Genomic DNA, 57,671 nt, shown 5'->3' with positions numbered 1-57,671 from the left:
TTACCAGAGATAAGTTATGTAATTAATACTAATAAAACGCTAGTAGAACGACATAAACAAATTATTGAGAATATTAATACTATAAAAGAGTATTGGCGTAAAGCTGTATATGATATAAAAAGTGTCATGAAAGATTCTAGTGTAGATAATTATAGTGATAGTAATTTATTTTTATCAAAATGGTTCACCATAATTAGTAACTGGGCTACAACTGATACACGTGATTATCAATTACCTAACAATATTAGACGTTTTGGGAAAAAATTATTATTAGAAAAAACAAAAAAAGACAATCTTCCATACTATAAGTTATTTATTGCGATTGAAGCCTTACTAGATAAATCATCATTATCTTTGCATGATTTATTTTTTTCTCGAGCGTTAATTGAAGTAAGAAGAAATATAGAGTTAGATAAAAAACAGCATATGCAATTAGGTTTTAATGACTTAATTACTTCTTTATATAATGCTTTACATAAGTCTAGTGGAGATATATTAAGTAAAGCCATCCTTCAGCGATATCATGTGGCTATGATAGATGAATTTCAAGATACTGATCTACAGCAATATAGTATTTTTAAAAAAGTTTATGGTAAACAATCAAAATACCCTTTATTTCTTATCGGAGATCCTAAACAATCTATTTATTCCTTTCGTGGAGCTGATATTTTTACTTATATACATGCACGTAGGGAAATTAAAGATCACTATACGTTGTGTACTAATTGGCGTTCATCATCGGGTATGGTGTCGGCGGTAAATCATCTTTTTTCTATAACTAAATACCCTTTTATTTTTCTTGATATACCATTTTCGCCAGTTGGTTGTGCCAAAGAAAATAGTGCTCTTTATTTTGAAATTGAAGGACATAAGCAACCAGCAATGCATATATGGTTGCAACCAGGAGAAGGTTGCAGTATTGCTGAATATCAAAAATCTTTAGCAAATAAATGTGCAAATCAAATTAGAGATTGGTTATATGCTGGCCAGCAAAGAAAAGCATTACTTTATACAAAAAAGAAAGACTTACAGGGTAATGCAATAGCTAAGTTTGTTCATCCATCTGATATTACTATTCTTGTTCGTAATAATGATGAAGCAATATTAATTCGTAATGCATTAAGTGCATTATTCATTCCGTCGGTTTATCTTTCTAATCGTAATAACATCTTTAAAACTCAAGAAGCCAAAGATATAATGTTATTATTACAGGCAGTGCTTACTCCAGAGAAAAAGCATCTTTTGCGTAGTGCATTAGCTACTAATTTAATGGGATTGAATGCGCAACAGATAGATGATATTAATAAGAACGAAAATCAGTGGGATGCTTTAATTGATGAGTTTGAGATTTATCGTGATAAGTGGCAAAAACAAGGTGTATTTTCGATGTTACGCAGTATTATGATAAAAAGAAATATCGCAGAAGATCTCTTAGTTAGCCCAAAAGGAGAGCGTAGCTTAACAGACTTACTACATATTTGTGAGTTGCTACAGGAGGCATCAAGCACTCTTTATAATCCACCATTATTGTTGCGTTGGTTGGCTAATCAAATAGATAAATCTAATATTCAATTGGATAATCAGCAAATACGTTTAGAAAATTATAGCGATATGGTGCAAATCATGACTATTCATAAGTCAAAAGGATTAGAATTTCCTATCGTTTGGTTACCTTTTATTAGTAGTTTTCGTATTCAAAAAAAAGCGTTATATCATGATCGAGAATATTTCAATACAATATTAGACTTAAATAATAATAAAAAATCAGTAAAGTTAGCTGAAGAAGAGAGACTTGCTGAAGATCTGCGTCTTCTATATGTAGCGCTTACGCGCTCAATTTATCACTGTAGTATTGGTATTGCACCTCTTTTTTTAGGAAGGCGTAAAAAACAAGGCGAAACAGATATACATAAGAGTGCTATTGGCTATCTTATACAAAATGGAAAATCTGGTAATTCAGGTATGCTGTTAAAATCTCTTCAATGCTTACACAATAGTAATATTGTGTTTTCAAAGATTAAAAAGCAGGATAATTATCCTTTAGCTCCTATAATTCAAGAGCAACAAAAGCTACAAGTAAAAATATTTACTCGCAATATGCGAGATCATTGGAATATAACGAGTTATTCCAGTCTAAAACAGCATGGTATTAACCAATCTTTTCATGTAATACCTAAAATAGATTCTAGTGTTGCAATAAGATTAGCAGAAGAACAAATAACTAGATATACAATACATGACTTCCCTAAAGGAGCTCATTCAGGAATTTTTTTACATTACTTATTAGAACGATTAAATTTTAACCAACCTATTGATATTATATGGCTGACAGAGCGTGTTAATAAACACGGATTAAGCATAGAGTGGGTTCCAGTATTACAAAATTGGCTAAATTTAATTCTTTATTCGCCTTTAGCAGAAGGAATGCCTTGTTTAGCTCAAATACCTTTAAAACAAATGCAGTCTGAATTAAAGTTTTGTTTATCGGTTAATAACCTTATAAGTAGTAATGAATTAGATTACTTAATAAAATGTTATGATCCACTTTCAAATCAGTGTCCAATATTAGATTTTCAATATTTGCACGGCATATTACAAGGATGTATCGATTTAATCTTTTGTTGGCAAGAACGATATTATATATTAGATTATAAATCTAATTGGTTAGGAAAAACATATAATGCTTATACACAAAAAAGTATACTAGCAGCTATGGTAGAGCGTCGTTATGATTTTCAGTATCAACTTTATTCATTAGCATTACATCGATATTTGCGTCAACGCTTGTCTAATTATCAGTATGAGCATCATTTTGGTGGAGTTTTTTATTGTTTTCTGCGCGGTATGACTCCAAAATATCCTCAACAGGGTATTTTTTATTGCTGTCCTAACATTACTCTTATAAAAGGTATAGACAAATTATTTAGTAATATTAATGGTATTCAATAAAATGATCTTTAATTTACTTCTACGTATGCAAGAGCGTAATCATTTTTGTTCCCTTGATATACATTTTGCTAGATTAATAGCTTCTGCTGAACAGCCTCATTTAGCTTTAGCTGCTGCTTTAGTTAGTCAAGCAGTAGTTTCTGGCCATGTTTGTTTACCTTTAAGAGATCTTATTATAGATGCATTAATTGTACAATTTCCAGATTTTTCTGATGAATTAAAGAACTTTTTTAATCTTAGAGTTATACAACAATGGCAAGAGTTGTTACTTGCAGATCCTAAGGTGAGTGATGGTAGTTATCCGGCTCCTCTTATTTTACAAAATAATCTTCTATATTTACAGCGTTTATGGCTGGATGAAGTTTTCATAGCACAATTTTTAGCAGACTCATATACACCATTATATAATAATTCTTCAGTTCTATCAGATATTTTGTCTAATCTTTTTCCGTCAATAAACTTAGTAAATGAAATTAATTGGCAAAAAGTTGCTGTTGGTGTAGCTACTACCTGTAAAGTATCAGTCATTTCAGGAGGTCCAGGTACAGGAAAAACGACAACAGTAGCTAAATTACTTGCCGCGCTAATTCTCTTATATCCAAAACAGAGATTGCGTATCAAATTAGCTGCTCCTACTGGCAAGGCAGCTGCAAGGTTAATAGGAGTATTAAGAACAGCTCTTATAGGGCTTCACTTAAACAATAAAGAAATTGATTTTATTCCTCTAGAGGCCTATACACTACATCGTCTTCTTGGTGCCACGAACAATAGTAAGCGCTTACGTTTTTATCGTGAAAATATTTTACATGTAGATGTTTTAGTGGTAGATGAAGCATCATTGATAAGTTTATCAATGATGTCTAATATTATTTCAGCACTACCAAAATATGCACGCTTAATTTTGTTAGGTGACCGAGACCAATTAGATTCAGTTGAGGCGGGATCAGTATTTAGGGATATATGTTACTTCTCTACATTCGGTTTTCGTCCTACTCGCGCTCAAGAACTTTCTACACTATGTCGTAATACTATTACTGCAGGTGTAAAAAACCCAAATATAGCAATACGTGATAGTATTTGTTTGTTAAAAAAAAATTATCGTTTTGCATCTGATTCTGGTATAAGTCAACTAGCTGCGGCTGTAAAAACTGGTAATATCACTTTAGTTAGGAGTTATCTTGATGGGAGATTTAATGATATTACCTGGATACCTATGACTTGTGAGGCACATTATAATATGCTTATTAAATTATGTGTAGAGGGATATAGTTCGATGTTAGATTTAGTACATAAACAAATAGATGTGACTGATATTTTAGAGCATTTTTCTCATTTTCGTTTACTATGTGCATTACGTGAAGGACCTTTTGGTCAATCTGGACTTAATAAACTAATAGAGATTGCTCTAGCAAAATTTAAATTAATTAATAAATTTACAAAAGAATATAAACATTGGTACAATGGAAGACCAGTTATGATTACAAGTAATGATAGTTCATTGGGATTGTTTAATGGTGATATTGGTATTGCAATCTCATATGCAATAAGAAAAATACGTGTTTATTTCAAATTATCTGATAGTTCAATTAAATGTGTTCATCCAGGAAGATTACCACAAGTAGAAACAGCTTACGCTATGACAGTACATAAATCTCAGGGTTCAGAATTTAAACATATAATACTAGTATTACCTACTGACTATTCACCAATAGTAACTCGTGAGTTATTTTATACAGCAATAACTCGAGCTAAAAAAAAACTAACAATATTTAGTAAGGAAAAAATTATTATGACCGCAGTTCGCACTACTACATCGCGCAAAAGTGGCTTAATAGAACGCATTTTGAATACTTATTAAGTAAGACTAAGAATATAGACTTAATAAATATTTATATAGATTAAATTAATTAAAGGTATTAAAACTTAATTAAGTTATTGAATATAATATTCAGTAATGTAATTTATTTAAATTAAATACAGTTGGGTTTAAAAATCTATTTTTTAGTTATATAGGTAACGTTAATAACATAAATGAAAATACTATAAAATAAAATATTTATATTATATCTAAGATGTGCACTAAAATTATAGATTTATCTTATAAAATTTAATTGGCATCTTGCGTTTTCTAGAAATAAAATATTTATATTGCAATTAATATAAATATTGTTTTATATTAAAATGTGTTATATTATACTTTTAATAAAATAATAGTGCCAATAAACATCAAAATGTATTGTAAATATTTGCTTAGTATATCCTAATTATTGTTATTGAAGAGTTTTTAAAAAAACTTTATAAATAAAGTATTTATATATTTATATTTAAAATTATTGAATTATTAGTATAATATCAATGTTCATTAGTATTATAAATATGAATACATAAAGGTTTTATTTTAAATAATATCAGTAAATCAGTAATAAATTATACTAATAAATATATATTTTTAATATTAAAAATAAAATCGTAATTGTATTACTGATAGCTTAGTATTTTATTTTTATATATTAATTAAGTTAAAAGTACATAGTAGTATTGCATATGAGTTATTTATAATAAAATATTGTAATATATATTCATATATAATAGTGTATATAAAATTAATTACCTATCTTTTAATATTTTATATAATTTTAAAAAATAAATTAGTCTGAATTTTAATCATTTTCTTGATTTATATAAGAGATATATGCTAAAAATATTTTTTGTAGTTAGAGTATTATTATGTATAGTAAATAAGTATTTACTAGTATTATAGAATATAACACTTCTGATGATATATATAATATATAAAATAAATGTATTAGGTATTTTATTACTAGATCATTACTCTTTTTTAGTAAAAATCAACTCTTAATACAAGTATTATATCAATTCCAACTTATGTTAAATTAATAATAGTTTTTAATAAAATGTATAAAAATAACAGCAGGTCTCAACACGACGCTCTTTTCTCATCTTCTATAGCTAAATTAAAAGATTAGACTTTTGATGAATCTATAAGTCAAAGTTTTTACCGATATACTAGTGCGTTCTGCTCCAGGCTATTTAAATATTATTTTTTAATAATTGGAGTATTAGCAGCACAGGTTGTTAAATTAAATACTAAAAAATATAATTTAAGTTGTTCTTTAGGTGTTGCAGCGCTATCTATATGTCGTAAAATATGTACTAAAGGATGTCAAATTATTAACATAGTTATATAATTCTTTTAAGAATTAATATATCAGTAGAAGTTATTCAAGATTATATTCAAAATATTTATATTAAAAACTCATCTATGTTAGTATTAAATTTTACTTTGTAATTTTTACTTCTAGTTAAACAATAGTATTTGTTAAATAAAATTTACCCAGGTTTATTACCTAGTTGAATTTTGGTTTTATCCGAAAGTTTAATTTTAAATATAAAACTGTAGAAGATTTAATGTATAAGGTACATTATGATTTTAAACATGCTAATGGTTACAGTGATCTTGAGATCAATCAGAAACGCAGTATATTAAAGAAAATAATACTGACTTACTTAATTAAAACGCACAAAATTCTCCTTAATCAGGTTGGTTTTAACCATACATAAATTTAGTTTTAATGTTTTAATTGTTGTTCTTTACTATCTATAAAATAATACTTAAATTAGATAATAAATTTTTATAAATATATTGTATTTAGTACACTAAATAATTAGTTTAAAAGCTTTTTTAGAACAATTAATGATTTGGTAATATTTTCTACATATGGCAAAGTTAAAGACTGGTTTTATACTGTAGATTATCTTCTAAAAATAACACCATACCACATAACTTTGTTGAATAGTGTTAGTTTTAAGTTAGAAATAGAACTATGTATTAATTAAAAAAGATCATAAGAAAATTCTTTGTACCTTAATGCCGTGCGCGTAAGGGATCATTCTATAACTATAGTATTTAATATTAATAATAAATGACGTTCTGATTGGAAATATGAATGTGCGGTGGGTTACCTCATACCCCCACATACAAGCGGGGTACTATTCTTGACGTTTGGATGCGGCAATGGATATTATTTGTGACATATGATGGTTTTGGTGTACATCTAGTTATTGGTATCTATCCAATGCCTATATTTTTCTGCTAGTTTGAAGTATTGCCTAAACCTCTTAATTGTATAATCAAATATGGTCATTTGTTATACAATTAGGTATTATTAAAAGTAACTACCAGGATCTTGCTTGCCGCATTTAAGACTATGTTTTTAATAGGAGTATTGTATCATCGTCGGTATCCAAAAATCATATACAATAACTAAAAAATCAATTAGTACAAAAGGGCGAACTAGTATTAGAAATACTTAAGTTATTAAGAGTGATAATAATCCAGGTATTTATTCCTGATAGATATTATGTAAATATGCGTAACTTATATTTTATCCCATCTACTAAATCACTGATAATATGGCTTCAAAAATGCGGTTTTATAGATATGCATATTGTCATATTGTTAATTTGCTGTGTTATTACATTAGATAAGCCATAACATTTCAATTAGATGACTAAGTAAGTAGTTAATTTATTTTCTTGATTTTAATCATTATCACAAAACAGTGGAAGGTTACCGAAATATTATTATTTATATAAATAAAATTAAAAGATATAATAGATATATTCAACTTTAATGATCTTAAATAAATCTTATATCTTGATTTGTATTATAACATTTAAAATAAATAGTTTATAATTATTTAAATGTATATTAAAATCTTACAGTTTATGCATTTGTATAGTGGTATATATAACTAAAGTAGATAGCATTACTTATTATAAGTAGTACCAGTATATTATATAATTTATTATTAAAAGTAGTTTACTAGTAGGTAATAAGTGAAGAATAGTCAAAATATATTAAGCAAGTATCTTTCTGTTATTTCTGTTAATATTAAAAAATTATAGTAAATTATTATGAGATACTTCAAATAAAATATGCTGACCTTAATAACCTAAGTACTACAATTGTAGTAATTTTAGGTATTATAAAATACATATTATTTAGTATATTTTACTAAAATATATAAGATTACAAAAAAATAAGATATAATGATTTACTATTTTAAATAACACTAACTATAGTATAATTTAGTTTACATTAAATCCATATACTGCGTTTATTAATTAATAAAATTAAATAATTATTGTAATCTTAAAATATAAAGCTATTTTCTAGACTACTATATAAATAAACTTGTATATAAGAAATTACATATATCCTAATATAATTTGTAAGAATTAAAAGAAAATAGCTCATTCAAGAAAGATTATACTTATTAATATTATCTCTTTACTCTGGGAATAATTCAATATCATCAATAGTACAGTAACCTAATCGATCTTAAAATATACAGTAGGTATATGGATAGTTATATAATAAATATAAAAACGCAGCCATAGTAATATTTGGCACACTGCATGTCAATAGAAAAGGCTATAATTGCCAAGGAGCGTCTTGCATGTCAATCACCGCTCGTAGATTGTACCGTGATACCTTTAATTTTTTTTTCAATCAGTTAAATACTATATGCTTCTTAGGAATTTTAACTGCTTTTATCTCAATGATATTGAACCAAATATTTACTTTAGGTGGATACGACATTGGTAATTTTTTTAATACTAATAATACGTTAATTTCAGGTATTAATTTTCAAGAGTTAATTAAACAAATGACTCCTGAACAACAGATAGTTTTATTAAAAGTCTCTGCTGCTGCTAGTTTATCAGCTTTAATCGGTAATATTGTCCTTTTAGGAAGTATGTTAGTGTTAATACCTTCAGTTTCTGAAGGGAAGTATATTAGTGCACCACAAGCCATATATGACTCTATACCAATGTTACCACGCTTACTGTTATTGATGTTCTTATGTACTCTTATAGTGCAATTAGGCATTACTGTATTTATAGTACCTGGTATTATGCTAGCAGTTGGTTTTTCTTTGTCTCCAATAATTCTCTCAAAAGAGAAAACTAGTGTATTTAGATCCATTCAAAGTAGTTTCCGTATATCTTTTATTAATGTGCGGTTTATTAGTCCAGTTATGATAATCTGGTTAGCAGTAAAATTAACTCTTCTTCTATTAGCTAGAATAATAATCTCTACCCTACATCCTAATATTAGTACGATTATAATAAGTTCTTTAAGTCATTTCGCTTCTGCATTTCTTATTATTTATCTTTCACGTCTTTATATGTTGATCAAGTAACTAGTAAAAATATTTTTATTTTTATATACTCTAAATATTGTTAAATATCTTAGTAAGAATAATAGTAATTTTTGTATTATACGGCACATTTATTTAAAATACATATAATTATTTTAGATTTTTTATGAAAATTCATTCTATTTAATCTTTAATTATTTTTATATCTAAAGCATCAAGGTTTTAAACTAAAAATAATTTTTTTAATTTTAAGAAATAAAATAATCACTTACCAATACAGAAATTTGAAAAAATACGTCCTAATAGATCATCAGATGTAACTTTGCCAGTAATTTCATTCAGCGCTTGCTGAGCTTCACGTAACTCTTCAGCTAGTAATTCATATGCATAAGGGGGTTGTAATAGATAATATTTACCTTTTTGAAGATGTTTATAGGCTATGTCTAATGCCTGTAAGTAACGACGACGAGCTAAAAATTTACCTTCTATATTATTGGAGCATCCTATAATATTATATTTGATATAATCGCGTAGTACATCAATGCCTGCACCTGTGCGAGAAGATAATCTAACGATTGGATAATTATTTGTAGTATTTAGTCCTATTTTTTCTTTAGTAATATCAATTTTATTGCGTACAATAGTAATTGGTAAATTATTTGGTAATTGGGATATAAAATCTGGCAAAACACTTGTAGGTTCAATGGCATCAGTGGTGGTTGCATCAATTACAAATAAAATATGATCGGCTTGTTTTATTGCTCGCCAGGCACATTGCATACCTATCAGTTCTAATTTATTGTTACTTTTTTGACATAATCCAGCGGTATCAACAATATGTAGTGGCACGCATTCAATATGTATATATTCAGTTAATACATCTCGGGTAGTACCTGCTATTTCAGTTACGATCGCTACATCTCGTCCAGATAATGCGTTTAAAAGGCTTGATTTTCCTGCGTTAGGGCGTCCGGTAATAACTATTTTCATACCCTCACGTAATAAACTTCCTTGTTGTGCTTCATTACTCACCAATTGCAACCTATCTATTATATCATTAAGTTGTATTAAAAGTTTTTCTTGACAAAAATAATCAGTAGTTTCATCGGGGAAATCAATAGATGCTTCAAGCAGGGTACGCATACTGGTTAAGGCTTTAACCAGTTGATTGATACTTTTAGAAAAAACACCTTGTAGCACATTTACTGCTGAGCGAGCTGCTTGTATTGAACTGGCATTGATCATATCTGAAATAGCTTCAGCTTGTGTTAAATCTAATTTACCATTAAGAAATGCACGTTGTGAGAATTCACCGGGATGGGCAATACGTACATCAGGTATTTTTAGACTATGTTTTAATAGCAGGTCTAGAATTACTTGTCCTCCATGTCCATGTAATTCTAGTACATCCTCTCCGGTAAAAGAATTAGGTGCGGGGAAGTATAGAGCAATCCCCTTATCTAATAAGTTTTCGTCTGCATCTTTAAAAGGTAGGTAAGTGGCGTAGCGCGGTTTGGGTATTACCCCTAGTAATGCTATGGCTATTTTTTTAGCATTAAGTCCTGATGCTCGTAAAATTCCTATACCACCCCGCCCTGGGGGGGTGGCCTGAGCAATTATGGTATCGTATTCAATCAATACTTGCATCCTTATAGTAAAAATATTAAATTTATATTAAATATACATCAATAGATCATTTATTTTCACCACAATAATTTTTGTTTATTAATTTTCTTTAATTATCGTGTAATCCCTGTTTTTTAAGCCAACGATATATTATTTGTTGTTGTAATATCGTTACTAAATTACTTATTATATAGTACAGTACCAAACCTGATGGAAACCATAAGAAAAATACTGTAAATATAACAGGTATAAACAATATAACCTTTTGTTGTATAGGATCAGTTACTGTAGTTGGAGACATTCTTTGGATAAAAAACATCGTTATTCCCATTAATATGGGTAAGATATAATAAGGATCTTGTGTAGATAAATCATATACCCATAATGCGAATGGCGCCTGACGTAATTCTACTGAATTCATTAGCATATAATATAATGCTAAAAATATTGGCATTTGAATGATTAATGGTAAACATCCACCAAGTGGATTAACTTTCTCTGCTTTGTATAATGACATCATTTCTTGACTCAAACGTTGCCTATCGTTACCAATACGTTCACGCATTAATGTTATCTTAGGTTGTAACATACGCATTTTAGCCATAGAAGTATATTGTGCTTTAGTCAGTGGATACATGATACCACGAACAATAAAGGTAATAAGAATAATAGAAAATCCCCAGTTACCGATAAATTTATGAATTAATTGTAGCAACTTAAATAGTGGTTGAGATATAAACCACAACCAGCCGTAATCTACAGTTAGATCTAGATTGGGTGCCACAGTAGACATACTACTCTGTATTTTAGGACCAATCCAGAGAGTTGCTTGCAGTTTTTTCTCCATTCCTGGAGGAATAATAATAGGTTCAGTATTAAAACCAATTATTGATAGTTTATCATCTATCTTTTTAGTATAAAAATCATTTATTAAATTATTATGTGGAATCCATGCGGTAGTAAAATATTGTTGTAGCATAGCTATCCATCCATCTTTAGTAGTAATATGCAAAGGGGCTTCATCAAATGCATATTTATTATATTTATGATTACTTGAAGAGTATGCAGCACCACGAAAAGTATGTAGTGCAAAATTATTACTGTTTTTATTATATTGTTTTCTTAAATTTATAGATTGTTTTAATTGACCAAAAAGGGTTACATATAATAACTTTGTACTGTTGTTCCTAACTTTATAGTTTACATCTATTGCATAGTTACCACGTTTAATAATGAAGTTTTTTTGATATACTACACCTTCTTGTGTCCTGTATATTAAAGGTATAGTGAGTAGATCTTGATCATCTGTTAATTCAAAGTTATTTTTCTCAACGGTATATAGAGGTTGGTTGTATTTTATTGAATTATTCGGACTATTGATATTATTTAAACCACTATAAGCTTGATAGATAAAATCTGGAGTAGTTTCTAAAATTTTAAATGGTTTGTTAGAGTCTAAATTATCTGGGTATGCTAATAGATTTGCTTGTTCTATAATACCACCACGAGTATTAATTGTAAAAGACAGAACATCAGTTTTTACTGTAATCAGTTTACCTAGATTATTTTTATTTTCTTGCACATACTGATTTTGTATATCTACTAACTCTGTATGAGCGTTCTTACCTATAGGATACTGACTATTATTATCTTTTTGCCATGATTGCCAAATCATGAAAGATACTAACAGTATCGCTAGTAGGAGTAGATTGCGTTGCGAATCCATCTTTAAAGTTCTCTATTGTCATCAGGTTTTGTCGGTACGGGATCATAACCACCTATATGTAGGGGGTGGCATTTTAATATGCGCTTTAGGGTCAACCAACTACCTTTTATTATGCCAAACCAACTTAATGCCTCAATACTATATTGTGAGCAAGTTGGTTTAAAACGACAATTATTACCTAGCAGTGGACTAATAAAAATCTGATACCCGCGTATCAGATTTATTAAAATACACAAACCTGCCGACAATAATAACGCCATAATTTTTTTAGAATTTTCATTAGTGTCTGATTATCAAGCTCCTGCCCTCCTTTTTTAACAATAACTACAAAATCCATGGCAGGTAGCAAATGTTGATTTAAACGGAAATATTCTCGTGTTAAACGTTTAATTCGATTGCGCGCATGTGCATGTTTAATATATTTTTTAGAAACTGCTAGACCAATTCGTGGATGATCCAGTGTATTTATACGACCTAGTATTGTAATATGAAAAGTACTAGCTCGTTGTGGGTGATGAAATACGAAATTGAATTGATCAGGAGTTAGTAAACGTAACTTCCTAGGAAATACTAATTTCATCACAAAACATTAGCTATATTTTTTAGAAACAGTTAGACGTATACGACCTTTTGCACGACGTCTAGCTAGAATCTGGCGACCATTTTTAGTTGCCATACGAGCAAGAAAACCGTGTAAACGATTACGCTTTAATACTGATGGCTGAAAAGTACGTTTCATAAGTAATTCACCTAAACGAAAAAAAATGAATGATTAGTAGAATTTTCTGGTTATGATAATTAAAGACACCTTTATCAAATATATTATAAAAGAAATATTATTGTAATAATTAAGTATTATTTAGTCAATTCTCATTGTAAGATAGCACAAAGAATTTTATTATTAATCCTAATATATTGTTATATTATCTATTATACAAAAGATAGATAAGGTATAAATTTTATAAAAATGATTTAAATACTGCTCTATATCTTTTTAAAAGACGGTTTATGTCTATAGAATAAAATAAAAAATATTTATTTAATATATTTCAAATCTTAACATAACGTAAATACGTTAATTTATACTATTAGATATTAAGGTAATTTAATACAAAAATATTATATTATCCTGAATAATATATCCTATTAATATATTATATTTTAACAATTATTAAAAACACTAAAATATATATTTATGCTAAATATTTTTAAGTACTATTGATTTGGTAATTAATAATTTAATTTTATTAAAGATAATTGTAGTTATTTATTAGTTTTTACTATTTATATAACTTTATACTTAAGTATAAAAGAAAAGTAGTAATACGTAATAATAAAAAATTAAAAAGAAATATTATATTTATTGAATTTTTTATATATAGTAATTTTTAAATTATATAATTATTAAGAATTATATAACAATATATAGTAGTAAAATACTCATAGTTAATAGTTTAATATGAACTATCAGGTATAATAAATATATTATACATGTTAATATGAAGAAAAATTTAAATACTTTGTATTAGAAGTCATATTAAAAGTATAAATAGACTAAAATAATAGAGATATATAAAACATTAATAATTTTTCTATTTTAGAATTTATTTTTTTACTTAATCTAATTTTTAAGAGATAATATCAACTTATTATTTACTTTATCAAGTAAAGCGTTAAAAATATTAGTATTGATAAAATATATATTAGTATTAATAGGTTTTTAATTAAAAGTTTTTATAATAACCTGTTTGTCTATTTAGACAATAATCTTGAGTTAAATAATCAATATAATTAAGATAATAAAGCTTAAATATTATTATATTTCATAATAATTACTTATATAATAAATAATAATAGTAATTATATTGTAATATTTAGGATAAATTTTATCAAAAATATAATTTAAAAAAAAGCTTTTAATTATGATAGAGGATTAAAAAAAATAACTAAAGTATTTATGTAAAAACGAAATAAAATTATAGTAAGTTTAATTTAAATAAAAAATAAAAATAAAAATCAAAACATTATACACTAAAATTCTATTAACTATAATTTGGTAAGTTTAATTGAAATAAACGAATAAAATTATCTGTAGTTTGTTGCGCAATATAGTCTAGTGTCATACCTTTTAAAGCAGCTAGATATATAGCGATCTCTAATATATAAGATGGTTGATTCTCTTTACCACGGTGTGGTACAGGAGCTAAATAAGGGGAATCAGTTTCGATTAATATACGGTCCATAGGTACATAGCGTACTACTTTACGTAGTTCTTCTGCATTACGAAATGTAATAATACCAGAGAATGAGATGTAGCAACCAATATCTAGAAGTTTACGAGCAGTATCTTTATCTTCAGTAAAGCAATGTAATACCACACCACACTTATTTGCCTGCTCTTCTATTAAAATATTTAACGTATCTTGATTAGCATTACGACTATGTACAATTATAGGTTTATGCAGTTTACGACCTATGCGTATATGCTGACGAAAAGATTCTTTTTGTAAAGAAATATTTTGTTTTTGATAAAAATAATCTAGACCAGTTTCACCTATTGCAACTACTTCTGGAGCTTTTGCAAATTGTATTAACTCGTCATAGTAATACTTATTTTTTAAATATAGAGGGTGAACACCACAAGAAAATGCTACATTATGACGTATACCGATCTTCTGATGCATATCAAGATATCCTGGAAGTGTAGTAGCTACTGTTAGCAAAAAACCCACTTGATTATTTATTGCATTTTCTAAAACACTATCTATACTTTTATGTAGATTTTTATAATCTAATTCATTTAAATGACAATGGGAATCTACTAAATACATATTTATAACCTAATAAAATGAGCTAATGCGTAGTTTTGAATTAAAATTAATTAGAATACTGATTCCATAAACACAGATTACGTGTAAGTATTATTTCACGGTTAAGACCTGTTATAGTTAGAAGCTGGTGACGACAAAAAATCCAATTTTCTAACTGTTTTTGTAATATTGTATTTGTTTGTGTAGATGCTAGCTGAGATATAATATGTTGTTGATCTAAATTAGTAAATGTATTCTTTACACCATGTTGTAATTTAATCGCATCCAGTAGTATCATACATAACCATGTTAGATATTGATTAACGTTATCATTATTAAGAAGTGGTAATAAATTTATCCATTGGTAATGAAGTATTGCTTGCTGTAATCCATGTAAAAATTTAATACGATATCCCCATATATCAGGTGCAAGTAATTTTAATGCAGCAATCGGTGCTCCATTAGTTATACGTAATGCTGTTCGCATACTTATAAGGTCGTATGATAAATGTTTTTGAGTATACATCCAATTTATACTTTTATCTTCATTAGGCACTTGTAGATATACATAAAAACAGCGACTACGTAAAGTTGCTAATAAATTTGCTGGATTACGCGTGCCTAGAAAGAAATAAGTGTTTTCCGGGGGTTCTTCAAGAGTTTTTAATAACGCATTAGCAGCTGATTCTGTAAGTGCTTCTGCTAATGGTAAGTAAATAATCTTAGCTTCTCCGTTCTGAGTATAAGTATAAATTTGTTCAATAATTTGGCGCACTGGTTCAATACCCAAACTAGATTTTCCTGATTCTGGATGTAAATTATATAAGTCAGGGTGGTTACCCGCTATTATTAAACAGCAATTACGACATTTACCACAGCTTTTTTCTTTTTTTATATTTTGACATAATAGCCAACGAATTAACGCGTATATTAATGAATCATCTCCGCATCCCTCTAGGGCATGAATTAGTAAAGCATGATGACCTCTACCATCCCGATATTGTTTAACTAACTTGTGATAAGATATATTCAGCCATGGGTACCAATACATTTATTCTCCCCTATCTGATTTAACCAAGATTTAAGTATAAACTTTATTTGAGTGTTTACTTTGGTTATATTTTGTGATGCGTCAATAGTAATAATACTATCGTCTTGTGCAGCTAATGTTAGATAACGTTCACGTGCACGCTCAAAAAAATCTAAAGATTCTTGTTCAATTCGATCTAAAGAATTACGGTTGTATGCACGTTTTAAACCAATAGCTGGAGGTAAATCTAGATATAGTGTTATTCCAGGCTTAAGATCGTCTACTATAGTATTTCTTAAGCATCGTAATAAACTAGCATCAATACATCTACCACCTCCTTGATATGCCTGTGAAGAGAGATCATGACGATCTCCTATTACCCACGCACCACGTGCTAATGCTGGTTTAATTACATGGGTCACTAATTGAATGCGCGCGGCATAAATCATAAGTAATTCTGCTTTATTGGTAATTTCTTCATTTTCAACGCTATTTTTTATTAGTTCACGTAGTTTTTCAGCTAATGGTGTTCCACCTGGTTCACGAGTAAAAACTATATCTTCAATACCCTGGTAGTTTAGTACATCAACTATAGTATTACACGCAGTAGTTTTTCCTACCCCCTCAAGACCTTCAATGACGATAAACTTACTTTTCATTATTTCCCTTCAGTACTTTTCGGTAATTTTATAGTTTTTTTATTATTATTATTTAGCGATAAATGTACATGTAATAAAAATTATTAAAAATTAATTATCAGATAAACTGTCTTATAGTCCTTGTTTTTTACAGACAATTTATAAGGAGAGTGGGATTTTAATAGATTGTTATAAATTTGATATATATTACATTAATATAATTTTATTTATACAATAGACCATTGTTATATTATTTATAATATTTTACTAAAATATAAATTAAATAAATATATATTACTGCAAGTATTCTTAAATTTTAGCTTATTTATTAAATAATTATATCTATAATTACTCATCTAATATTAAATATAATGATATAGCTTATATACTTAATTTATTATTAGATATTAAGTATTTTAATTTTATACTAATTATAGTTATGCTTAATAAGCATATAATTAATTATTAAATATTTCAGCTATCTAATAATCCGTATCAGAATAGATTAAATGTTTATAAAAATATTTTTGATCTCTGTATATCACTTCAATAATATATTATTATTAATTACTTAATGATTGTGCTAAAAACACTTTTAGTTATTTAAAACATAAAAAACTAGGATTTATTTTAGCACATATTCTCAGGAATGTTACATTCATAATATGATTGTGTTTTTATTATTTAGTTATTCAATTATTTAGTATAAAATGTAGTTATAGTTGTTAAAATATAAATAAATACTTATTTGCAATATTTTGGATATATCTGTACTTTAATACAAAGTAATACAAAATAAATAACATTAATATTCAGATTACTAAATTATATAATTTATTAATAATACTACAACAATAATATTAATATTTTATTTTGGTATTTAAATTTCTCCTACTCTAATTATTTTTTAGATATACACAGATAACTATATACTTTAATTAAAGTACAAAATCAAAGAAAATGTGGTATTCTAGTTTTAAATACAATTACAGATTATTATAAAATATTAGCTATAATTTAAACTATAAATATTTTATATAACATATTCAAATATAGTATTATTAGTACTTTTTTTAATAATTGTTATTTTTTATTTAATAACAAAACATTGCGTTTTTTTACTATAGTTTTCTGATATTATTATATAATTTGAGTTTATCTCAGAAATATATTTAATTTAATAAGTGTTTATATATATTTGATATATCATATATTATAATATGTATAATTAATTATATCTTAGTATAGGAGATTTTTATAAATCTCTCTGTTAGTAAAATAATGTTAGTTTATATCGGTATTTATCTTTATCTATAAAAATATTTTTATTATTAGAAGTACTCTCCTGCATTCTTACAAGAAGAGATCTTTAATAAAGAAAATAAGTCATGAACCTAATTATTACTGTGTAATTCTATATTTATCTTTTATATTTTCTCTAATTTATAAATTAAAAAATATCAAGTATATAGCTATTTTCAATAGATTAAAAAATAATAATTATTTTATAATATATTAAATATAAGTAATCATAGATTAATAGTTTTCTTTCTTATTAGTGTTATATTGTATAGTTATACTAGTATAAAAGAGCTAAGTATGTAGGATTTTATAATGTATTCTAAGTTTATATATATTATTTCTAATTTGTACTCAGTTGCTATATTTTTTTGATATTTAACTAAGTTTTTTTATAAAAAATTTATTTGAGTAATTTAATTTTTGTATTATACGAAGAGTAATATTTTTATTTTAGCATTAATTACTAAATAAAATTATTTAATAAGTATAATAAATATTTAATAAATTATCTTGTTTTATTATAAAAATTTAAAATTACCCTCTATAATTAAATAATTATCTAAACATGCAAATCAATATAAATATAAAGTATTTATTTTAAATAAACTTTATGTATATTTTATTTCATATAAAGACATAATAAAATATTATTAGATATACTTTATATTCTACTAAAAATTTTAAAAGAATCTTAAATTTTAGTTATTATAAATTATATTTAGAATTAAATGTACTTGTGGGAGAATATAAATGTTATCACTAAGTAAAGAAGCCACTCAAGTTCATGAAAAGTTAGAAGCATATGGCTTGGAGAACCCACTTAATTACAAAAGCAAAATATTAGATCTTGAAATTCGTAAGCAGCTTATAGAAGATCATATGATAAAAATTATGCAGTTACTTAATCTGGATTTATCTAATGATAGTTTAATAAAAACTCCGAATCGTTTTGCTAAAATGTATATTAATGAAATTTTCTCTGGATTAGATTATTTAAATTTTTCTAAGATTACAATGATAAAAAATAAAATTAAAGTAGATGAAATGATAACAGTGCGAGATATAAGTTTTACTAGTACCTGTGAACATCATTTTGTGATTATTGATGGTAAAGCTCACGTAGCATATATTCCTAATAACTGTATTATAGGACTTTCTAAAATTAATCGTATAGTGCAATTTTTCTCTCAGAGACCACAATTACAAGAGCGTTTAACAAAACAAATTTTAGTAGCTCTACAAACTTTACTTGGAATAAAAAATGTAGCAGTATCTATTGATGCTAGGCATTTTTGTGTTAAAGCCCGTGGAGTTAAGGATATAACGAGTGTTACCACCACAACTTCGTTAGGTGGATTATTTAAATCTAGTCAAAATACACGTCAAGAATTTTTAAGTGTAATAAGGTATGAAAGATAAAATTAATTGTATTATGATTAATTTCGAGTAAAAATATAATTAGTATGATATGAAAAATAAAATGATTACTAAAATTAGTGATATAGATATCTATCTATATAAAATAAATAATAGTAACATATTTATATAGTTACTTACTTCAAAATAAAATAAATCAAAATATTTATTTCTGTATTTTCTCCTAAGTAAGGAATAAAATAGTTACCATATGTTTTATATAAATTATTTTAATAATAAGAAATTTTTCAAATAAATCAACGTATATTAAATAATAAGTTTACAATATTTAAGGTTGTTTTTATTATTTTATATTTGATATTTATTCAAAATATATTTTGATTTTATTAGGTTATTTCAAAGTATTTTAGGATATGTTATGGATAAGTTATAAGTAACAGTTTACTAAACTATCTTTGTAGATGTAATAAGAGTTTTGTTTTAGAAAATGTTCATCATAATTATATTATGAGTGATACTCAATATAATTATATATCTGTATATATAAAATAAAATTTAAACCGTCTATAAATTACACGTAGTTTACTATAATATTTTAGGTTATATTCTGCCATATAATATCTTAATAAAAATAAATATATTAAATATAGTATCTATATGTATAGATTGTATTATTTAATAATATTACTTATTTTAGGGATGTATAATAGCATTATTAGTAGTAAGCTCCTTAAAAATATTTGATATTTTTTTAATTAATATAAGCTTGTTGTATCACATTAATTAAGTATATTATTAAGATAATATAAACTCTAATACTAGTTGTTCTATTTTATTTATTGTAGGAATAATATTATTTATATTAAACTTTACAACTATGCCTAAATGGCAATTTTTATTGCATAATTAAAATTATTGTATTATTATCTACTTAAAACTATTTTATAGCGGTAATATGATCAATATCTTTTATGATTTTTATATGAAATATAAATACCATAATATATAATATAAATTATATTTAGTATAAATAATTTAAATTTTATAATTATTTAGCATTTAGTATGATTTTAGTGTTTAGTTAATCTTGTGCAATCAGAAGTTAAAGTTTTACTATAAAGTAATCAAAGAAGATAAAAAAATAATTTGCATAGTTTGTATTATTCTATCATGGATAAATATCCCATATAATAATTTCATATTAAGAAATACCTTATTAGTAATCTGATTTTATATATTATTTTTAAGTAATTTTATTCTAAAATAATTCTACTTAATATGTTTATTACTTTGTAATTAGAAGTCAAATATAATATATATATTTATATTTTTATATAAAAAATTTCAATTATATTATAATTGAAATAAAAAAAATTAAGAATAAAATTCTATATTTAAGTATTTTATACTATAGTTAATTAACGTAATATATTAAGGGATAGCTAATTTATTTAGTTTTATTATATAAAAACCAAATGTAGTTAAACTTTTTATTTTAAATATTAATACTAATAACAAGGATCGCAATTGTAATTAAAATATTAGCTAATAGTAATATATACTTTTAGTTATTTTTTAACTAAAAGTTATTGTGTTCTTATACAAATATTTTTATTTTATATATGGTATTATTAAAGAAATTCAGTAAGTTACTTATATAAGTAAAAAACCTTTTGTATCTGTAACACTATATCTTTATGAAGATAAAAATAATATAAGTAAAAAGAATGAAGTATAAAATGATAAATATTTTACTAAAGTTATAGTGTAATGAGTTTTTTTAAAAAGTTTATTAGTTTTAAAATTAGATAATACTCCTGTAATATAAATTAGATAAATATAATACAAAATAGTATTTAAGCAGTATTGAAGTTAAATAAATACTTTATTTTAAAATTTAAAATTCTATAAAACCTCCTCTCGCATAGATGCGAGTTTTTTTATAACTAAATTTGATAAAATAATACCAATTAATAAGTGGGTATAACGATGAAATCTGAAAAACCGGTTTTAACCCTATTAACTACACAAACAATTTATCGCAATGACCCCGCAAAACTTTTTCACCATTTATGCGGAAATCGTGCAGCAACATTATTACTAGAGTCAGCTGAAATAGATAAAAAACAAGATTTAAAAAGCTTGTTAGTGATAGATAGTGCGTTACGTATTACTGCGCTGGGACGTAATGTAACTATCCAAGCTCTGACTAAAAATGGTAGTACTCTCTTACCTCTATTGGACGCAGCTATTCCATCAGATATTAAAAATAATGTTCAACCTAACGGGCGAGTGCTAAATTTTCCTGTTATTGAACAGTATCAAGATGAAGATACACGTTTAAAATCAAGATCGGTATTCGATGCACTACGTATTTTACTTAAATTAGTAGTTACTCCAATACAGGAACGCGAAGCAATATTTATTGGAGGTTTATTTTCTTATGACCTAGTAGCAGGATTTGAAAATATTGCTATATTAAATAATAATAATAGATCTATAGACTTTTGTTTCTATATGGCAGAAACACTTTTAGTATTAGATCACCAACATCATAGTGCTCGTTTACAGGCATCTGTTTTTACTAGTAACTTAGAAGAAACTATTCGCTTACAGGCACGTTTAGAACAATTAACCAAAGAAATGACACATGAATCTCAGACCATTAAATATCAACATATTGAACATATGCAACTAACCTGTAATCTTAGTGATGTAGCTTTTAGTAAACTAGTAAGACATATGCAAGAAGCAATTCAAATAGGTGATATATTTCAGGTAGTTCCCTCTCGTCGATTTTATCTCCCCTGTCCTTCACCTCTTGCAGCCTATCACGCTTTAAAGCAAAGCAATCCAAGCCCTTATATGTTTTTTATGCAAGATAAAAATTTTTTTCTGTTTGGTGCATCTCCTGAGAGTGCATTGAAATATGACGCTACTAACCGACATATTGAAATATGTCCTATTGCTGGTACTCGCGCAAGAGCACGTCGTTTTGATGGAGCAATAGATCTTGATTTAGATAGTCGTATCGAATTAGAAATGCGTACTGACCATAAAGAATTAGCAGAACATCTTATGTTAGTTGATTTAGCACGAAACGACTTAGCACGTATCTGCGAACCAGGTTCACGCTATGTAGCAGATCTTACTAAAGTAGATCGTTATTCCTTTGTTATGCATTTAGTTTCTCGTGTAGTCGGGGTATTACGTCATGACTTAGATGTATTACATGCGTATCAGGCATGCATGAATATGGGCACGCTAAGTGGAGCTCCAAAAGTGCGTGCCATGCAGCTCATATATCAAACAGAAAAAACCCGTCGGGGCAGTTATGGTGGTGCTGTAGGTTATTTCACTGCTCATGGTGATCTAGATACTTGTATTGTTATTAGGTCTGCTTATGTGGAAAACGGTATTGCTACAGTTCAGGCTGGAGCAGGTATAGTTCTCGACTCCTTGCCACAGGTCGAGGCTGATGAAACTCGTAATAAAGCTCGTGCAGTAATACAAGCTATTGCTACTGCTCATAATATTAAGGATATATTTTAATGGCTGATATTCTTCTACTAGATAATATTGATTCTTTTACCTATAACTTAGTAGACCAATTACGCTCTAATGGTCACAGTTTAGTTATATATCGCAACCAAGTTCCTGCTGCAGTAATTATCAGTAAATTAGTTAAGATGAAAAATCCAATACTAGTGTTATCACCTGGTCCAGGGAATCCTTCTAAAGCAGGTTGTATGCCTGAATTATTATGCAAAATACGTGGTAAATTACCAATTATCGGCATTTGCTTGGGTCATCAGGCTATTATAGAAAATTATGGAGGACATGTAGGGCAAGCAAGTGAAATTATACATGGCAAAGCCTCTCTTATAGAGCATGATGGTATAGCTATGTTTAGTTGTTTACCCTCCCCTTTATCTGTTGCACGTTATCATTCTTTGGTGGGTAGTAATATCCCTGCTAAATTAATAGTAAGTGCCTCTTTAAATAATATGGTTATGGCAGTTCGTCATGATCAAGATCGTGTATGTGGTTTTCAGTTTCATCCGGAATCTATTCTTACTATTCATGGTGCGATCTTACTTCAACAGACGATCGAGTGGGCTTTATTATAAATAAACAATATTCATAGCATTAAAAAAATAAATAAATTATTTTTAAAATATTATTTTATATAAAAACAATTTCTTGTAAATTTTCTTAGAAATTTTATTAGAAGTATAATTAATTATCTATATTGTATTTATTTTTATAAACTAGCGTTATAGCCATATACTTTTCTCATTCTTAAAACATGTATTATATGAAGTAAAGTAAATTAATTGAGTACAGTAGTATATGATAGCTTGAGTTTTTACTTTTAATAAGTAGGATGTATATGGTTAAATTAATGCAATGTAGATAAAATTATAAAATCAGTTAGTAAATAAAAAGATTATTTTAATGATATTTAACAATACATTTCAGTAGAGAAAATTTATATTTATTAGTATCCAATGCTATGTAAATTTTATAGTCTTCATGTGATATTGTATTTTCTTACTATTAGTACAGTATTTATTATTATATCTAATGATAACTATATTTATGACATTAAATATATTATATACTAAATAAGTAAATATTTTTATGACTTACCCTATTTAATAGAAGTTATTATTAATATAATTTAATAAATAAAAGTTTTCTTAATATATATAGAATTGATTTTATCATCCTTATACTTAATATAAAGTATGGTTTTAGTACAGTACTATAGCCTGTATGATAATTTATGTATATAAGATATTGATCTATATAGATCAATTAATTAATAAATAAGAGAAAAAATTTTTTATTTTAACTAAAATAATAATTAAGAGATTAGTTTATATGTTAAAAGTTAGATTAACTTAAACATTATTTACTTTTATTGTTTTAATTTATTAAAATAATATACCTATCTAAGATTATAATACTAATTATCAGACATTAAATAGCTATATAAATACACCTAATAAGAATTATATAATATAAAATTAATATTTACATTAGTAGTATTATTAAAAACAATATAAATAAGATTATTAATATTTATTTATTAATATACTAATTGAGTATATATCGATAACTATCGTGCTTAAAATTATTTTCTATATAATATAAAATGATATAGAAAATAACAGATTCGCTATAAATATAACTTTAAATAAAAAATAAAATTAATATTTTATTATTATTTATTTTAATATTAAAATATAATAAAGTGTTTTAATTGAGAGATAAAAGTTATTGTTAATTGATATATACATAGTAGTTTATATATTGCATATAATACAAGATATATCTTTCGTATTGAGATTAACTAGTTTAGTTATTTTAATGAATAAAATATAAAAATAATATTATTATGATTATAATTAATATTTGCAGTAATATAGTTAATAAAAGTATACAATATAATAGTAAAATTATTATAATATCTTAATTACTAATTCTTAAGTTATTTATATATATTTTAAATAAAATATATAATTTTAAAAATTATTTAAGTAATTAATACACGGTATTTTACTTTTTATAAAAAATAAGTGCTTAAAAATATTAATTTTATTAAGTTTAATTTTAGATATTAATGATTTAAGTAATAATAACTTATATATTAATATGTAATTTTATATCTAGTATTATTTAGTGCGTACTTTTACTACTTGAGTTTATATATAGTATCAAGTAAAAATATAATATTTATATTTAGTATTATAATAGTTAGTGTCTTTTAACTAGTTATAATCTTTTTAAATATTATTAAAATACAGATTTTATCTTTGTTATCACTATACATTAGTAGGAAATATTAGTTATATATAAGAAGTATCTATATATTTAAATAAATATCTTACTCAAGTTAGATTAGATATTAAGTATTAAAAATTTATTACTTTTATTAAGGTTTATATTTTTATTGATATTAAAATTATAATAGTATTGCTTAAATGATTAATCTTACTATGAATATAATTTTTTAAATTTTAATAAAATAACTTTATAAAATGAAATTTTTTAATAGTTTCTTTAGATGCATATCTTATAAGATCTTATCCATTAAGATTGTTATTAAGAGTAATATAACGAACAGTTATTATACAGTTAGCATAGGGTATTTATAAATTATTTAATACTTCAACTAAAAAAACTCCTATGGATAAGATCTCTAATGAATCTTATAAGTACATTACACACAATATTATTGCTTGTATTTGTAATAGTATTTAAACTAAAATATAAATAATAAATACTTAATTATAAGTTATTTTGATAATAAATTTAAAATAGAAAAAAAATTATTAAAATTTATTATATGTTTGATGAATTTATAATTATTTAAATTAAAAATATTCGTTAACTGGTATTTCTTTACTACTTTTTGTATATTACTACTATTTTTAGTAGAAGTAAGATACAAAAAAGTTAATATAATAAGTACAAATTCTAAGATTTTTTCTATAATTTTATATTTTAAAAGTTAATTCAAATAAAATACTAATATTAGCTATACTAATCAGTATAGCTAATATCTTTGATTATATACAGTAATATTTGTAGCTTTTATTTTTTGGCTTATAATCTAATTTTATTATAAAATAACAAAATTATAGTTATTGTCTAATTACTATGAAGACAACTATAATTTATAATTAAAATGAATTTTAGGGTAATGTAATACCTTACAATTAAGTGTAATTTTTTTTAAATTTACTCCCCTTAAAGAGTAAGTTTTTCAATATTATAGTAAAGATATCTATCTATAGATAGTATTATTGTAGATATATTAATAGGTTAGTTATTCACTCCTTTTACTTTCTACTTGCATGTAATAGAAAGTTTAGGAAAAAATGCTTAATATACATAATTAATAAAATATTTTATATATCTAGTTAATGCATTTTAAATTTTATATCTAATAATTATGGAGAGATTACCCTATAGGTAGTAATAACATCAAAAACTAAGAGATACTAAAACTATACTACTTATTACAAGTAATGCTATTTTGATATATAAATATAAATAGGATTTGATAAATAATTATATTATTATTTTTAATAATTAGTCATCATTTAAAAAATAATAAAAACTTATTACAAAGTTTTAATATACTATTAATTAATAATATATAGCATTTAATTAAAGGTGATAAACATTTTTTATATATCATTAAGGTAAAAAATAATGTAATAAACTTGTATACTAAATTTGCTAATATTTTCTAAATCAGTATATTGTATTGTAATTGTAGAATATAGGTTAAAAATAATGCATTGTTATATAGCAATTAATATTTTATTTATTTTTTGTATATTTTATATGTGTTTATTTAGTTTTTATAATTTTAGTTATACTTGAGTAACTACGTTAGTTAAAATGATTTAAACATATCTAACTTATACTTAATAAGTATAAGTTAAGCTAGCTAGCTAAAATATAAGCTTCCCTTAAATAAGGACGATAACAATGATGGTAAATAAACGCGACTTTTATACTCAAGAAGACCTTGAATCTTGTGGACGCGGTGAATTATTTGGTATTGGTGGTCCACCATTGCCATCAGGCAATATGCTAATGATGAACCGTGTTTTAAAAATGTCTGAATATGGAGGTTACTATAACAAAGGCTATGTAGAAGCTGAGTTAGATATACATCCTAATTTATGGTTCTTTGGATGTCATTTTATTGGTGATCCAGTTATGCCTGGATGTTTAGGTTTAGATGCTATGTGGCAACTAGTTGGATTTTATCTTGGCTGGCTCGGAGGTGAAGGTAAGGGGAGGGCATTAGGTGTAGGTGAAGTCAAATTAACCGGACAGATACTTCCTACTGATAAGGAAGTAACTTATCGTATTCACTTTAAACGTATAATTAACAGGAGGTTGATTATGGGAATGGCTGATGGTGAGGTTTTAGTTGATAGAAAGGTTATATATCATGCAACGGACCTTAAAGTGGGATTATTTAAAGATACTAGCGCATTTTAATCTAATAATATTCATTTATTTTTAATTCTGTAACAATACATAGGTGCTTTTAGCTTATATTATCTTAATTTTAAAAATTAAGATAATATAAAAGTTTAGTATATTATTTATTGTAATAAAATCTAAATATCACTTTATCTCGGTATATTATAAGATTATATAATCTTTAGTAATATTTAGTATACATTTAAAATGTTATTTATAAATTACGTAGCGTTATTCAATATAGTATTATCTTCGCCTTTATAGATTTTTATCTATAGATATTGTATTTATACAGTATATCTTAATTTATTATTTTATAAGTTTTTATTATATTAAAATAAAATTTTAATATAATATCCTATTGCTGTAATGCATTATTTATCTTTAAAAATATTTAGTATGCAATCATATTATGATATTAAATAATTTTATTAAACTTATTAGTATTGTACTGTATAAAATTATGCATATATCAATTAAATAAAATAATAATTTATTATTATATTTATTTTGATTGTTTTTAAAAATATAAGATTAATTTATTAATACAAAAAAATTATCTTGTTTATCTTAATATATTATATTACATGTACTATGATTTTATATTTATATATTGTAGTAATATATTATATATTATTTGTTTTTGCTATATAACTTGTAGTTATGCATAATATACATGGAGATAAATATAATTAATTTGTATCTCTTTATATTTTATAACAAATTCTTATAGAATTTATTTAAGATAATATAATCATTGATATTATTTAATTAAAATGTTATAGACATAAATAAACACTTTATATATATTTATTGCTTTTTTATAATGAATTATTATTCATCATATCATTTACTCATTAATATTAATTTTTAGTTGCAAAAATATTTTAAAAAAGTTTTATTCTGTTTTTTATTTAGATAATTTTAAATAAATAGAGAAATATATATAATTATAAAGGTAAATATACATTTTTATAGAAAAATATAAAAGTAAAAGAAGTAAATATATTAATTCAGTGTATAGTTTATATATTTATACTAAATTTTAAAATGAATATTAAATATAATTAATATTATATAAATAAATTTACCTTTTAATAAAAATATATTTTTTCTTAAAATAGTTATAAACTATATCTCATGAAAAAACGTCAATAATCAGAATTATCTACTTACAAGTGTAATTAAATTTTTAATACCTTTTAAATATTAAAATTAAATGGAATTTAATGTATTTCAATAGAAAAGATTTTTACGATAAATTATCTTTAATTTTACAGCATTATAGTCTTATTAAATATTTTATATATTAAAAGTTTATTTAGATAGTTTATACTGAATATTTTTTACAGGTCATTACTTTTAATTATAACTTATATTCTATAATAGAATTATTTTTTGATGACGCTACATGAATAATCTAAAGATATGATCTTCTATCATCATAGATATTATTAGTACAATTGCTAATAAACTTATAAAGTTTATTTATTCATAATAACTATCTTATTATTAACTTTTGATATTATTTTAACACTAAAAATAGTATAGAATATAATTTAGATATCTTTAGTGTTATGAATCTAAAATATAGAATACTAGTATAAATTTATTTTGTATACTCTCTGTAGATAATATTATAACTCACTTAATTAATAATTATATAGCTAAAATATTTAGGTAATGATTTATATCATTAGTTATTTTTATACTAGTTATATATTATAAGTATGAATATACCTATAGATAGTTCAGTATTAAAAATGCATAATTAGTAATGAGTTTGATCTTTTATTAAAATCGTATTTAACTATTCTGATCAATTATTAAAGTTTAAATAATTGATCAACATCTAAGTTATATATAAAAATACTTCTATTTTACTTATTGGTAAATAATTTTTTTTATTATATCTATCAATATTGTTATTGATATCTTTTTATAAATATTTAAATAATTATAGAATTTTCTGTAATTATTTATTTTAATCAATTCTATACTATTATGATTATATAAATAATTAAATATATTTTTTTGATATTATAGATTCTTTTAACTGTAATATTATTATTTTAATATATACTTTTTTTAAAAAACTTAAAATTAGATTAATAAATATGCTAATTTTATTCAAATAATTCGGTATTTTTATATAAGAAATATTTTTATATATGTATTAATTGAGTGGTTTTTATTGTTAAGTTTTTAATAAAATTAATCTATTGTATATTTGATTTTTACAAAATATCTAGATATTTAAAAATACAATATTAAAAATAATAACTTATATAGATTATACACAATAGATAATATAATCTTATTATATTAGTTCAAATTTAGCCCATATAGGTGCATGATCAGATGATTTCTCCATATTATTTATTTCATAATCTATACCTGCATCAATGCAGTAATTAGCTAATTTTTGGCTGGCTAATATTAAGTCTACACGCAACCCAAGGTTTTTACCTAATTTTTTTGAACGATAATGAAACCATGAAAAATGATCGTTACATTCTGGATGTATTTGTCTGTAAGTATCAATAAGACCCCAGTTTTTTAGGCAATTTATCCACTGACGTTCTTCAGGTAAGAATGAACATTTACCAGTTTTTAACCAGCGTTTTCGACTATATTCACCTATACCGATATCGTTATCAGTAGGACTAATATTTAAATCCCCCATAACAATTACCTGTTTTTCTGGATTTTGATCTGCTTCTAGATAGTTTTGGAGATCTTGATAAAATTTTCTTTTTGCTGGAAATTTAATTATATGATTACGATTTTCTCCTTGTGGGAAATATCCATTGATAATAGTTAGCATTCCAGTAGATGTCGTAATATCAGCCATAATAATACGGCATTGAGCATTTTTATCATCATACGGAAAACCTTTTCGTATAGCTAATGGCTGCTGTTTAGTTAATAAAGCTACACCGTAATGGCTTTTTTGACCATGATAAAATATTTGATACCCCAAATTTTCTAAAGATGTTAAAGGGAATACATGATCTTGAACTTTAGTTTCCTGTAAACCAATGATATCAGGATAATATTTAACTATAATAGCTTTGAGTTGATGTATATGAGCACGTATACCATTAATATTAAAGGAGATAATTTTCATAGAAAATAGTTAATATTGAATTTTTCGATTATTTTAATAAAAATTATAAATAATAGCTAAGTAACTTAACATTTTATTATATAACAGTGATAAATCATGACTATTAATGTTTTATTAGATAGACTCCTGCAAATAAGTATTATTCTGTCTTGGAAAGATTATTTTTAATATTTTAAAGACTACATATTAAAGATGTGATTATGTAGATTACTTAGAAATACTATATTTTCTATTATACTTATAAAAATATTATTTACCCAAATAAGTACTAAAGCATATATTTTATATATATATTAGAAATAATCTAATATTAACCTAAAAAATTAAAATTGATCTTTCATTTTTCGTAAGAGAGAAAAAACTTTCCAAAGTTCTTCTGGTTTTTTCTCTAATGTAGTATTTAATACTAAATTATCATCATAACAACGCAAAAAAGGATTAATTATTTTTTCTATTCTAAGTAAGGAAGGTACACTAGGTTGATTGTTTAATCTTAATTTTTTTACTTTTTTCTGGTATGATTGAATATCTTGATTATTGGATAAAACATATTTAGCAAATTTAAGATTTGATTCGGTATACTCATGAGAACAGCAAACTAATGTTTCATTAGGAAGTTGATTTATTAATTGTAAAGAATAATACATTTGTTTTGTTGTACCCTCAAAAACTCTTCCACAACCAGCGGAAAATAATGTATCCCCACAAAATAAATATGGATTACTGTAATAGGCAATATGTCCAAGGGTATGTCCTGGTATATATAGAATGCTAAAAATTATACCTAATAAAGTTATTTTATTATAACCTATAATTGGTTGAGTGCAACCTTTATTAATAGTTTCTATTGGTCCATAAACCGGAAGACAAGGATAATACTTTAAAATATTACTTACCCCCCCTACATGATCATTATGATGGTGTGTTAATAGTATGGCTTTAGGAGTCAGTAGATTTTTTTTTAAGTATTGTAAAACTGGCAAACTAACTCCCGGATCTATAATAATGCTTTCTTTATGAGGAGAGGAAAGTATCCAAATATAGTTATCTTGCATAACGGGAATACTAATAAGATGCATTACTTATAATTCCTAATTGAGTCATCTCTTATATAGAAAATATTTTAAGATATAATTAATTATATATAAAATATTTTTTCTTGTATAACAGTTTAGGAGATGATATCTGGGCTATTAACATTATTTTGTACTCTTAAAATAATATATTTCTTTGTTATATTTTAATATTTTTATTAATTTTATAAAATATTAAAATTGCTTAGTTACTATTTTATCAAATTTATTATATATCTTAGATCATTATTATAATAATCATTAAGTGCAGGTAATATAATAATATATATGTTATAACTTATTTTTTTATTTTAACTTTTCATATATAGTCTGTTAACGTATATTGGCTTTACATATACTTTATTTGTATTATTGTTTCTTATTATATAAGTAGATTTATATCTAGTGTATTACTAATGATAGTTATGTAGTAATTTTTATGATACTGAACTACATTTAATACTATAAATTATCCTGAATTATTGTATTTAATTACAATATCAATTTTATTGAAAATATATATAATCTTATTATATATTAAATATTTTTGCATTTTTAGTTTTATACATTAGAAAAAAATTATTTTAAAATTCTTTTTGTTTACTCTAGAAATACAGCCACAATTAATAAATATTTATTAATTTTAGTATTTCTAGAAATTATTATAGTTTTAAAATAATTATGATTTTGCCTAAAATTGTGTCATTAACTGATTAATAATCAATCAATAAAATAATTATTTAACTAGAGATTTTAGTAAACTTTACATATAAATATAATGAAGAAATTTGTTATATTATTCTTCTAAAGACAATTATATACAATGATATGTATATATATTATATATATTGTATTTAGATTAATATCTAAGTAGTAATAAGATTAATATCTTAATATTAATTTATTTGTAAGTTCATATAAAATATATATAAATATTTTTTATATATATTTTATATGTTATTATAAATATAATTTTAAGGATTTTAGGGTAAAGTTTAATAAATCATAGCATAAAATATTTAAATTTTTATATTTAAAATTATTAGAGTAAACTCATTTGATCTTAATCAAGATAAGGTATTATATCTCTGATATATGTTATTCAGAGAAAATTTACTTAAAAATATTGAATGTTAAATATTTAATAAAGTTTATACTACCTTGTAGTTAACTAGACAATCTTGATGTTTTTATACTTAAATGAATGTTGTATTATAGTTTAAATATTTTTATTGATTATTATTTATATACTTACTTTAAGTAAATATTATTTTATTTGTTTATAACCTGTATCCTCCTTGTTTGGAAGACTAGCTGCATTTCTAGCTAAAGCATCACATCGTTCGTTATTAACACAATTAGCATGGCCCTTAATCCATATCCACTCAATATTATGTTTTTGGATTACTAGATCAAGTCGTTGCCATAAATCTATATTTTTAACAGATTTTTTATTTGTTGTTTGCCATCTGCTCTTTTTCCAATTATGTATCCACTGAGTTATTCCTTTACGGACATATTGACTATCACTATACAATATAACTGAGCATGGATTTTTTAATATTTCTAGTGCCACAATAGCTGCCATTAACTCCATGCGGTTGTTAGTCGTAATGTAGTACCCAGCGCTTATTGTTTTTTCATATTGTTCATAGTGCAAAATAGCACCATATCCACCTGGTCCTGGATTTCCTAAGCAAGAACCGTCGGTAAAAATATCAACTTCTTTTAGCATACATAGCATTTTAATAAAGGATTCAGCCATAATTATATATAAATTAGCATTATTATTATAGCTATTTATTAGATATCTTGTTTGTAATAAACAGGGTATGCTTTATTAAAAAAATTAAGATATATTAGGATTTTATAATTATGTATATCACTTTGGTAGTTATTATTAATTAAATATTTAACTCAATTTTTTGCTTATTAAAATAAATAATAATGAATATAATTATTTAATTATAATTATTATAACTTTATTATAAAGTAGTTTTTAGATAAAAGTATAAGCTAATATTGCAGATACATAAATATAATCTTGTTTTAATATTTAAAATCAATTATTTATTATATACAATATATGTTATGTATTTTCTGAGTTATATACCATTAAGAATTTTTACTACAGTAGATATGACGTAATATTAATATTACTCTAAGTATAACAGATTACCTATAGTTGAGTAAAGATAATAGTTTAAGTATTAAATGTATTTTTTATTAAATTAATACATTTAATGTTTATATTAATAATAAAATCTATTAGTATTACTGAATAAAAAAATATTAAGTTATTTCTATTAAATAATAAAATTATAAAAATAATATTATATTTCTTCTAAATATAAAATATCTGTGTACTGATATACAGCGTTATTATTCGTAACTTAACTTAAATAATTTGTATATTTTATCAAAAATAAACGATATAATTTTTACACAGATTAAAATAAGATATTTTACAACTATTTAAAGAATATTAGCAATTTAATTTATTTTATTGGATAAATTTAACTAAATAAATATTAATTTAATATCAAATTATAAAGATTATTTAATCTTATATCCTTTTATGATTATAAAAATAATTGCTAACAATAGTATTAATTATACTAAAGTATTATAATTTATAGGATAATTATAAATTATATATACACAATGTGTATTTTGCATAATTTTATTTTTATTTAAAAGTGATATAATCCAATTATATTTATAGATTATACTTAATCTTTTAGTGTGGTACTGTATTAGTACAGTACCTACTTGTATTTTAAAATGATAGTTTATTACTATATTCTAGGTATAAAGTTAAAATACATATGTAGATGAAATTATATACATGAAAGTGATCGGTTATATTTTACTAATATATTATAGTACATAAAATTATTTATATTAATTTATAGTACAGTGGTATTATTGCTTATATAAAGTTATAATATAACTTAACCTAAGTAGGTTTATTTAAATAAAAATAAAGAAATAAAAAACTGTTATTTATAATGTTTAAAATAATATTAAATATTATTTGTTTATAATAACATAGTAATATACTATATATGTAATAACTAAATAAAAAATTAAAACTATTAAAATAAATATTAAAACATTATACTAATACAATTAAAAATTATTAATTAGTTAATAAAAAACAAAGTAATATATCAAAATATAAGTAGTAGTAAATACGTGAATTATTTTATATAAAAATATACCTTGACTATAATATCTATATTATATTATTTGTAATATACAAATGACACGAGGATTATATAATTTATAAAAGATAAAATATCGTATAATGATTTATTATCATATTAATGATAGCAGTAAATTTTTTAAAAATTAAATAAAAACTAATCTAGTTATAGTTCTAGTTCATTCATAGCAGCAATATTAAAACCTCCATCAACATGCAATATCTCACCCGATATACCACTAGCTAATGAAGAACACAAGAATGCTGCGGCGTTTCCTACATCTTCAATGGTTACCGTGCGACGAATTGGAGTAACTGCCTCACAGTATGCTAACATTTTTCTAAAATCTTTAATTCCAGATGCAGCTAGAGTGCGTATTGGACCAGCAGAAATACCATTTACACGTATACCCTCAGACCCCATAGAGTTTGCCATATATCGTACATTAGCCTCCAAAGAAGCTTTAGCGAGGCCCATAACGTTATAATTACGTATAGCACGCTCTGCACCTAGATAAGATAAAGTTAGTAGACTAGAGTTTGTATTAAGCATAGCACGACAAGATTTAGCCATAGCAACAAAACTATAAGAGCTAATATCATGAGTAATATGAAAACCATTACGAGTAACTACATTTACATAATCACCCTGTAGTTGATCGCCTGGTGCAAAACCTATTGAATGTACAAAACCATCAAATTGTGGCCAAAATTTCTTTAATTCCATAAACATTGTATCAATACTTTTATCTGTTGATACATCACATAATAGAACTATATCAGAATCTAACTTAACTGCATATTTCTCTACTCTAGACTTAAGTTTACTATTTTGATATGTAAAAGCAAGCTCAGCTTGTTCTCGGTGCATTGCTTTAGCTATACCATAGGCAATGGATAGTTTGCTGGCTATACCAGTTATTAGAATTCGCTTACCGGTAAGAAAACCCATAAAAGTAATATCCTTGTTATTCTATATTCAGAGTTTATAAATTATTTAATATCCTTATGATAACACTAAGGAATGTTGATTAAATTTAATAAACATTAATTACTTAAATAAGTAAAAACAGACTGATAAAATATGACATAATAATTGTTATTAAATGGATTTATTATTAAGTAAATAATAAATTTAAATATTATATTATAAATTATTTATTACTTAATATTTTAATATTATAGTTAGATGAATAGATAAGATCTTATCTATTCAAATATCCCAAGTGTATTATTATACTTCACATATTAGTATAATACTACGTATACTAATATGATTACTGTTAATTCGTTATTTAGTTTGGTAATGTACCAAAAATTATCAAATCTTATTAGTAATACTATATTCAACCACTTCTTCATCATACATGACTATTAACTTATCCTGCTATGTTTATTATACTTAAATGCTAAATAACATACATAAGTCATACTATGTTTTGTTATAATTATAGTATTAGATTAATAATTTGTAAACATATAAACATATCTGAAGTATCTAGTTCCTCATCTACTATAATTACTTAAGGCTGTAAAATCAATGTGCATGCTAAAACGACACGCTACATTTATCCAAGTATTAAAATATATAAATAATAATAAGGATGATAAGAACTTAACCTGATTTAATGTAATCTTGTATTTATACATAGTGTACGTTTATGAAGTGATACTTACTATGTATTCTTAATGGCATATCTAAAATATATCCTATCCATTAATCAGGATTGAGTTACGTTGATAGATATCATAGAATGATGCGTATAAGCTTACTTCGATAGCAAAAATCTCCCTAATGTAATTACTTATTATTAATAATACTCTCAACATGAGTAGATTCTATTGTACTAAAAAGTATTTGTAATAGAGTAGTTTTTTTACAGTTCTCACCTATAATTACCTAAAGTTTAGCTCTTACGTAAATAAAAACTAACTAATTAAACTGCTGTAAAATTTTGGTTATAGATCACGAATAATCCAGCACTATAGTTAAATATTTTGTCGATAAAAGAATTCTAGTAACGTACTGCATTTTATTGAACTCTATATTAATCGCGGTATCTAATAAATAAATATTTAAGTGAAGGTTATTATACTAAAAAATATATTTAAACAGTTTTTATGTTATAGTATATAGCTAAAATTAAGGATTATTCTAATCAGTGATAAAATATAGGGATTACGTAACTTAATTGGTATATTATCACAATTAACGCTGTCTATTGTTTGATCACAGTAAATTACGTTAATATCATTAGCCAATTCATCATAATCCATAGATTATCACTTATAAGTAAAATAGTAATTTTGTTATTTTTATTTATATATACTAGAAAGCGAAAAATTTATGCTTATATAGCAGGTACTATTGTATCTATTAGTTCATAGGTACTTAGAAAGTATTCTTAATTCACTAGAGTAATGAACCATAATTTTCTGGTATGTTTATTTAGTACATTTTATATTGTATACTACTTATGATATATTTATGATTTTTAATACCTAAATAGTATAGTAACTCTATGTCTCAACATTTACTTTATTATAATCTTTACCAAAGAATTTTCTTTATAAGTACAGCTAGGAATTTTTTGGATAACTTGTCGTCCAATAGTTGCAAACTAATATAGACAAGGTTTTATTCTTAAAAAATTATAGATATGTATATGATATACTAAATGTAGAAGCTATCTTCAAGTAATACGTAATAAATTAATATCATTCAAATAGAAGAAATTAGTTATAACTTTTCAATTATCTTTAGTGACGTAGCAAATTACTTTATCTATTAATATTTTTCAAGAATCAGATATATCAACTAAACTGAGTACTTTACTTTCACTTAGATTATATCTACATGATTGACAACTTTTATTAATTCTTTAGAAGTTTTAAATTAAATTGGTAGATTACAAATATAAAGTAATGGCATTTTATTTATTCTGCATGTACGTTTATTACTCTACGCGTATTCTATTGCCTAATAAATTAACTAAAAACACACTCATCATTATATCTATATCTGGCAGTATAATAGTTTACAGTGCTAGGATATATTAGTTATAATTAATACCCAAACATTATTCTTCCTTACTATATTAATAGTAATAAAGCCCCAAACTAAAAAAGCTAAGTTTGTAGATATCTACAATAACCACGGAAAACTTCTGAGTGTGTTTACTTACTAAATTACCAATAATATTAGTAATTTAAATGACATATAATAAACTAAGTATATACACTATGTAATATAGTAGTAAACATATATTCTTTTTTTTGAACCCTTAATACACTAATATATAAACCTCTCCTATCCTATGAGATAGGGTTATTGCACATACTACCTTTATAGTAGATACAAGTAAAAGACCTAGAAAACTATTAGAACAATAAGTTAATATAATTATAAGTATAAAAAGTAGTGTATCAAAAATATAATTTAGGATTAGTTTAATATAAACATAAGCTTATACTAGATATAATACCTACTTTAATACATAAAATACTAACTATTATAGTAGGACAATAGTACAGCCACTAAAATTGAGGATAATCCTACATAATAGGAGGATAAAAAATATCACGACCTAAATTGTGAGTTCTTAGGAAGAATAATATATCCAATAGTAAGACTATAACAAGGAGTAATAGCTGAGTGATCTGGTGACCTAGCTCAGGATAGTTAAATAATATTATAATAACCATTGTAATTAATAAGTATTATAGAAAAATTTAACCCCCAGTATTTGCAAATACAAGTTAAAACATTATATAATATATGCGTCTTATAATAGTGAATAGTATTCAAACACATATAGTTGCAACTATGATATAATTTAAATACAAATGTAATTTATATTCATCCTGAATAAGTAAATATATTCACTTATCTGTATTATAGTTAATGTGTTTAGTAATAAACATTATATATTATAAAATTCATTAGCATAATTTTTTAGTAAAAATGGTCTAATATCTACGCTTCAATAAGAGTAAATAAATTACTATATCCTTCATAATATAATAGTAAATATTAGTGAACATAAACTAGTAGTAAAATTTAAATTTAATAAGAAAATAACATCAGTAATATTGCTAACTAAACAAAGAATAGAGTAGTAGGAATATTATTCCATATACTCAATAATATTATCTTTCAATTTTTCACGTAACAGACCAGCAATGATTTCAATAGCAGAATACTAGCTACTAATGCCAATATAAATATTAGAATACATATATCTCTATAATGGCAGTAAACTTTTTTGATATTTAATGATCAATAATGAGTTATTAGTTGATACGAGATACACCTAGTTGACTTTATAAGAGGTCATATATCAGCTTATAAGCATTAATCATAGATACATCAATAAAGTATTGCGTGTTAGTGTAAAATATAGTAGTTTAAATTTAACCAGCGATAAAAAATATTTTTATCAACTATAATAGTAGTAGAGGTAATATAAAAATAATTATAGTTTATTTGCCATAAATGCAAAATCATACAATTTTGACACTTTTATCTCACTTTCGTTAGTAAATTTTTACTGATAGATATAGTATTTTTTTTCGCAATTAATACCGACAAAAAAATTTAGTAGATAAGTTTGATGTTAATCCCTTAATACCATTACAGTATACTTGTGGATGTAAAGAATACACTAACGGTATAACAAATAGTTGTTCTTCTAGAATGTTTTGTGCATTTCGATAATCTTATATGCGTTATAAAATATGCTGTGATAACAGAAACTCATATAGTAAGCAATTAAATAATAAATCATACTGCTTAATTAAGACAGTGTGATATTGAAGATATCACCAGCTGAACAGTCGATTAAAATTATTTTAAGTGATTATTTTATCAGTTATCTATTTTAATATTGTTATATCATAGTTAATATTACTTAAATACGCTTCTTGTTATAAGGGTTATGTTATAATAACAATGCTACTAACATAAATATTTATTTACATTATATTGGCTTAAATAAATTCAGCTACCTATAGCACTAGGAATATAAAACTGAAATATAGAAAAAAACTAAAATTATAAATATAAATGAGTTACATTACTTTTTTATTATTTAATATTATTTACTTAGATTATATCCTTTAATTTTAGCTTCTCTATTATATTGCCAAAAATAACTGGTCATGCTTTATATAACTTTTTAACTATGTCATAACATTCTCATTTTATGAGACGTTGTTATTAATTGAACAAGAAATATCTCGGTATACATTAATATTATTCAGAAGTTGTTTTTTAGTATTAAATGTAAGATTAGTTAGACTTATATCAGGGCTTAATCATTAAGTGCAGATTATTTCTTAAAATACTTAGTTAGTTAACTATAGAAGAGGCAGTTATATATCATATTTCCTTGTTAAGATATTTAAATAATTACCCTACACTTCCTGTAATGAGATCTATAATTACTTGGTATAAGTGTATTTTTCCAAAATAAATTATTTCATTATAGACAAATATATTGCTCTATTACATATGATTTAATCATCAAAGATTCGGTGCTTACAGGAAAATAATTTATTTCTTCTTTTTTATCTTGTTTTATTATAAAATTATCGTACTCCGCTGATATTATATATAGTTAGTTATTGGGTGTCATAAAAAATTATTTGAATTGTTAAACTAATTTTAATCTTAAAATTACCAAGTCTATGCAATCTTTTTACTATATTGCTAAAACTATAAATTGATAAAATCAGGGTCATAAATAACAATCATTATTTATATTATGATATGGATTTTAATAATAAATATACTATTAAAACTAGATACTAAGTTATCGGTATTTGCTTTACATCTAGGTTTAAATGGTAGGTGCTTTAAAAGTAAAATATTTGTATGTATGTAATACATAAGTTAGACTATAATCTAACATTATTTAATTTTAGGATCATTCGTGGATTAAAGTACTATGATATAGGTTAAATTATAATAAACTATTATATAATTGATCTGTTAGAGTATTAAAGGTGATTTTGTTGCTCTAGATATTTAAGAATAAAATATTCAAGTGCCTATTAATATAATAAATTAAATATTTTCTGATAGATATCCTTGAAAGTTTTAGGGTTAATTATATGTTATTAAGTTTTTTTAAACTACGTATAAGATATTTAAAAACTGTTAAGTACATTATTCATTCTAATGTGGATTAGTTGTTACCCTAAGAATAATATTCAAATAAATAAGGTTTTTTATTTACTTTATATATAGATGACATTGATAATTGTTCTATCTAAAAACAATTATTGTTGACTAGTTTTAGGTAGATAAAATCTAATAAAGTAATAAAATATAGCTAAAAAATTTATTTTTAAAATAATAAACATATATATTTATTATTTTCTATTCAATAAATAAAAAAAATAATAAAGTTAATTATTAATAAATTATTTTATTAGATTTCATTGTACTATTTAGGTTTATATTAAAATTATTTAATAATTATATAAATTAATAAATACACCTCAAAATAGAATTTTGTGTTTATATAAATATATAATAATAGATACTAGGTTAATAATAAATAATTAATTGTTTTATTTGTTCTTACTATTTTAAGAGTAAAAATATGTCTATAAAGATTTTATCTTCTTCAATTACGAATTTAAACACATTCATTACCGATCCGGAAGCAGCTTTACGATCTAGTGATCGTGGAGTAATTACCTTATTAGATAATAATATACCAAAATTTGTTTGTTATGCTGTTACTCCCAAAAGAATGGCTGAATTATTAGCTTTTGAGAAAGTTTATAACCTTAATGATATAGATGTAATATTAGAAAATAATATATTAAAAAATAAAATGTTACCACCCCATAAAAAAAATATTAAAGCCAAGCTAGGCAAATTTGTGATGTATGAAGGTTGGAAGCCTGATTCAGATTTTTTACGTATGGCTGCAATTTGGGGATATATTATAACAGTACCAGTTATGATGACTGAATTAGCATCATTTATATCCTATTGGCAGGCAGAAGAAAAATATTTTTATCACGTACAATGGCAGCAGAAACTTGCACGTAGTGTATATCAACAACGTATGATCAAAAGTAGCTCATTAAAACGAGATATTAATTCTATAGGTGAACAATATCATTCTATTCCTAAGGGTTTTAGAGGTTAACAATATAGGATGGAATCCTTCTTAGTTTTATTGAATTAAAAAATGATCCGTTCCCTTTAGGAAAAGTTTATAAATAGGTAAAAAAATTCTCTAGAAAAAAATAATCATTCATACTATTAGTTAAAATAAAAATTATATAGCTGATACTTTAGATAGTATAAGTATTATTAATAATATTATTTATTGATAATAAATTCCCTCCTATAGAAGATATGATAAAAAATTTTACTATTAGCAATAATTTTAGAAAAATTAAATTTCATTAAATTTATATTACAAAGTAAATTCTATCAATTTTATATCTTCTGGTGTAACGCTGATCATTGATCCTTTATCACCCCAGGCACCTAATACTGCTCGTTTAGCTAATTTATTTCTTGTTACTTTAATATTATGCAGTGCTGGACGGTGAGTATGTCCATGAATTAACCAATCGGCTTGATTTTTTTCTAGTACTTGAATTACTACTTGTTGATTAACGTCCATAATTGCCTCTGGCAAATTACTGTTATGCATTTGACTGTAATTACGTATTTTAGCAGCTATATTAAGACGAGTACATATTGGTAGTCCTAAAAAAAGGGTTTTTATAAAAGGGTGATGCACCGCATAGCTATAACGCTGGTATCTTACATCATGTGTACATAGCTTATCGCCGTGCATAACAAGAATCTTATGACCATACAGAGAAAGTAATTTAACTGGTGGTAATAACGTTATACCGCACTTTTCAGCAAATCGTTTGCCAATTAGGAAGTCGCGGTTACCGTGTATAAAATAGCAAGGGATACTGGACATTGTAAGATCACGTATAGCAGTAGCTATTTTATGATGCAGAGGCTGAGGATCGTCATCACCAATCCAATATTCAAAAAAATCACCTAGAATATAAAGTGCTTCTGCCTGATAAGCCTCAAGTTGCAAAAAACGTAGAAAACCATCAGTTATATATGGTTTATGTTCGCTTAGATGTAAATCCGCAGTAAATATTGTTCTCATTCAAAATATAATGCTTCGCTTAAGGTTGCAATTTTAATTTATTACGTTTAAGTTAAATATTTTACACTTAGTAGTGGTTACGATAGCTAATAATTTTATTTTATATGAGGCGGTTATATCTTTTCTTTATTTTTTATACAATATTATATAAAATAATTATAAAGTAAGTTTATAAATATTTTATATAACCATATAATAATAATTATTAAGCGCTATTGACTATTATGATTTTATTATAATATAGTTCCTAACTTTCAATTATTTCTTCTATAAAAAATTTTTTATTTATTTATACTAAACAAATAACTACATATTATGTATGATATCTTGTATAAGATATTGATAATGATTTTTTTTTAAAAAATATATAGTATAATTATTAAAGTGATTAATCATAATAACTAATATTTTTACCATTAAAATTTTTTCTAAAAAATTATTTTTAATCATATAAAAAAATAATAAACGTATTATTCTATTTATTTTTTAAAATTAAGTAATACTGTTATCACAATATTTATTTAAATTGTTAAATAAAAGTATTGCGTCTAATAAAGAAAATTGCATTTTTTGTTCTTTATAAGACTTACTCCTTCATCTTTATAATATAACTTTTTAAGTTTAAAATAATCGTGCAAAAACTTATTTTGCAGTGAAAAATTCAGTATAAATTTAATATATTCATTATATTTACTTTATTACTACAACTAAAGGTAGGTAATTAAAATTTAAAATGAGATCTATTTATCCATCTGTATCTTAAAATTATTAAAAATATTAATATTTTTAATAATTTTTTCTTTAATATTTATCAAAGTTGTTAATAGTTAGCTCAAATATGAATTTGATTATATCAAAATTTTAAAATAATTTATCATTGCATGATAAATTATTTATGTTTATAATAAAGGCGCAATTGATAAGTAAATGTGTTATGTAATTAAAATAATGATTCCCTAATTGTTTTATTCAGGTTTAATATTTAAGAAACGACTTTAATAAAATTTAATTATCTATCAAAATCAATAATTAAAAGGATTTTATATGGTATTAGTTGCGCGTCAAGCTCCTAATTTTACAGCATCTGCTGTGCTAGGTAATGGTACAATTATTACAAATTTTAATTTTAAAGAATTTATAAAGAATAAACCGGCAGTAATTTTCTTCTGGCCAATGGATTTTACTTTTGTATGTCCATCCGAACTTATTGCTTTTGATCACCGCTATAAAGAATTTAAATTACGTGAAGTAAAAGTTGTTGGCGTATCTATGGATTCTGAGTTCGTGCATAACGCATGGCGTAAAACTCATATTAATAATGGCGGTATAGGTAATGTTCAGTATCCATTAGTAGCTGATATAAAACACGAAATTATGCAAGCGTATGGTATTGAACATCCAGAATATGGCGTTGCGCTACGCGGATCTTTTTTAATTGATCAAGAAGGTTTTGTACGTCATCAGATTGTAAATGATTTGCCTTTAGGACGTAATATTGATGAAATGTTACGTATGGTAGATGCTTTACATTTTTACGAAAAATACCATGAAGTTTGTCCAGCTCAGTGGGAAAAAGGTCAAAAAGGTATGGTTGCTTCTTCAGAGGGGGTTTCTAAATACTTATCTGAGCACTCTACAAAATTGTAACCTTATTCTCTAACAAATAATATGTTAAATTATATTTAGCCTAATACAATTAGGGATGATTATTAGGCTAGTAAATTTAAGTTAGTAATCATTATACTATTTTATATATAGTATATAAATTTATATCAAATATTGAAATAAATTTTTTGTATTAATTTTTAATAAAATTATTTTACAAAGATATATTAATAATAAATGCGGATATAAAGATATTAAGTAATGATTTTTATAAGACACACTAATTAGTTAAATCGTCAAAAAACTTTTTTACACTATCAAAAAAACTTTTAGAACGAGGACTGTTATTAATATTTGGAGAATTATAAAAACTTTTCTCTAGCTCATGTAGAAGGAGTTTTTGTTTTTCGTTTAGTTTGACAGGAGTCTCAACAACTACGCGACACAGCAAATCTCCTTTTGTATTGTCACGGACAGATTTTATACCTTTACCTCGCATACGAAACATCTTACCGGTCTGGGTTTCGGAGGGTATTTTAAGTTTCACGCGTCCATCTAATGTAGGGACTTCAATTTCACCCCCCAATGCTGCCATTGTAAAGTTTATAGGTACCTCACAAAATAAGTTGTTATCTTCATGCTGGAAAATAGGATGTTCTTTAATATAAATTTGTACGTATAAATCACCCGCTGGTGCTCCGTTTTTTCCAACCTCACCTTCACCACTTAAACGTATACGATCATCTGTATCAACCCCAGCAGGTATTTTTACTGAAAGTGTTTTGGATTTTTTTAAATGTCCATGACCGTAACATTTACTACATGGATCTTTAATAATTTGGCCTTGTCCATGGCAGTATGAGCAAGATTGTTGTACAGTAAAAAAACCTTGACGCATTTGTATCTGACCTGCGCCATGACAAGTTGGACAATTTATAGGATTAGTACCTTTTTTTGCTCCACTACCATTACAAGTTGTGCATCTTACTAACGTAGGAATGATAATTTCCTTAGTGATACCTCGTACAGCCTCTTCTAATGTCAGTTCTATTTTATAACTTAGATCTGAACCCCTAGTTGCATTTTTACGACGACTACCTCCGAAGATATCTCCAAATACATCACCGAATATATCACTAAATTCTGTTCTCCCATGACCATTACCACTCACACTACTTTGTTCAAATGCTGCGTGACCATACTGATCGTAAGCTGCACGTTTTTGTGTATCAGTTAATGTTTCATAGGCTTCTTTAACCTCTTTAAACTTTGCTTCTGCTTCTTTATCTTTTTGATTGCGGTCAGGATGAAATTTCATAGCCATACGCTTATAAGCTTTTTTTATTTCACGCTCTTCCGCATTGCGAGATACACCTAAAACTTCATAATAGTCTTTTTTTGCCATTTTTAATCCTGCCTTTAACATAGCATTATAGACGCTGATATTTCTCAACGTCTATGCCGGTGCATCATTAAGAATATTTTTAAGGATAATTATTTTTTATCTTTAACTTCTTCAAATTCAGCATCTACTACGTTTTCATCTTTATGATCGTTGGTATTATTTTCTTGGTTGTTATTACAATTTTTATTTTTTTGGTTAGCTATCTCTAGTAATTTACTAGAAGATTGCACTAGATTTTGAATTTTTATTGTTATATCATCTTTATCTTCTCCTTTAGCTGCATTATCTAGTGCAACTAAAGCAGTTTCAATAGCAGTTTTATCTTCCGCTGATAACTTACTACCAACTTCTTCCATTTGTTTTTTAGTTCCGTGTACCAATTGATCAGCTTGATTGCGAATTTGTACTAGTTCTTCAAATTTACGATCAGCTTCAGCATTATTTTCAGCATCACGAACCATTTTTTGAATTTCTTCTTCATTCAAACCAGAAGAAGCTTTTATAGTAATTTTTTGTTCCTTACCGCTATTTTTATCTTTAGCTGATACGTGTAGTATGCCATCTGCGTCAATATCGAAAGTGACCTCTATCTGTGGTATACCACGTGGTGCAGGTTGGATACCATCTAGGTTAAACTGACCTAAAGATTTATTATCTATAGCACGTTTGCGTTCACCCTGAATTACGTGAATAGTCACCGCAGATTGTTTATCTTCAGCAGTTGAAAAGACTTGGCTATGCTTAGTAGGAATGGTAGTATTTTTTGCAATCAGAGAAGTCATAACCCCTCCCATTGTTTCTATACCAAGGGATAATGGAGTAACATCTAAGAGTAGTACATCTTTTACTTCACCAGTTAAGACACCACCCTGTACTGCAGCACCGATAGCTACTGCTTCATCTGGATTAACGTCTTTACGTGGTTCTTTACAAAAGAAATTGGCAACTTTTTTTTGAACCATAGGCATACGGGTCTGACCACCAACCAAGATCACATCATGTACATTAGATACAGATAAACCTGCGTCTTTCAGTGCTACCTTTAATGGTTCCATAGAACGATTAACTAAATCTTCAACTAATGATTCAAGTTTAGCTCTAGTTACTTTAATATGCATATGTTTTGGACCAGATGAGTCTGCAGTGATGTATGGAAGATTTACTTCTGTCTGTTGAGCAGAAGACAGCTCAATCTTTGCTTTTTCAGCAGCTTCTTTTAAACGTTGCATTGCAAGAGGATCATGACGTAGATCCATGCCTTGTTCTTTTTTAAATTCTTCAACAATATAATTTATCAAACGACTATCAAAATCTTCACCACCTAAATGGGTATCACCGTTCGTTGCTAAAACTTCAAAAGTTTTTTCACCGTCTACTTCGTCAATATCAATGATAGAGATATCAAAAGTACCACCACCTAAGTCGTAAACTGCAATAGTACGATTACCAACTTCTTTATCCAAACCGTAAGCTAAGGCGGCTGCAGTTGGTTCATTGATAATACGTTTTACCTCTAAACCTGCAATACGACCGGCATCTTTAGTAGCTTGACGCTGTGTATCGTTAAAATATGCAGGAACAGTAATAACTGCCTCATGGACCGTCTCTCCCAAGAAATCTTCTGCGGTTTTCTTCATTTTTTTTAGAACTTCGGCTGAAATTTGTGGTGGAGCTATTTTTTGATCTTTAACTTCAACCCATGCGTCGTTATTATCAGCAGCAACAATACTAAAAGGCATAATGTTTTTATCACGCTGTACTTCTTCGTCATCAAAACGACGACCAATCAGACGTTTTATTGCGAATAGAGTATTTTTTGGGTTAGTCACTGCTTGACGTTTTGCAGGTTGGCCAACCAGTATTTCACCTTCCTGGGTATATGCAATAACTGAAGGAGTGGTTCGGTCTCCTTCAGCGTTCTCCAGTACTCGTGCGTTAGTCCCATCGATGACAGCTACACAAGAGTTAGTTGTGCCTAAGTCGATACCAATAATTTTTCCCATCGAACATCTCCACTAAGAATTTTGTTATTAATTTCATTGTTACTTGATATGGGGTCAATCTTTAGTTTTTCAACTGCTTTTTATACCGTATCAATGCGGTATTTCATTGAGTTATAGCATAAGATAATATAGTTCTAGATAACAATAAGAATATAAGGTGTAAAATATTTTTTATACTTACAATTACTTAGGAAGTATTTAATAAATACATTATTATTTTATTTTATCTTATTTTGTTTAATCAATGTTTCTAGTATCTTCAGAAGATTACATTAATTGAATTTTTACTTAGAAATGTATCTAAATATATACAATATTACTGTATTAACTATCATACATTATATATAAATATAATGGGGATGTATTCATTATCATGAATGATACAAAAATATTATTTATTATGCTGTATACAAGTATTAGAAATGATATAAATTAATAATTCTATATTAATTATTCAAAGATTATCAGTAAGTAAGTATTTATTACTATAACCTAAAAATTGATTAGATATTACTGAGATATCTTTCATGAGCTAAGGAATTATTGGTTTGTACATATAATGTTGATTATAAAATTATATATTATTAAATGTTTCACAGGCTTGTATTGTATTTTGAATAAGCATTGCTACGGTCATTGGACCTACCCCTCCTGGAACAGGAGTAATCCAGCTAGCTCGTTCTGCTGCGACATTAAATTCAACGTCACCTATCACTTGACCATCCTCTAAACGGTTTATACCAACATCAATAACTATAGCACCAGTTTTAATCCATAGACCAGGAATAAAGTTAGGTTTACCAACAGCAACCACTATAATATCAGCTTTTTTAACGTATTTTTGCAGATCTTTAGTAAAACGATGAGCAATAGTTGTAGTACATCCTGCTAATAAAAATTCAAGACCCATAGGACGACCCACAATATTAGATGCACCAATAACTAACGCATCTAAACCATAAGTATTTATTCTGTAGCGTTCCAACATAGTTATAATACCACGAGGGGTACAAGGACACAGTGTAGGAGAACATTGGCATAAACGACCTATATTATAAGGGTGAAAGCCATCAACATCTTTATATGGACTTATACGCTCTAAAACTCTTACGTTATTGATATTAGCCGGTAAAGGTAGTTGAACTAATATACCGTCTATGTTGTTATCAACATTCAAGTTATCAATTAATCTTAACAGCTTATTTTCGCTAGTTGAACAATTAAGATTGTAGAACTTAGATATAATACCTACTTCTTTACAAGCTTGTAGTTTACTATTAATATAAATTTGAGAGGCAGGATTACTTTTGCCTACTAAAATCATAGCTAAACTAATAGCACGTTTACTTTCAGCTAAACGTCTTTCTATATGTATAGCCATTTCATTTTTAATCTGTTGTGAAATATTTTTACCATTCAGAATTTTTGCTTCCATTAGTTATATACTATCCATAAGTACTGACTAATTATGTAGTAACTAATATTTTATCAGATAAAAAACATTCTGTCAGATAAAAAATAAAATTAGAGGTAATTAGTAAATGTTTATAAATATAAAAAGAACTTACTTATACTAGGATAATATTAGGACTTATGTTATCCTAGACTATATTCTATAATATGTCTGTCTATTTATGCGCCCTTAGCTCAATTGGATAGAGCACCGGCCTTCTAAGCCGTAGGTTACAGGTTCGAATCTTGTAGGGCGTACAATAAAAAACAAGGATTTGTTTTATCTTATTAATAAAATATAATTTTATTTCTTATTTTTATAGTATAATATTGTTAATCACACACCTCCTATATAACTATAATAGCAGTGTAATAGGTTTACCTATTTTCCTGGTAGATAACAAACTGTAAATAGTTTTACAGAGTTATTTAAAATATAAGATATATTATCTATCAGAAAATCATAGAATAGCTTTCTTTTCATTTATACAGTAAATAATTTTTTACTTATAATATAAATAGTGCTTTCTTTTAGATATAATATAGATTATTGGGTTTAATCTATACTTCATAGCTATATAGAAAATAGCTGTTTAAAGCTAAAATTATTTAATTTATTTACCATCTCTATTTTAATGAAAATTGTATTTTTATTTAGTTAAATTAAATAACATTTTTTATTATATTCAATAATTATAATACTTATTAACATATTAAAGTTTTATTTAAAATTCAGAGTATAAGGAATTTTTAAAGATAAATAATAGTCTTTATAATAAAATATGTTTACAATTTTACATATAATAAACTATATATCCTGTAAGAATAGGATGCCATAGTATTTGTATACAGTATTTAAAATACCACTTAAGACTAATTTTTTACTTTTGTAACATCAAATGGTTGTTCGAAAAAAATACTGAATTGCATGTATAGTAATTTAGGATATTTATGAGAATATGCATTGACTGTCTTATATTCAGCATACATAATACTTTTAGATATAAATAAAATACTGTATCTAATATAAATTAAGTTTATTCATATTTTACTAAAAAACATTAATATGTAAATAATTGCGGGTAATTTTGCAATAAACATTAATCCCAACTATCTTACTATTATAGAATAGATATTCTCGTTATATAACTAATATTATTACTGGTAGATATTAGTTTATATAATAACATTATGTTAACTCGTATTAGAGGATTAAATGGCTAAAGAAGAAAATATTGAAATACAGGGTATTGTACTTGATACACTACCTAATACAATGTTTCGTGTTGAATTAGAAAATGGATACATCGTTATTGCCCATATTTCTGGTAAAATGCGAAAAAATTATATCCGAATTCTTACTGGCGATAAAGTAACTGTAGAGTTGACCCCATATGACCTCAGCAAAGGACGTATTATTTTCCGTAGCCGATAAAATAATATTTTAGGGAGTAATGATATCTCACTTAGTTATTAAGATAAATTATAAAATCAGGTGAACTTATTAAATTATTTTAATAATATTTTAATGAAAATATTATCACATTATTATATAAAATAATTTCTCTCATCTAAAAAATAAATTAGGAGTATTATATAATAATGTTGCAATCTATTATATATAGTACAGCAATAGTAAGAAAAATGAAAAAGGTTTTATTGATTAATATCAATTACGTAGATACTATACATAAAGAATATATTTTAAGTTATTGTTACTACATTTAAATTCTGTTTACAGATTATCATTTTTTATATTAATTGACCTTATTAATACTATTATAGATAATTTCATTTGAAATTACGCGTAATTAGTAAGTATTATTTTATCTAAAAATCATCTTTTGATTATAAGATTATTCCATCTAAATATATGATAATATATAATCTAATAAATATTATTTATATATTATAGATAATGATTCACATATTATATATATCTTTAAGGCCACTAAATACAATTTCATCTATTTATAACAAATAAAATGGATTTTTGTTCTAATAAAAACCATTTAAATTACATAAACCTATTATTCACTCTTTTTAATATAATGATACTAGTTAATCAATTATACTAAGATTTATATAATATATTATGAGTTTATTTTAAGATTACTACTTAAGTCTTTAAGTTGCAAAAGTAGTTAAATATTAAGTTAACCTATTTATATAGGTAGTTAACCTATTTTATGAATTATAAAATTAACTTTACAGGTATTTTGTTAAGGTGTTATGAAGATATAAAACTGAGATAGTGATGGCTTTATAAAAACTTTTCTATAGTTGTTTATTTATTCTGATCACAAAAAACTGTGATTCAAATAAATAGTAATTTACTATATAAGTTCTATTGGAATGACTAAAAGATAAATATATTTTAGTCATTTATTTATTTTTTCCCTCTTACTCAGCTTGCTTTATTTAATATAAAAGAATAATTTATTTTACATGTAACCTTATAAAAAGACAAATAGGATAGAGATCCTAATAATTATATACACGAACACAATAGATTTTAGAAATCTATTAATTATTTTATGATTAATACATATGAATGTATTTATATTTTTATATAAAAAATAATAATACGAATAACAATAATAGATATACTTTTTAAGTAGTCTGATTAGATAATTTTAATCTAAAATTAGGAGTTAATTCTATGCTAGATCACCTAACTTTACAACCTATTACTAAATTTTCTGGTAAAATAAATTTACCTGGATCTAAGAGTATTTCTAACCGCGCTTTATTACTTGCTGCTCTTGCAGATGGGGTAACATGTCTACATAATTTACTAGATAGTGATGATGTGCGCTATATGATAGCCGCGCTAAAACAACTAGGCATTCATTGTCAATTATCAGATAATAATACTTGCTGTAAAATTACCGGTAATAATGGTGCTTTTAGCACAGATGGTGGTACTATTGAGTTATTTTTAGGTAATGCAGGTACGGTAATGCGTCCATTAGCTGCAGCTTTATGTTTAGGAGAGAATAATGTGACTCTTACATGTGAACCACGCATGAAAGAACGTCCTATTGGGTATTTAGTTAATGCATTACGCCAAGGTTTAGCACAAATAGATTATTTAGGACAAGAAAACTATCCCCCTTTGCGTTTGCGTGGTGGTTACGTTGGTGGAAATATCATAGTGAATGGGTCAATTTCTAGTCAGTTTTTAACTGCCTTACTAATAATGGCTCCTCTTGCTCAGCAAGATACTGTAATTTTAATTAAAGGAAAAATAGTATCTAAGCCTTACATTGATATTACTCTAGCTCTTATGGGGATATTTGGTATTAGTATAGAAAATAAAAATTACCATATCTTCCGTATTGCTGGTCGTCAAAAATATATATCTCCTGGTGATTATTCAATTGAAGGTGATGCATCTTCTGCGTCCTATTTTCTTGCAGCTGCAGCTATTAAAGGGGGTACTGTTCGCGTGACTGGTATTGGTCGAAATAGTATTCAGGGTGATATTAAATTTGCTGATATATTAAAACAAATGGGCTCTATCATCACTTGGGGAGATGATTTTATTGAATGTACGCGAAGTGGATTATATGGTATTGATATGGATATGAATCATATACCTGATTCGGCAATGACTATAGCTACAACTGCTCTATTTGCTGAGAAGCCAACTATAATTCGTAACATTAGTAACTGGCGTGTAAAGGAAACTGATCGTTTATATGCAATGGCTACTGAGTTACGTAAAGTTGGCGCTGAAGTTCAAGAAGGTAAAGACTATATTAGTATTATTCCACCTAAAAATATAAAATACGCTAAAATTAATACTTACAATGATCATCGTATGGCGATGTGCTTTTCTCTTGTAGCACTATCAAATAGTCCAATTACTATTTTAAATCCTCAATGTACGTCAAAAACCTTTCCTGACTATTTCTATCAATTTGCTCTTTTAAGTCATTAAAATACTTATATTTAGAAAAATACTCAATATAAGAAGACTTGTTTTATTTTTTATATTTATATTAAATAAGCTTATATGTTTAAAGTAGTTAATATCTTATAAAATTTAATGATTTATATGAAAATATTATAATTAAGTTTAATAGATTTGTGATTATTATCATCAATACTTTGTAAATTACAATACACCTCTTTAACAAAAGTGTTATTTATTTTTTGTTTATATAATTTTATGTAGTTATAATATTTATTAAATAATGGTATATAAATTAGATGGTTCTATGCGGTCTATTATCTATTATTAGATATATAATGTGATGTTACTTTATATATACAAATACTAACTCAGAATCCAATTTAGTATTAATTTTTATCTATTATAATAATATTAGTATCTTCAATGCTAACTTATTATTTTCTTTGGTTTTATATGTATTATGTATTATGTATTATGTATTATTTATTATATTCATATTTAATATATTTATTGACTACCTATTGACTTTACTTAAAAGGATAATATTACGTCACATGAATAACGTTTGGTTTTATAAATATTATCAGCCATAATTTCTTATTATTCTTAATAAATTAATTTAATATATTACTCACTATTATTGACATTATTCGCAATGATAGTTATATCAGGTGTATTGAAAATATAAATATATTGTGAGTTATCTATTTTTAAATATATTATATATAATTATTACTATTGCCTGATATAGACTATAATAAAGTTCTCATTAAGATATTTATCTGATAGTTAGTTAGTAATGTTAAATGCTTACTACCATCAAATAAAAAAAATCATAGTAATCATATTAATTTAATAGTTTATTCAAAATAATATTTATTCAAATAAATGATATTAATTTATGTTTATAATATTATTAATGAGAAATAAATACTGCTTTATAAAAATAAGATGTTGATAATAATTAAATTATTTATTTCTCCAAAATTATCTTGTATAAATATTTATGTATTAAAACATCTATTATAGATCTAATATATCTAAATATTCATATTTTTTCTGTTATTTTGGATAAAGTATATTTTTAGATTAAGGAAAAAATATAATGTCATTTACTACTCCTCCAGTAATCACTGTTGATGGACCAAGCGGTGCTGGTAAAAGCGCTTTATGTAAAGCTTTAGCTAGATACTTAGGATGGTATTTTTTAGATTCCGGAAAATTTTATCGTATTCTTGCTTTTATTGCTTTGCAATATAAAGTTGATTACATGTCTGAAAAGGAGTTGGTATCATTATCTTCTTATTTAAATATATTTTCTTTGGCACATAGTAACCAACTACAGGTTCTTTTTAGAGGTAAAGACTTAAGTTATAAAATTAAAACTGAATTAATAGGACGTACTGCGTCTCAAGTTGCCACTTTCCCTTGTGTTAGAGAAGCTCTGTTATACCATCAACGTGCAGCGCGCAAATTTCCAGGTCTCATAGCTGACGGAAGAGATATGGGTACTATTGTGTTTCCAGATGCATCAGTAAAAATTTTTCTTTATGCTAGTCCCCAAGAACGTGCTCGTCGTCGTCTATTTCAGTTGCAAAAAAATGGGTTTAGTGTTAACTTACAATTCGTTTCTGATGCATTAAAAAAACGAGATAATTGTGATTATAATCGTGCTTTAGCTCCACTCATTCCAGCTCAGGATGTGCTAATGCTAGATTCAACCTATATTTCTCTTGAAGAAGTTATTATAAAGGCGTTAGCTTATGCTAAGCATAGATTACTACTTGTTATATAGTAATTTGGGAGGTGACACTTAAGTAAGAAGATAATCTAATAGTTAGTATTATAACACTTTAGTTATAGATTAGTTATTAATAGCCTTCAACTAATTAAATTAAATAATAATAAAAATTACTCCTACCTGTTATTAATGGATGACTACAGGATATGTTAAATAAAACCATCAAGCAGGATGCGAGATGAACGTTAAAATACAGAACTATGAAGATATATCAATATGACTGAATCTTTTGCTCAACTCTTTGAAGAATCTTTAAAAACAATTGAAACTCGCCCTGGTTCTATCGTTCGTGGTATTGTTATTTCTATTGACAAAGATATCGTATTAGTTGATGCTGGCTTAAAATCTGAGTCTGCAATTCCAGTGGAGCAGTTTAAAAATGCATACGGTAAACTGGAAATTAAGGTAGGTGAAGAAGTTGATGTTGCTTTAGATGCGGTGGAAGACGGTTTTGGTGAAACCCAGCTCTCACGTGAGAAAGCTAAGCGTCACGAATCTTGGATTCAGTTAGAAAACGCTTGCGAAAAATCTGCAATTGTGACCGGTATTATTAATGGTAAAGTTAAAGGCGGTTTTACTGTAGAATTAAATGGTATTCGTGCATTCTTACCCGGATCTTTAGTAGATATTCGTCCAGTACGTGATACTATGCATCTTGAGGGTAAAGAACTAGAGTTTAAGGTAATAAAATTAGACCAAAAACGTAATAACGTTGTTGTTTCTCGTCGTGCTGTTATTGAATCTGAAAACAGTGCAGAACGTGATCATATGTTAAAAAATTTACAAGAAGGTATGGAAGTTAAGGGTATAATTAAAAACTTAACAGATTATGGTGCATTTATTGATTTAGGAGGTGTTGACGGTTTACTACACATAACTGATATGGCTTGGAAACGTGTAAAACATCCAAGCGAGATTGTACATGTAGGTGATGATATTAATGTTAAAGTATTAAAATTTGATCGTGAACGTACTCGTGTATCTTTAGGTTTAAAGCAATTAGGAGAAGATCCATGGGTAGCTATTGCTAAGCGTTATCCAGAAGCTACTAAACTAACTGGGCGTGTAACTAACCTAACTGATTACGGTTGTTTCGTAGAAATAGAAGAGGGAGTAGAAGGTTTAGTACATGTTTCCGAAATGGATTGGACTAATAAAAATATTCATCCATCTAAGGTTGTTAATATTAATGATATTGTAGAAGTAATGGTTCTAGATATTGACGAAGAACGTCGTCGTATTTCATTAGGTCTTAAGCAGTGCAAATATAATCCATGGCAGTTATTTGCGGAGAAACATAATAAAGGAGATCGTGTTGAAGGTAAAATTAAATCAATTACTGACTTTGGTATTTTTATTGGTCTTAACGGAGGAATAGACGGTTTAGTTCACTTATCGGATATTTCCTGGAGTCTTATAGGTGAAGAAGCAGTTAATATCTATAAAAAAGGTGATGAAATATCTGCTGTTGTTTTACAAGTTGATGCAGAGAGAGAGCGTATCTCCCTTGGAATTAAACAATTAATAGAAGATCCATTTAATCACTATATTTCTATGCATAAAAAGGGAATAATTGTTACTGGTAAAATAACTTCTGTTGATATGAAAGGTGCTACGGTTGCATTAGCAGATGGATTAGTAGAAGGTTATTTACGTGTTTCCGAAGCTTCTCGTGATCGAGTTGAAGATGCTACCCTTATTTTACATATAGGTGAAAAGGTTCAGGCTAAATTTATTGGTATAGACCGTAAGAATCGTATTATCATTTTATCTATTCGTGGTAAATATGATGATGATGATGGAAAAGATTCCATTGTTACTCCCAATATAAAACAAGAAGATTCATTAAATTTCTCTAATGCTATGGCTGAAGCATTTAAAGTAGCCAAAGGTGAATAACAATTATTATAGTAGTTTAGAGTCATTTATAATTTTTATAATAAATATAAATTGTATGAATTTTATAATTATAACTTGGGGTAAAGATGACTAAGTCTGAACTTATTAAAAAAATTATCAGCCAACGTCCAAATCTACTCGCGAAAACTATTGAAAATGCAGGTAAAAAAATACTTGAATATATATCATCCATGCTGACCGATGGTTATCGTATTAATATACGTGGATTCGGTAGTTTTTTACTGCATTACCGTGCACCCCATGTAGGACGTAATCCTAAAAGTGGTTATAAAGTAGTATTAACAGGAAAATACATTCCTTATTTTAAGCCAGGTAAAAAATTACG

General features: G+C 25.5%; 32 protein-coding genes, 1 tRNA gene and 2 pseudogenes (2 of these 35 cut by a window edge). 18 read left to right on the top strand and 17 right to left on the bottom strand.

All coding sequences use genetic code 11. The features are described from left to right. The 6 genes and pseudogenes from recB to K0T98_RS02305 all read left to right on the top strand — a co-directional run. Positions 1 to 2,949 carry the 3' portion of an exodeoxyribonuclease V subunit beta gene (gene recB, locus K0T98_RS02330; protein ID WP_225639254.1) on the top strand. The gene continues 612 nt to the left of window position 1, outside the view, so 2,949 of the gene's 3,561 nt are visible here — the last part of the coding sequence; the start codon falls outside the window, past its left edge; its stop codon occupies positions 2,947 to 2,949. A 1-nt stretch (position 2,950) separates the two neighbouring features. After that, a complete protein-coding gene (gene recD / locus K0T98_RS02325; RefSeq protein WP_225639253.1) occupies positions 2,951 to 4,807 on the top strand; it encodes an exodeoxyribonuclease V subunit alpha in 1,857 nt (618 codons plus the stop codon). Between the two features lie 1,571 nt (positions 4,808 to 6,378). Then, the gene (locus K0T98_RS03085; protein ID WP_320412433.1) at positions 6,379 to 6,531 is read left to right on the top strand and encodes a hypothetical protein; all 153 of its coding nucleotides are present in this window, start codon (positions 6,379 to 6,381) and stop codon (positions 6,529 to 6,531) included. Positions 6,532 to 6,917: 386 nt separating this feature from the next. Further along, positions 6,918 to 7,067: a tRNA 5-methoxyuridine(34)/uridine 5-oxyacetic acid(34) synthase CmoB gene (locus K0T98_RS02315; protein WP_225639252.1), complete on the top strand. Its 150-nt coding sequence runs from the start codon at positions 6,918 to 6,920 to the stop codon at positions 7,065 to 7,067. 179 nt (positions 7,068 to 7,246) lie between these two features. Next, positions 7,247 to 7,465, top strand: a pseudogene (locus K0T98_RS02310) (DUF1698 domain-containing protein); the annotation flags it as partial. Between the two features lie 967 nt (positions 7,466 to 8,432). Continuing rightward, the gene (locus K0T98_RS02305; RefSeq protein ID WP_225639251.1) at positions 8,433 to 9,179 is read left to right on the top strand and encodes a YciC family protein; all 747 of its coding nucleotides are present in this window, start codon (positions 8,433 to 8,435) and stop codon (positions 9,177 to 9,179) included. Between the two features lie 222 nt (positions 9,180 to 9,401). Here K0T98_RS02305 and mnmE read toward each other — a convergent pair whose 3' ends face one another. The 8 genes from mnmE to tmk all read right to left on the bottom strand — a co-directional run bounded on the left by mnmE (position 9,402) and on the right by tmk (position 16,988). After that, a complete protein-coding gene (gene mnmE, locus K0T98_RS02300) occupies positions 9,402 to 10,775 on the bottom strand; it encodes a tRNA uridine-5-carboxymethylaminomethyl(34) synthesis GTPase MnmE (RefSeq protein ID WP_225639250.1) in 1,374 nt (457 codons plus the stop codon). Positions 10,776 to 10,872: 97 nt separating this feature from the next. Next, positions 10,873 to 12,489: a membrane protein insertase YidC gene (gene yidC / locus K0T98_RS02295; RefSeq protein WP_225639249.1), complete on the bottom strand. Its 1,617-nt coding sequence runs from the start codon at positions 12,487 to 12,489 to the stop codon at positions 10,873 to 10,875. Between the two features lie 2 nt (positions 12,490 to 12,491). Then, the gene (yidD, locus tag K0T98_RS02290; RefSeq protein ID WP_225639248.1) at positions 12,492 to 12,749 is read right to left on the bottom strand and encodes a membrane protein insertion efficiency factor YidD; all 258 of its coding nucleotides are present in this window, start codon (positions 12,747 to 12,749) and stop codon (positions 12,492 to 12,494) included. Beyond that, complete coding sequence (rnpA, locus tag K0T98_RS02285) at positions 12,713 to 13,072, bottom strand: ribonuclease P protein component (RefSeq protein WP_225639247.1); 360 nt, start codon at positions 13,070 to 13,072, stop codon at positions 12,713 to 12,715. The genes yidD and rnpA overlap by 37 nt, the downstream gene beginning before the upstream one ends. 6 nt (positions 13,073 to 13,078) lie before the next feature. After that, complete coding sequence (gene rpmH, locus K0T98_RS02280) at positions 13,079 to 13,228, bottom strand: 50S ribosomal protein L34 (RefSeq protein WP_225639246.1); 150 nt, start codon at positions 13,226 to 13,228, stop codon at positions 13,079 to 13,081. A 1,303-nt stretch (positions 13,229 to 14,531) separates the two neighbouring features. Then, complete coding sequence (locus K0T98_RS02275) at positions 14,532 to 15,320, bottom strand: YchF/TatD family DNA exonuclease (protein ID WP_225639245.1); 789 nt, start codon at positions 15,318 to 15,320, stop codon at positions 14,532 to 14,534. Between the two features lie 46 nt (positions 15,321 to 15,366). Continuing rightward, entirely contained in the window at positions 15,367 to 16,350 is a 984-nt protein-coding gene (holB, locus tag K0T98_RS02270) for a DNA polymerase III subunit delta' (protein WP_225639244.1), read from the bottom strand. Continuing rightward, positions 16,329 to 16,988, bottom strand: coding sequence for a dTMP kinase (gene tmk / locus K0T98_RS02265; RefSeq protein ID WP_225639243.1), 660 nt, complete (start codon positions 16,986 to 16,988; stop codon positions 16,329 to 16,331). Before tmk ends, holB begins: the two co-directional genes overlap by 22 nt. Before the next feature lie 2,031 nt (positions 16,989 to 19,019). On the opposite strand from tmk, the gene folE reads away from it, so the two are divergent. The 4 genes and pseudogenes from folE to fabA all read left to right on the top strand — a co-directional run bounded on the left by folE (position 19,020) and on the right by fabA (position 27,677). Beyond that, complete coding sequence (folE, locus tag K0T98_RS02260; protein WP_225639242.1) at positions 19,020 to 19,688, top strand: GTP cyclohydrolase I FolE; 669 nt, start codon at positions 19,020 to 19,022, stop codon at positions 19,686 to 19,688. 1,947 nt (positions 19,689 to 21,635) lie between these two features. Next, complete coding sequence (locus K0T98_RS02255; protein WP_225639241.1) at positions 21,636 to 23,198, top strand: anthranilate synthase component 1; 1,563 nt, start codon at positions 21,636 to 21,638, stop codon at positions 23,196 to 23,198. Beyond that, a pseudogene (locus K0T98_RS02250) lies at positions 23,198 to 23,767 on the top strand (glutamine amidotransferase-related protein); the annotation flags it as partial. The gene K0T98_RS02255 and the pseudogene K0T98_RS02250, both read left to right, overlap by 1 nt. Before the next feature lie 3,391 nt (positions 23,768 to 27,158). After that, complete coding sequence (gene fabA / locus K0T98_RS02245) at positions 27,159 to 27,677, top strand: bifunctional 3-hydroxydecanoyl-ACP dehydratase/trans-2-decenoyl-ACP isomerase (RefSeq protein WP_225639678.1); 519 nt, start codon at positions 27,159 to 27,161, stop codon at positions 27,675 to 27,677. 2,305 nt (positions 27,678 to 29,982) lie between these two features. Here fabA and xthA read toward each other — a convergent pair. The 5 genes from xthA to K0T98_RS02220 form a co-directional block, all read right to left on the bottom strand. Continuing rightward, positions 29,983 to 30,792, bottom strand: a complete 810-nt coding sequence (gene xthA / locus K0T98_RS02240) for an exodeoxyribonuclease III (protein ID WP_225639240.1) — start codon at positions 30,790 to 30,792, stop codon at positions 29,983 to 29,985. Between the two features lie 323 nt (positions 30,793 to 31,115). Beyond that, the gene (gene gloB / locus K0T98_RS02235) at positions 31,116 to 31,871 is read right to left on the bottom strand and encodes a hydroxyacylglutathione hydrolase (protein ID WP_225639239.1); all 756 of its coding nucleotides are present in this window, start codon (positions 31,869 to 31,871) and stop codon (positions 31,116 to 31,118) included. Positions 31,872 to 33,132: 1,261 nt separating this feature from the next. Then, positions 33,133 to 33,600, bottom strand: coding sequence for a ribonuclease HI (gene rnhA / locus K0T98_RS02230; RefSeq protein ID WP_225639677.1), 468 nt, complete (start codon positions 33,598 to 33,600; stop codon positions 33,133 to 33,135). 1,639 nt (positions 33,601 to 35,239) lie between these two features. Continuing rightward, on the bottom strand, positions 35,240 to 36,025 hold the full coding sequence (gene fabI / locus K0T98_RS02225; protein WP_225639238.1) for an enoyl-ACP reductase FabI: 786 nt from the start codon (positions 36,023 to 36,025) through the stop codon (positions 35,240 to 35,242). Positions 36,026 to 38,628: 2,603 nt separating this feature from the next. Continuing rightward, entirely contained in the window at positions 38,629 to 38,778 is a 150-nt protein-coding gene (locus K0T98_RS02220; protein WP_225639237.1) for a hypothetical protein, read from the bottom strand. A gap of 2,903 nt (positions 38,779 to 41,681) precedes the next feature. On the opposite strand from K0T98_RS02220, the gene K0T98_RS02215 reads away from it, so the two are divergent. Further along, complete coding sequence (locus tag K0T98_RS02215; RefSeq protein ID WP_225639236.1) at positions 41,682 to 42,239, top strand: DnaT-like ssDNA-binding domain-containing protein; 558 nt, start codon at positions 41,682 to 41,684, stop codon at positions 42,237 to 42,239. 273 nt (positions 42,240 to 42,512) lie between these two features. Here the strand turns inward: K0T98_RS02215 and K0T98_RS02210 are convergent, their stop codons facing one another. Beyond that, positions 42,513 to 43,238, bottom strand: a complete 726-nt coding sequence (locus K0T98_RS02210; protein WP_225639235.1) for a UDP-2,3-diacylglucosamine diphosphatase — start codon at positions 43,236 to 43,238, stop codon at positions 42,513 to 42,515. A gap of 1,044 nt (positions 43,239 to 44,282) precedes the next feature. Here K0T98_RS02210 and K0T98_RS02205 point away from each other — a divergent pair. After that, the gene (locus K0T98_RS02205) at positions 44,283 to 44,885 is read left to right on the top strand and encodes a peroxiredoxin C (protein ID WP_225639234.1); all 603 of its coding nucleotides are present in this window, start codon (positions 44,283 to 44,285) and stop codon (positions 44,883 to 44,885) included. Positions 44,886 to 45,123: 238 nt separating this feature from the next. Here K0T98_RS02205 and dnaJ read toward each other — a convergent pair whose 3' ends face one another. The 3 genes from dnaJ to folD form a co-directional block, all read right to left on the bottom strand. Further along, complete coding sequence (gene dnaJ / locus K0T98_RS02200; protein ID WP_225639676.1) at positions 45,124 to 46,248, bottom strand: molecular chaperone DnaJ; 1,125 nt, start codon at positions 46,246 to 46,248, stop codon at positions 45,124 to 45,126. An 89-nt stretch (positions 46,249 to 46,337) separates the two neighbouring features. Next, positions 46,338 to 48,251: a molecular chaperone DnaK gene (gene dnaK, locus K0T98_RS02195; RefSeq protein ID WP_225639233.1), complete on the bottom strand. Its 1,914-nt coding sequence runs from the start codon at positions 48,249 to 48,251 to the stop codon at positions 46,338 to 46,340. A 574-nt stretch (positions 48,252 to 48,825) separates the two neighbouring features. Further along, positions 48,826 to 49,686, bottom strand: coding sequence for a bifunctional methylenetetrahydrofolate dehydrogenase/methenyltetrahydrofolate cyclohydrolase FolD (folD, locus tag K0T98_RS02190; RefSeq protein WP_225639232.1), 861 nt, complete (start codon positions 49,684 to 49,686; stop codon positions 48,826 to 48,828). Positions 49,687 to 49,887: 201 nt separating this feature from the next. On the opposite strand from folD, the gene K0T98_RS02185 reads away from it, so the two are divergent. From K0T98_RS02185 to ihfB, 6 genes are all read left to right on the top strand, one after another. Beyond that, a tRNA-Arg gene (locus tag K0T98_RS02185) sits at positions 49,888 to 49,961 on the top strand. A gap of 958 nt (positions 49,962 to 50,919) precedes the next feature. Continuing rightward, a complete protein-coding gene (gene infA / locus K0T98_RS02180) occupies positions 50,920 to 51,138 on the top strand; it encodes a translation initiation factor IF-1 (protein ID WP_225639231.1) in 219 nt (72 codons plus the stop codon). Between the two features lie 1,227 nt (positions 51,139 to 52,365). Beyond that, positions 52,366 to 53,649 (top strand): 3-phosphoshikimate 1-carboxyvinyltransferase, encoded by a 1,284-nt coding sequence (gene aroA, locus K0T98_RS02175; RefSeq protein ID WP_225639230.1) that lies wholly within the window; start codon positions 52,366 to 52,368, stop codon positions 53,647 to 53,649. 1,081 nt (positions 53,650 to 54,730) lie between these two features. After that, entirely contained in the window at positions 54,731 to 55,420 is a 690-nt protein-coding gene (gene cmk, locus K0T98_RS02170; protein ID WP_225639229.1) for a (d)CMP kinase, read from the top strand. 222 nt (positions 55,421 to 55,642) lie between these two features. Further along, on the top strand, positions 55,643 to 57,325 hold the full coding sequence (rpsA, locus tag K0T98_RS02165; protein ID WP_225639228.1) for a 30S ribosomal protein S1: 1,683 nt from the start codon (positions 55,643 to 55,645) through the stop codon (positions 57,323 to 57,325). Positions 57,326 to 57,411: 86 nt separating this feature from the next. Beyond that, on the top strand, positions 57,412 to 57,671 hold the 5' portion of the coding sequence (gene ihfB, locus K0T98_RS02160) for an integration host factor subunit beta (RefSeq protein ID WP_225639227.1). 19 nt of this gene lie beyond the right edge of the window; only the first 260 of its 279 coding nucleotides appear in the window; the start codon lies at positions 57,412 to 57,414; its stop codon lies off the right edge, out of view.

The organism is Candidatus Profftia sp. (ex Adelges kitamiensis) (assembly GCF_020342455.1).
Taxonomy (GTDB): domain Bacteria; phylum Pseudomonadota; class Gammaproteobacteria; order Enterobacterales; family Enterobacteriaceae; genus Profftia.
The sequence above is the reverse complement of the archived record's forward strand: the minus strand, read 5'-3'. Positions and strand labels throughout refer to the sequence as shown.

What these genes read in the sequence shown, in the direction of transcription:
- recD (WP_225639253.1), top strand. Translation starts at nt 2,951, where the DNA reads ATGATCTTTAATTTACTTCTACGTATGCAAGAGCGTAATCATTTTTGT.
- K0T98_RS03085 (WP_320412433.1), top strand. Translation starts at nt 6,379, where the DNA reads ATGTATAAGGTACATTATGATTTTAAACATGCTAATGGTTACAGTGAT.
- K0T98_RS02315 (WP_225639252.1), top strand. Translation starts at nt 6,918, where the DNA reads ATGTGCGGTGGGTTACCTCATACCCCCACATACAAGCGGGGTACTATT.
- K0T98_RS02305 (WP_225639251.1), top strand. Translation starts at nt 8,433, where the DNA reads ATGTCAATCACCGCTCGTAGATTGTACCGTGATACCTTTAATTTTTTT.
- yidC (WP_225639249.1), bottom strand. Translation starts at nt 12,489, where the DNA reads ATGGATTCGCAACGCAATCTACTCCTACTAGCGATACTGTTAGTATCT.
- yidD (WP_225639248.1), bottom strand. Translation starts at nt 12,749, where the DNA reads ATGGCGTTATTATTGTCGGCAGGTTTGTGTATTTTAATAAATCTGATA.
- rpmH (WP_225639246.1), bottom strand. Translation starts at nt 13,228, where the DNA reads ATGAAACGTACTTTTCAGCCATCAGTATTAAAGCGTAATCGTTTACAC.
- K0T98_RS02275 (WP_225639245.1), bottom strand. Translation starts at nt 15,320, where the DNA reads ATGTATTTAGTAGATTCCCATTGTCATTTAAATGAATTAGATTATAAA.
- holB (WP_225639244.1), bottom strand. Translation starts at nt 16,350, where the DNA reads ATGTATTGGTACCCATGGCTGAATATATCTTATCACAAGTTAGTTAAA.
- tmk (WP_225639243.1), bottom strand. Translation starts at nt 16,988, where the DNA reads ATGAAAAGTAAGTTTATCGTCATTGAAGGTCTTGAGGGGGTAGGAAAA.
- folE (WP_225639242.1), top strand. Translation starts at nt 19,020, where the DNA reads ATGTTATCACTAAGTAAAGAAGCCACTCAAGTTCATGAAAAGTTAGAA.
- K0T98_RS02255 (WP_225639241.1), top strand. Translation starts at nt 21,636, where the DNA reads ATGAAATCTGAAAAACCGGTTTTAACCCTATTAACTACACAAACAATT.
- fabA (WP_225639678.1), top strand. Translation starts at nt 27,159, where the DNA reads ATGGTAAATAAACGCGACTTTTATACTCAAGAAGACCTTGAATCTTGT.
- xthA (WP_225639240.1), bottom strand. Translation starts at nt 30,792, where the DNA reads ATGAAAATTATCTCCTTTAATATTAATGGTATACGTGCTCATATACAT.
- gloB (WP_225639239.1), bottom strand. Translation starts at nt 31,871, where the DNA reads ATGCATCTTATTAGTATTCCCGTTATGCAAGATAACTATATTTGGATA.
- rnhA (WP_225639677.1), bottom strand. Translation starts at nt 33,600, where the DNA reads ATGCTAAAAGAAGTTGATATTTTTACCGACGGTTCTTGCTTAGGAAAT.
- fabI (WP_225639238.1), bottom strand. Translation starts at nt 36,025, where the DNA reads ATGGGTTTTCTTACCGGTAAGCGAATTCTAATAACTGGTATAGCCAGC.
- K0T98_RS02220 (WP_225639237.1), bottom strand. Translation starts at nt 38,778, where the DNA reads ATGGTTATTATAATATTATTTAACTATCCTGAGCTAGGTCACCAGATC.
- K0T98_RS02215 (WP_225639236.1), top strand. Translation starts at nt 41,682, where the DNA reads ATGTCTATAAAGATTTTATCTTCTTCAATTACGAATTTAAACACATTC.
- K0T98_RS02210 (WP_225639235.1), bottom strand. Translation starts at nt 43,238, where the DNA reads ATGAGAACAATATTTACTGCGGATTTACATCTAAGCGAACATAAACCA.
- K0T98_RS02205 (WP_225639234.1), top strand. Translation starts at nt 44,283, where the DNA reads ATGGTATTAGTTGCGCGTCAAGCTCCTAATTTTACAGCATCTGCTGTG.
- dnaJ (WP_225639676.1), bottom strand. Translation starts at nt 46,248, where the DNA reads ATGGCAAAAAAAGACTATTATGAAGTTTTAGGTGTATCTCGCAATGCG.
- dnaK (WP_225639233.1), bottom strand. Translation starts at nt 48,251, where the DNA reads ATGGGAAAAATTATTGGTATCGACTTAGGCACAACTAACTCTTGTGTA.
- folD (WP_225639232.1), bottom strand. Translation starts at nt 49,686, where the DNA reads ATGGAAGCAAAAATTCTGAATGGTAAAAATATTTCACAACAGATTAAA.
- infA (WP_225639231.1), top strand. Translation starts at nt 50,920, where the DNA reads ATGGCTAAAGAAGAAAATATTGAAATACAGGGTATTGTACTTGATACA.
- aroA (WP_225639230.1), top strand. Translation starts at nt 52,366, where the DNA reads ATGCTAGATCACCTAACTTTACAACCTATTACTAAATTTTCTGGTAAA.
- cmk (WP_225639229.1), top strand. Translation starts at nt 54,731, where the DNA reads ATGTCATTTACTACTCCTCCAGTAATCACTGTTGATGGACCAAGCGGT.
- rpsA (WP_225639228.1), top strand. Translation starts at nt 55,643, where the DNA reads ATGACTGAATCTTTTGCTCAACTCTTTGAAGAATCTTTAAAAACAATT.